General features: G+C 66.4%; 40 protein-coding genes and 1 tRNA gene (2 of these 41 only partly in view). 30 read left to right on the top strand and 11 right to left on the bottom strand.

Translation table 11 applies throughout. The features are described from left to right. Positions 1 to 137 carry the 5' end (the start) of an acyl-CoA dehydrogenase family protein gene (locus ACY65G_RS05010; RefSeq protein ID WP_464996255.1) on the bottom strand. Its footprint begins 1021 nt before the window's first position, so only the first 137 of its 1158 coding nucleotides appear in the window; the start codon lies at positions 135 to 137; its stop codon lies off the left edge, out of view. 85 nt (positions 138 to 222) lie between these two features. Beyond that, positions 223 to 504, bottom strand: a complete 282-nt coding sequence (locus ACY65G_RS05005; protein ID WP_464996254.1) for a hypothetical protein — start codon at positions 502 to 504, stop codon at positions 223 to 225. Between the two features lie 146 nt (positions 505 to 650). On the opposite strand from ACY65G_RS05005, the gene ACY65G_RS05000 reads away from it, so the two are divergent. Further along, positions 651 to 3851: a glycoside hydrolase family 2 TIM barrel-domain containing protein gene (locus ACY65G_RS05000; RefSeq protein WP_464996253.1), complete on the top strand. Its 3201-nt coding sequence runs from the start codon at positions 651 to 653 to the stop codon at positions 3849 to 3851. A gap of 66 nt (positions 3852 to 3917) precedes the next feature. Beyond that, positions 3918 to 4394 carry a DUF2726 domain-containing protein gene (locus tag ACY65G_RS04995; protein ID WP_464996252.1) on the top strand — a complete coding sequence of 159 codons (477 nt, stop codon included), beginning with the start codon at positions 3918 to 3920 and terminating at the stop codon, positions 4392 to 4394. A 63-nt stretch (positions 4395 to 4457) separates the two neighbouring features. Here ACY65G_RS04995 and ACY65G_RS04990 read toward each other — a convergent pair whose 3' ends face one another. The 3 genes from ACY65G_RS04990 to ACY65G_RS04980 all read right to left on the bottom strand — a co-directional run bounded on the left by ACY65G_RS04990 (position 4458) and on the right by ACY65G_RS04980 (position 13642). Continuing rightward, positions 4458 to 4802 carry a hypothetical protein gene (locus ACY65G_RS04990; protein WP_464996251.1) on the bottom strand — a complete coding sequence of 115 codons (345 nt, stop codon included), beginning with the start codon at positions 4800 to 4802 and terminating at the stop codon, positions 4458 to 4460. A gap of 73 nt (positions 4803 to 4875) precedes the next feature. Next, the gene (locus tag ACY65G_RS04985; protein ID WP_464996250.1) at positions 4876 to 11898 is read right to left on the bottom strand and encodes a YDG domain-containing protein; all 7023 of its coding nucleotides are present in this window, start codon (positions 11896 to 11898) and stop codon (positions 4876 to 4878) included. Positions 11899 to 11950: 52 nt separating this feature from the next. Continuing rightward, positions 11951 to 13642 (bottom strand): ShlB/FhaC/HecB family hemolysin secretion/activation protein, encoded by a 1692-nt coding sequence (locus tag ACY65G_RS04980; protein ID WP_464996249.1) that lies wholly within the window; start codon positions 13640 to 13642, stop codon positions 11951 to 11953. A gap of 1009 nt (positions 13643 to 14651) precedes the next feature. On the opposite strand from ACY65G_RS04980, the gene ACY65G_RS04975 reads away from it, so the two are divergent. After that, positions 14652 to 15410, top strand: a complete 759-nt coding sequence (locus tag ACY65G_RS04975; protein WP_464996248.1) for a PP2C family protein-serine/threonine phosphatase — start codon at positions 14652 to 14654, stop codon at positions 15408 to 15410. Between the two features lie 96 nt (positions 15411 to 15506). Then, the gene (locus tag ACY65G_RS04970) at positions 15507 to 16040 is read left to right on the top strand and encodes an OmpA family protein (protein WP_464996247.1); all 534 of its coding nucleotides are present in this window, start codon (positions 15507 to 15509) and stop codon (positions 16038 to 16040) included. A gap of 9 nt (positions 16041 to 16049) precedes the next feature. Here ACY65G_RS04970 and ACY65G_RS04965 read toward each other — a convergent pair whose 3' ends face one another. After that, positions 16050 to 17930, bottom strand: a complete 1881-nt coding sequence (locus ACY65G_RS04965; RefSeq protein ID WP_464996246.1) for a serine/threonine-protein kinase — start codon at positions 17928 to 17930, stop codon at positions 16050 to 16052. Positions 17931 to 18828: 898 nt separating this feature from the next. On the opposite strand from ACY65G_RS04965, the gene tssA reads away from it, so the two are divergent. The 19 genes from tssA (at position 18829) to tssM (ending at position 44577) form a co-directional block, all read left to right on the top strand. Next, positions 18829 to 19887, top strand: coding sequence for a type VI secretion system protein TssA (tssA, locus tag ACY65G_RS04960; RefSeq protein WP_464996245.1), 1059 nt, complete (start codon positions 18829 to 18831; stop codon positions 19885 to 19887). Positions 19888 to 19923: 36 nt separating this feature from the next. Next, positions 19924 to 20424: a type VI secretion system contractile sheath small subunit gene (gene tssB, locus ACY65G_RS04955; protein ID WP_464996244.1), complete on the top strand. Its 501-nt coding sequence runs from the start codon at positions 19924 to 19926 to the stop codon at positions 20422 to 20424. A 16-nt stretch (positions 20425 to 20440) separates the two neighbouring features. Then, positions 20441 to 21940 carry a type VI secretion system contractile sheath large subunit gene (gene tssC / locus ACY65G_RS04950; RefSeq protein WP_464996243.1) on the top strand — a complete coding sequence of 500 codons (1500 nt, stop codon included), beginning with the start codon at positions 20441 to 20443 and terminating at the stop codon, positions 21938 to 21940. Positions 21941 to 22022: 82 nt separating this feature from the next. Beyond that, positions 22023 to 22493, top strand: a complete 471-nt coding sequence (locus ACY65G_RS04945) for an Hcp family type VI secretion system effector (RefSeq protein WP_464996242.1) — start codon at positions 22023 to 22025, stop codon at positions 22491 to 22493. A gap of 57 nt (positions 22494 to 22550) precedes the next feature. Then, positions 22551 to 23342 (top strand): type VI secretion system accessory protein TagJ, encoded by a 792-nt coding sequence (locus tag ACY65G_RS04940; protein ID WP_464996241.1) that lies wholly within the window; start codon positions 22551 to 22553, stop codon positions 23340 to 23342. Next, positions 23335 to 23838, top strand: coding sequence for a type VI secretion system baseplate subunit TssE (gene tssE, locus ACY65G_RS04935; protein ID WP_464996240.1), 504 nt, complete (start codon positions 23335 to 23337; stop codon positions 23836 to 23838). Before ACY65G_RS04940 ends, tssE begins: the two co-directional genes overlap by 8 nt. Then, positions 23835 to 25739: a type VI secretion system baseplate subunit TssF gene (gene tssF / locus ACY65G_RS04930; RefSeq protein ID WP_464996239.1), complete on the top strand. Its 1905-nt coding sequence runs from the start codon at positions 23835 to 23837 to the stop codon at positions 25737 to 25739. Before tssE ends, tssF begins: the two co-directional genes overlap by 4 nt. After that, positions 25724 to 26746 carry a type VI secretion system baseplate subunit TssG gene (tssG, locus tag ACY65G_RS04925; protein ID WP_464996238.1) on the top strand — a complete coding sequence of 341 codons (1023 nt, stop codon included), beginning with the start codon at positions 25724 to 25726 and terminating at the stop codon, positions 26744 to 26746. The genes tssF and tssG overlap by 16 nt, the downstream gene beginning before the upstream one ends. Before the next feature lie 20 nt (positions 26747 to 26766). After that, a complete protein-coding gene (gene tssH, locus ACY65G_RS04920) occupies positions 26767 to 29445 on the top strand; it encodes a type VI secretion system ATPase TssH (RefSeq protein ID WP_464996237.1) in 2679 nt (892 codons plus the stop codon). A 171-nt stretch (positions 29446 to 29616) separates the two neighbouring features. Beyond that, positions 29617 to 30741, top strand: coding sequence for a DUF294 nucleotidyltransferase-like domain-containing protein (locus tag ACY65G_RS04915; protein WP_464996236.1), 1125 nt, complete (start codon positions 29617 to 29619; stop codon positions 30739 to 30741). A gap of 77 nt (positions 30742 to 30818) precedes the next feature. Further along, positions 30819 to 31208 (top strand): DUF4280 domain-containing protein, encoded by a 390-nt coding sequence (locus ACY65G_RS04910; protein ID WP_464996235.1) that lies wholly within the window; start codon positions 30819 to 30821, stop codon positions 31206 to 31208. A 14-nt stretch (positions 31209 to 31222) separates the two neighbouring features. Continuing rightward, a complete protein-coding gene (locus ACY65G_RS04905) occupies positions 31223 to 33211 on the top strand; it encodes a type VI secretion system Vgr family protein (protein ID WP_464996234.1) in 1989 nt (662 codons plus the stop codon). A gap of 5 nt (positions 33212 to 33216) precedes the next feature. Beyond that, a complete protein-coding gene (locus ACY65G_RS04900; protein WP_464996233.1) occupies positions 33217 to 34146 on the top strand; it encodes a hypothetical protein in 930 nt (309 codons plus the stop codon). 21 nt (positions 34147 to 34167) lie between these two features. Beyond that, positions 34168 to 35046: a c-type heme family protein gene (locus ACY65G_RS04895; RefSeq protein ID WP_464996232.1), complete on the top strand. Its 879-nt coding sequence runs from the start codon at positions 34168 to 34170 to the stop codon at positions 35044 to 35046. Positions 35047 to 35082: 36 nt separating this feature from the next. Beyond that, entirely contained in the window at positions 35083 to 36537 is a 1455-nt protein-coding gene (locus ACY65G_RS04890; protein ID WP_464996231.1) for a serine/threonine-protein kinase, read from the top strand. Between the two features lie 138 nt (positions 36538 to 36675). Continuing rightward, positions 36676 to 38190, top strand: coding sequence for a type VI secretion system-associated FHA domain protein TagH (tagH, locus tag ACY65G_RS04885; protein WP_464996230.1), 1515 nt, complete (start codon positions 36676 to 36678; stop codon positions 38188 to 38190). A 65-nt stretch (positions 38191 to 38255) separates the two neighbouring features. Further along, positions 38256 to 39611, top strand: coding sequence for a type VI secretion system baseplate subunit TssK (gene tssK, locus ACY65G_RS04880; RefSeq protein WP_464996469.1), 1356 nt, complete (start codon positions 38256 to 38258; stop codon positions 39609 to 39611). A gap of 69 nt (positions 39612 to 39680) precedes the next feature. Continuing rightward, entirely contained in the window at positions 39681 to 41039 is a 1359-nt protein-coding gene (icmH, locus tag ACY65G_RS04875) for a type IVB secretion system protein IcmH/DotU (protein ID WP_464996229.1), read from the top strand. A gap of 10 nt (positions 41040 to 41049) precedes the next feature. Beyond that, complete coding sequence (tssM, locus tag ACY65G_RS04870) at positions 41050 to 44577, top strand: type VI secretion system membrane subunit TssM (protein ID WP_464996228.1); 3528 nt, start codon at positions 41050 to 41052, stop codon at positions 44575 to 44577. A gap of 55 nt (positions 44578 to 44632) precedes the next feature. Here tssM and ACY65G_RS04865 read toward each other — a convergent pair whose 3' ends face one another. Continuing rightward, positions 44633 to 45481, bottom strand: a complete 849-nt coding sequence (locus tag ACY65G_RS04865; RefSeq protein ID WP_464996227.1) for an outer membrane beta-barrel protein — start codon at positions 45479 to 45481, stop codon at positions 44633 to 44635. A gap of 29 nt (positions 45482 to 45510) precedes the next feature. Continuing rightward, on the bottom strand, positions 45511 to 46734 hold the full coding sequence (locus ACY65G_RS04860) for a caspase family protein (protein ID WP_464996226.1): 1224 nt from the start codon (positions 46732 to 46734) through the stop codon (positions 45511 to 45513). Positions 46735 to 47348: 614 nt separating this feature from the next. Between ACY65G_RS04860 and ACY65G_RS04855 the strand changes: the two genes are divergently transcribed. Next, positions 47349 to 47435, top strand: a tRNA-Leu gene (locus ACY65G_RS04855). 128 nt (positions 47436 to 47563) lie between these two features. On the opposite strand, the gene ACY65G_RS04850 is transcribed toward ACY65G_RS04855, so the two are convergent. Then, positions 47564 to 48439: a tyrosine-type recombinase/integrase gene (locus ACY65G_RS04850; protein ID WP_464996225.1), complete on the bottom strand. Its 876-nt coding sequence runs from the start codon at positions 48437 to 48439 to the stop codon at positions 47564 to 47566. 185 nt (positions 48440 to 48624) lie between these two features. Here ACY65G_RS04850 and ACY65G_RS04845 point away from each other — a divergent pair, with 185 nt between their 5' ends. Further along, the gene (locus ACY65G_RS04845; protein WP_464996224.1) at positions 48625 to 49080 is read left to right on the top strand and encodes a hypothetical protein; all 456 of its coding nucleotides are present in this window, start codon (positions 48625 to 48627) and stop codon (positions 49078 to 49080) included. Positions 49081 to 49102: 22 nt separating this feature from the next. Here the strand turns inward: ACY65G_RS04845 and ACY65G_RS04840 are convergent, their stop codons facing one another. After that, positions 49103 to 49864, bottom strand: a complete 762-nt coding sequence (locus tag ACY65G_RS04840; protein WP_464996223.1) for a PEP-CTERM sorting domain-containing protein — start codon at positions 49862 to 49864, stop codon at positions 49103 to 49105. A 207-nt stretch (positions 49865 to 50071) separates the two neighbouring features. Between ACY65G_RS04840 and ACY65G_RS04835 the strand changes: the two genes are divergently transcribed. After that, entirely contained in the window at positions 50072 to 50440 is a 369-nt protein-coding gene (locus ACY65G_RS04835; protein WP_464996222.1) for a hypothetical protein, read from the top strand. Between the two features lie 1424 nt (positions 50441 to 51864). Here ACY65G_RS04835 and ACY65G_RS04830 read toward each other — a convergent pair. Next, on the bottom strand, positions 51865 to 52437 hold the full coding sequence (locus tag ACY65G_RS04830; RefSeq protein WP_464996221.1) for a PEP-CTERM sorting domain-containing protein: 573 nt from the start codon (positions 52435 to 52437) through the stop codon (positions 51865 to 51867). Between the two features lie 1050 nt (positions 52438 to 53487). On the opposite strand from ACY65G_RS04830, the gene ACY65G_RS04825 reads away from it, so the two are divergent. From ACY65G_RS04825 to ACY65G_RS04810, 4 genes are all read left to right on the top strand, one after another. Further along, positions 53488 to 53970, top strand: a complete 483-nt coding sequence (locus ACY65G_RS04825; protein ID WP_464996220.1) for a glycoside hydrolase family 24 protein — start codon at positions 53488 to 53490, stop codon at positions 53968 to 53970. A gap of 164 nt (positions 53971 to 54134) precedes the next feature. Further along, positions 54135 to 54983 carry a hypothetical protein gene (locus ACY65G_RS04820; RefSeq protein ID WP_464996219.1) on the top strand — a complete coding sequence of 283 codons (849 nt, stop codon included), beginning with the start codon at positions 54135 to 54137 and terminating at the stop codon, positions 54981 to 54983. 51 nt (positions 54984 to 55034) lie between these two features. After that, positions 55035 to 57200 carry a penicillin acylase family protein gene (locus ACY65G_RS04815; protein ID WP_464996218.1) on the top strand — a complete coding sequence of 722 codons (2166 nt, stop codon included), beginning with the start codon at positions 55035 to 55037 and terminating at the stop codon, positions 57198 to 57200. 133 nt (positions 57201 to 57333) lie between these two features. Next, a protein-coding gene (locus ACY65G_RS04810) for a hypothetical protein (RefSeq protein WP_464996217.1) crosses the window boundary here: on the top strand, positions 57334 to 57671 show its 5' end (the start). The gene runs 1030 nt beyond the window's last position; only the first 338 of its 1368 coding nucleotides appear in the window; its start codon is at positions 57334 to 57336; its stop codon lies off the right edge, out of view.

Genomic DNA, 57671 nt, shown 5'->3' with positions numbered 1-57671 from the left:
GCGCCGGCGAACGCTTCCATCGACGCGGCTGGCCATGTGCAATGCTCGTCGACCGCGGCGGCGCGCGGCGCCACGTCGCTGGCGACGATGTCGCGGGTGAGGCTGACGAGTTGCTCGAGTTCGTTCGGAAAGATCATGGCGGCTTCGTGGTGCGCAAGGGGCCAGTATAGGCGATGGACCCGTGGGACTCGCGCACGATGCCGTCCCGGCGCTCCCTCGCCCTCAGCGGCGCGGCAGCACCAGCACCGACGTGAAGTGCCAGCCGCCGGCGTCACTGTCCGGCGGCAGCGGCATGCCTTCGAACAGCTGTTCGAGCATGGCCCGGTCTTCGTCGCGGGCCGCCTTGCCCACCAGGTCGCACCAGCAGCGCAGCACGCCGTGTGCCATGGCCCAGTGCGGCTCGGCCTGCTGCCCCTCGGCGCGGCGCGCTTCGGTGGCGATCTCGGTGATGGTGCGCAGCGCACTGGCCGTCACCGCGTCATAATTCCATTGTTGGTCCGGCATGGTTTCTCTTCCTGTCGATTCGCTCGCAGCGTAGCCGAATCCTGCCGGGCCGGGCGCGCGCATGATGATGAGCGAATGGCGGCGGCGGCCCCCGGGCCCGCGCGATCGCGCTATGCTGGCGCGGTCCGCACTCCTTCGACGATCCCATGCCCCTGCAAACGAAGTTCCTGGCCGCCCTGGGCGCCGTCACGCTACTGGCCACGGGGACCGCGCTTGCCGCGTCGCCGCTCGCCGCCGCCCCCGTCACCGAAGTGCGCTACCTGTCCGGCACCGGCCCGAAAACGGCCGTGCCGTGGGAATTCCGGGTCACGGAAGGCCGCCGCGCCGGCGCATGGAGCACGATCCCGGTGCCCTCGAACTGGGAATTGCAGGGCTTCGGCGGCTACGATTACGGCGAAGGCGACAAGCGCCACACGGAACAGGGCCAGTACCGGCTCAGGTTCGCCATACCGCCGGCCTGGCGCGGCCGCACGATCAGGCTCGTGTTCGAGGGCGCGATGACCGAAACGGCCGTGCGCGTGAATGGTGTGCCGGCCGGAGAACCCCATGTCGGCGGCTTTTACCGGTTCAGCCATGACATCACGAAGCTGGTGAGCTTTTCGCCCGATGCCGCGAACCTGCTGGAAGTGGACGTGAGCAAGCGCGCGGCCGACCCGCTGACGGACAAGGCCGAGCGGCGCGGCGACTACTGGGTGTTCGGCGGGATCTTCCGGCCGGTCTGGCTGGAGGCCGCGCCCGCGCAGGCGATCGCGCACACCGCCATCGATGCCCGCGCCGACGGCACCCTGGCGGCGCTGGTGACGCTGGCCCGGCCGGCGGCCGGCACCGTCGTCGAAGCGCAGGTGCTTGACGCGGCCGGCAAGCCTGTCGGAAAACCATTCGGTGGCGCCATCGGCGGCGACAGCACCGGCGATACCCCGCTGCGGCTGGCCGCGACGATCGCCCAGCCGCGCCTGTGGTCGGCCGAAACGCCGAACCTGTATTCGCTGCGGCTGGTACTGCGCCGGGACGGGAAGGCGCTGCACACCACGACCGAGCGGTTCGGCTTTCGCACGTTCGAGGTGCGCAAGGGCGATGGCCTGTACCTGAACGGCCGCAAGATCGTCATCAAGGGCGTGAACCGGCACAGCTTCCGGCCGGCGACGGGCCGCGCGCTCGACCCCGAGGACAATGTCGCCGATGCGCGCCTGATCAAGTCGATGAACATGAACACGGCGCGCATGTCGCACTATCCGCCGGACCCGGCGTTCCTGGCAGCGGCCGACGAACTGGGGCTGTACGTGATCGACGAGCTGTCCGGCTGGCAGGCGGCGCATGGCACGGCGATCGGCCGCAAGCTCGTGAAGGAAATGGTGCCGCGCGACGTGAACCATCCCAGCATCCTGTTCTGGGCCAACGGCAATGAAGGCGGCTTCAACCTCGATCTGGACGGCGACTACCACGCCTACGATCCGCAGCGGCGGCCCGTCATCCACCCGTGGGCGATCTTCGGCGACCTCGATACCAAGCATTACCCGAACTGGAAGCTGCTGAACGAGCGGCTGCAAGGCCCGAACCTGTTCATGCCCACCGAGTTCATGCACGCCCTGTACGACGGCGGCGGCGCGGCGAGCCTGGACGACTACTGGTGCGCGATGATGGCGTCGCCGTTCGGCGTGGGCGGCGTGATCTGGGCGCTGAACGACGAGGGCGTGGTGCGCACGGACCAGGGGGGCCGCGTGGACCCGTACGGCACGTATGGCCCGGACGGCATCGTCGGACCCGGCCACGAGAAGGAAGGCAGCTACCACGCCGTGCGGCACATCTGGTCGCCCGTGCAGCTGGGGGCCGCCGTGCTGGACGAACGCTTCGACGGCCGGCTGCAGGTCGACAACCGGTACGACTTCCATGGCCTGGACAAGGTGCGCTTCGGCTGGCGCCTGGTGCGCTTTCCCGGCCCCGATGCGCCGCAGGCCGGTGTGCGGGTACTGGCGCGCGGCGCGGTGCGCGGGCCGGTCGTTGCCGCGCGCGGCAGCGGCACCGTCGACCTGCGCCTGCCGGCGAACTGGCGCGGCCATGGCGCCGACGCGCTGGAAGTGACGGCCACGGGTCCGGATGGCGGCCAGTTATGGACGTGGACGTATCCGGTACCGGCCCCGAAGGCGCCGGCGGCGCGGGTAGCGCCCCCGGACACGGGCGCCGTGCAACCCCGTGTCGAGCAATCCGCCAGTGGCTACCGGCTGGTGGCGGGCGCCGTGAGCGCAAGCTTCGACGGTAACGGCCGGTTGCTGTCGCTGCGCAACGGCGAGCGCGAGTCGGCGCTGGCCAACGGCCCGCGCCTGGCGTTTGCCCGTCCGGCCATGGGCGAGACCGTGGCGTGGCTGCCGTTTGCCAGCGAGGATGCCGCCAGCCATGTCCGCCGGCTGGCCGCCCCGCGCGTGGCCAGCGTCATCGACATCGCGCCCGACCCGGACAGGAAGACCGCCTATGCCCGTTTCAAACTGGAGATCAGCCCGGACGGCGAACACTGGAAGACGCTGTTCGACGCTTCGCGCCGCCGTTCCGATGGAACCGAATACCGCTTCCCGCCGCAGCGCGTGCTGGCGGTGCGCGTGTCGCCGCCGGTGGACGAGCACGGCGAGCCGCTGTCGTTCGGCAGCGTGCGGCTGGGGCATGCCGCGCAGCGCTTCCCGGCGGTGGATGGCGGGAAGGCTGCCGTCACGACCGGTACCGCGCCTGGTGCCGCCGGCGAGCCGGGCGCCTGGCTGGAAGCGCGCCAGGGTGCGGACGACGGTGCGAACAACGGTGCAAGCAACGGTGCCGGCAATGCTACCGGATTCGACCGGGTGCGCTGGACGCTGCAGGCCGACGGCACGCTGCGCCTCGACTACGTGTACCGGCTCGACGGTACGGTGCAGTACCACGGCGTGACGTTCGACCATCCGGAAAGCGCGCTGCGCTCGATGCGCTGGCTGGGCGAGGGGCCATATCGCGTGTGGAAAAACCGCCTCCAGGGCACGTGGCTGGGCGTACACGACGTGGCCCGGTTCGACCAGCAGCCGGGCGAAACGTTCCGTTACCCCGAATCGCAGGGCTTCTTCGCGGGCGTGCGCTGGGCGCGGCTGGACACCGCGGCCGGGATACTGCTCGTCACGGCCGGCGGGCCGGACGGTTACCTGCGGGTCGGCACGCCGCGCATCTCGCATGCGAACACGACGGTGGAATTCCCGGCCGGGGACCTGTCGTGGCTGCATGCCATTCCCGCCATCGGCGAGAAATTCAGCGGCACCGAGGTGCTGGGCCCGTCGGCGGCATGGCCCGTTGCAAAGGGCACATATCAGGGCAGCCTGGCGTTCCGGTTCGAGTAAAGGACTGGTTCCCCGCGGCGACACAGGCTAAGATGCGCGTCCTTGATTTTGCATGGACACGTTTGTATGAGATTGGACATTCCGCTGACGCTGGTAGTCGTGGCGTTGGCAGTTGCTGTCGTGGCATGGCTGGCCATGCGGCGCCGCAGGCAGGCCATCGAAGGATGGTATCGCGAGCGGCCCCTGATGACGCCGAACGAGCTCGAATTCTTCGGTCGCCTTGTCAGGGCACTGCCGCAGCACTATGTTTTCCCCCAGGTGGCGATGTCCGCGTTGATCGAACCTGCGAGCGCGAACGACGAGGCATGGCACAGGGACCGTTTGCGCGTGGCGCAGCAGCGTGTCGACTACGTGATTTGCGACAGGCAATGCGAGGTGGTCGCGGTGGTGGAGCTCGATGACCGGACGCACGATCGCGCGAGGGACGATTTGCGGGACAGGCGCCTGGCGCAAGGGGGCATCCGGACGATCAGGTTCGAATCGCGCGCGAAACCCTCGGTGGGCACGATCAGGTCGATCGTCTTGTCGGACGACCAGGAGTAGGCCGCCGCCAGGCGCGCGGGCACGCGTCGGTTGGCGGTCTTGCGTGCAACCCGCGCAACGGCCTTATTCGTCGAACTCTTCGGCCAGGTTCTTCCAGCCACGGCTCTTGGCGAACGCGGCAAATTCCTCGGGGGCTTCCAGCACGATCAGCTTGCTCTCTTGCAAGCCAGCATCGCTGAGCCCGAAATCGGGGCCTTTATAGCCCAGCGTGCGCAGGCGCTCGACGATCTGCCGCAGCAGCACGGTGTCCTTGTGGCCGCCATCGAGCGGTTTCGCGAAGTCGACATAGACATCGATGATGCCGTAGCCTTCGTCGAAGATGCGGATGGCCTTCACGTCATGCGCGCGGCCGCTGCTGTCGGTGGCCTGGAACGGGCCGGACAGTTCAATATCGGAATCGGTAGTCATGGGCGAAGCATAGCAGGTCGACGCGGGACGGGGCGCGCATTCTCGGGCGTTCCGCCCGTTGGCGGTGGATGGCTCAGCGCAATTCGAACAGGTAATCCCCACCGGCCTGGTGCCCCGCCGCGGTGACCGAACCATACTTCGGCGTTTGCGGGAATTCCTTCCTGACACCTGCCTGCACGTCGGTGAACACGGTGCTGCCGGGTTTCCATGCCGATACGGAGCGCATCGCTTCCATCAGGTTCCACGCGAAGATGGAATGGCCGGCCTTGCCTTCGTCGGCCACCGGTTCGTCACCGCCCGAGGAAATCACCACCACGGAGCGCTTGGCCAGCACGCCTTCGGGCGTGACGTCGCGGCCCACGGCCTCCATGCCGTCGCGCGCGAATGCGCCGGAATAGCAGCTGTCCGAGATCAGCACCATCTGGCTGGAACGGATGCCCGACAGCAGCCTGGCCACGTCGCCGTTGGAGATCCACCGGCTGGGCTCGCTCGCCTGCGCATCGGCCGGCAGCCAGTAGCCGGCGCCGTTCTTCTCCAGCGAGAAGCCATGGCCGGCGTAATAGATGACGACGCTGTCGGCATCGTTGACCTCGACCGACAGCTGGTTCAGCGTGCGGATGATGTCGGCCTTGGCGGGATTGCGGACCACGCGCACGTCGTAGCCCAGCTTGTCCGCCAGCAGCGCCGAGACGGCATCGACGTCCGGCACCGCGTTTTCCAGCGGAGGAATGGTCTTGTCGGCATAGTCGTTGATGCCGAACAGCACGGCGATCTTGCGCTGGATCTGCGGCACGTGCGCCGTGGCCGCGCGCGCGGCCGCGACCGGCGCCGACCCGGCCGAGCTGCCCGTGGCGCCGGCCGCCGACGTGCCCGCCGTGCTGACCGTTCCGGTCGCCAGCGCGGCCAGCCGCGTGTCCGCCTGGATCAGGTTGAGCTGGTTTGGCGTGATGCGGCAGGCGCCGGAGCTTGCCTCGATGACCGTGGTGCAGGGCTGCACATCCGCCAGGCTGGCGTCGAGCTCGAGCTTGTAGATCGCGTCGGCGAACAGCTTGCGCTTGAAATCGCGCCGCTGGGCGATCATCCGGGTCAGTTCATCCTGCGACATCGCGCCGATGCGCACGGCGCCATAGGTGCGGCCGACGGCGGGATTGACCAGGTCGAGCACGCCGCTGCCGGCGCGGGGCGGGTCGATCCGCGGCAGCGCCGACGCCAGCGCGGCGGCGATCGCCGCCGTGCTGCTTTCCTGTGCCTGCTGCGGCGGGCTGGCGGGCGAGGCGCCGGCCGTCACTTCCAGGGCAACGGCGTTGCCGGGTGCCTGCACCAGCACATAGTTCAGCGCGGACAGCCCGGAACCCAGCACCGGATACAGGCCGGGAGGCACCTGCGTGCCGGTGGCTTGCCAAACCAATACTCCGCTGGTGGCGGAAGCGAGGGTGTCGGCACCCTTGAAGCCGGTCACGGTTCCCGTCAGGCCGTCGAGGGGCATGCCGGGATCGCGCACCACCGGCGCCGCCGTGTAGAACAGCGTGGCGGGCGTGATCGTGCCGATGCTGCCGGTGACGGTCGCCGTGACCGTGGCGGTGCCGCCAGCCGAACCCGCCGGCCCCACGGGCCCCACACGGTAGTTGAACGCATCGGCGCCCGAAATCTGGAACACCCCGGTCACGCTGACGGTCTTGCCCTGGCCGACACTGGCCGAATCGAAGCTGCCCTGCGCCGGGCCGGCGACAACCACCGCGTCGCCCGCGATCGCGCCATTCAGCACGAACTGGCCGGCACCCAGGCTGGCGGCGGTACCGGCATCGTATTCCTTCACGACCTGTCCGGCGAGGCCGATGTCGACCGGCCGCGGCGCGATGGCGGCGCGGGCCGTGCCGCCGGTCGCCAGGATGTAGTTGGCGGCGTCGGGCCCTGCCAGCGCACCGCCCGTCACGGCAACCACCTTGTCGCCGCCCACGTTCTTGCTGTCGAACCGGCCGGTGGCCCCGACCAGAGCCACGACATCGCCATCGATCGCGCCCGCGAGCGCGCCCGTCAGGGTGGCATCCGTGCCGCCATCGTAGACCTTGTCGAGGGCCGCGATGCCGGTAACGTCGATGGGCCGCGGGGCGATCGACGCCGTGGTGGCATGGCTGCCCGACAGCGTGTAATTGGCGGCATCGGCGCCGGCCAGCGCGCCACCCGTCACGATCACCGACTTGCCCGTGCCCGCGTTTTTCGTGTCGAACACGCCGGTGGCGCCGCCCAGCGTCACGGCATCGCCGGGGATGGCTTCCGACAGCGCGCCCGCGAGCGTGGCCACGCGCGTACCGTCATAGACCCTGTCCACGGCGGTGATGCCGGTGGCGGCAATCGGTTTCGGCGTGATCGTGGCCGTGGCCGCATGTCCGCCATCCAGCACGTAGTTGCCGGCATCGCGGCCCGCCAGCGAGCCTGCCGAGATGGCGACGGGTTTGTCGACCCCCGCGTGCCTGTCGTCGAACAGCCCCGTGGCGCCGTCGAGCGATACGTCGTCGCCGCCCAGCGCTTCGGACAGCGAGCCCGTCAGCGCGGCAATCCGCGTGCCGTCATACACCTTGTCGGCGGCGGTGATGCCCGTGGCCGAGATCGGCCTGGGCGCGATGCTGGCGGTGGTGCTGGCGCCGGCGCCGACGGTGTAGTTGCCGGCGTCGGCCCCGGCCAGCGTGCCGCCGGTGATCACGACGGTCTTGCCGGTCCCCGCGTCTTTCGTGTCGAACAGGCCCGTGGCGCCGGCCAGCGCGACATCGTCGCCCTCGAGCGCTTCTTCCAGCGTGCCGGCAATGCTGGCGATGCGCGTGCCGTCATAGACTTTGTCGGCGGCCGTGATGCCGAGGGCGCCGATGGGCCGCGGCGTGATGGCGGCCAGCGGAACATGCCCGGCCGCCAGCACGTAATTGCCCGCATCCGCGCCGGCGAGCACGCCGCCCGTGATCGTGACGGGCTTGCCGGTCGCGGCGTTCCTGTCGGCGAACTGGCCCGTGGCGCCTTCCAGCGAAACGATGTCGCCGGGGAGCATGGCCGACAGCGCGCCGTCCAGCGCGGCTGCCCGCGTGCCGTCGTAGACCTTGTCGTTCGCCGTGATGCCTGCCGTGGTGATGGGCCGCCGCGCGATGGTGGCGCTCGTGACATATTCCGCATCGAGCAGGTAGTTCGGCGCGTCCACGCCCGCCAGCGCGCCGCCCGTCACGGTGACGGGCTTGTCGGCACCGGCGTTCCTGTCGGCGAACGCACCGCTGGCGCCGGCCAGCGACAGGTCGTCGCCGGGCAGAGCCCCGGACAGCGAGCCCGCCAGCGTGGCGGCCACGCCGCCGTCATAGACCTTGTCGGCGGCCGTGACGCCTGCCAGGGTGATCGGGCGGCGGGTGATGGTACCCACGGCGGCGCCGCCGCCGGTCACCCGGTAGTTGGCGGCGGCCGGGCCGGCCAATGCGCCACCCGTCACGACCACGGGCTTGTCCACGCCCGCGTTCTTGTCGTCGAACAGGCCGGTGGCGCCATTGACCGTGACGTTGTCGCCTTCGATGATGCCGACGGGCGTGCCGGTCAGCGTGGCCGTGCGCGTGGCGTCGTACACCTTCGGCACCACCGCCAGGCCGGACAGGGTGACATCCCTGGGGGTGATGTCGGCCACGTAGGATTGCGTGGCCCGATACACGGGGCTGCCGTTGGCGGCGGAAATGTCGAAGTAGCCCCCTTCGGTCTGGAAGATCACGGGCTTGCCGGTGCCCGCATTCCAGTCTTCGAACGCGCCGTTGGCGACGGCGCTGCCTTCGGGGCGCAGCACCCTGATGCCCGTGCCCGCATCGTGCGACAGCGCCTGCGAGAACGTGGCCCGCAGTGTCCTGTCGTACGGACGCGAGGCATCGACCCCGACCTCGATGTGCAGCGGGTCGGCCATCATGATGCCGTGGGCGCCGATCCCGGAAACGACCGGGCTCGCGTCGCTTGCGTCCACCTGCACGAAAGTGTAGTCGAGTCCGCCCAGGTCCGCGGCGGGAAATCCCTGCTGGCCGGGGCCGAGGTAGACCAGCCAGCGGCCGGCCAGCGCAGCGAACCGGCTGCCCCGGTTGACCAGGCTGCCCGTCCGGATGACGACGGCATCGCCCGCGCGGGACGCGACCACGTCGACGTCGTCGAGCACCGTGGTGTCCGAGAAGATGTCGAGCCCCGCCGCGCGGATGTCCGCCTCGCTGCCGGCATTGTCGATGGACGTCTCTTCGGCAGAGATGGTGAGGTTGCCGCTTGCTGTCACGTCCGTATCGACCATGTCCACCGCGCCGGTCAGGATGTCGATCCCCCCGGCGCCCTGGACGGATGCGGAGCCGGCGTCCAGGCTGGCGTTCGACAGCGTGACCGTGCCGTCGGCCTGTCCTTCACCCTGGGTCAAGAGGATGCGGCCGCCCGACGCCGTGACGCGGGAGCCGGCAACGTCCAGTGCGCCGGCCACGATGGAAACGCTGCGCCCCGATATTTCGCTGTCGGCGCCGATGTTCACCGTGCCGGCATCCAGGTCGACGTCGTTGGCGGACGCGACAAGCCGGGAGTTGCCGACGTCGAGTTCCGTGGCATCGACCCTGACAGCCGCGCCGGTGATGGCGCTGCCTTGCGTGACGCGCACGCTGGTGCCACCGATGGTGCTGGCGCCATCCGTCGCGGCGAGGCGCGCGTTGGTGACATCGACACTGCCGGTGGCGTCGACCGAGACGCTCCTGCCGGTGACTTCGCTGTTGTCGGCGATCTCGATGACCGAGGCATCGATGTCGGCGGCTCCCAGGCTCGCGGCAAGCCGGGAATCGCGCAAGGCGAGTTCGCCGGCCGTGGTCGCGAGTTCGCTGCCCAGCACTTCGCTGCCGCCGATCGTGGCGGCGACCGTCGATGCAAGCTGGACCTTGCCGCTGCCTTCCACAATGGCATTGTCCAGAACGAGCGTGCCCGTGCCGATGTCGATGACGCCCAGCGGCCCATTCGGCGAGAGGGCGGACAGCCTGCTGCCGGTCAGCGTGACCCGGTTCGCGATGGCGGACGTTCTGGCTGTCAGGTTGATGCTGGTCGCGGTTGCCGCCAGGGTCGATCCTGTGACGTCGATGACATTGCTGACGATGCCGATGCCTCCCCCGGTCACCGATCCGGCGTCGCTGATCTCGACCCTGTTCGCATTCATGCCGACGATGCCGAATCCGGCATCGAGGATGCCGCCTGCGATGGCGATGCCGTCGTTCCCGCCGCCATTGGCCGCGTTCATCACGATGCCGCCATCGCGCGTGGTGATCCGCGCGCCCTGGTTCAACGTGATGGCACCCGTATTGTTGCCGTCGCTGTCCGCGGTCAGGTTCAGTTGCAGGGGCGTGGTGCCGGCCACGATCCGCACACCGGGGTTCAGGGTAATGTCGTTGTGGGCTTCCAGCGTGAGCGACACGCCGGCGGCGTTGCCCTGTACCGCGATGTCGCCGGCCACGGTGATGTTGCCTTCCTGGGTCGTATTGCCCCCTGCGCCAGTGCGCACGACCACGTTGGCCCGGGTCTGCAGCGCCTGGACGATGCTGCCGGCGGCGATGACCGTATTGTCCTGGCTCGATGTCATGGCGAAATTGGCCTGGTCGCCGGATTCCACGACGCCGGACGAACAGCAACCGTCGGTGATCGTGATGTTGCCGGGATCGAGCAGCCACGTGCCCGGCGCGCCATGGCTCGCCGTGACGTCGATCGCCTTCGGCTGCGCGTCGAGGTAGCGGCCCGATGTTTCGACGAACCCGCCGTTGCCGCCTTGCTTTCCGCCGTGCGCCGCGATCGTGCCGAACGCGCGCGTGGCGCGGTCGGCCCACAGGATGACCTTGCCGCCATTGCCGGTGGCCGTGGCATTCGCCCGGATCGATGCGCCCTGGCCGAGGTAGGTCGCCGCCGCGTTCTGCACGGCGGCGTCGGCGCCCCCGTAGCTGCCGCCCACCAGGATCTCGTCCGCGCCGGTGGCGCCGGAAGCATCGACCAGCGCGTTGCCGTACACGCCCACCTGCTCGCCCAGCAGGTGGATGCGCCCACCCTTGCCGCCGCCGCTGGTGGCGGACACCGCCCCCTGTACCAGCGTGGCCCCGGCGGCCGATTGCGCCACCACCTGGCCGCCCGCTCCGGTACCGGCCGCGGCGGCGCTGGTCTGGCTGGCGGCGCCCAGGTGCAGGTCCGTGCCTGCCTTCATGACGACGCGTCCCGCATCGTCCGTGCCGATGCTGTCGGCACGGACGATGCCCTGCTGGTTGACGATGCCGCCGTGCACGTCGATGCTGCCGCGGCCGGACGCCAGCAGCGTCCCCAGGTTGACGGCCTCGTTGCCGGGCGCGGTGACGCGCACGGTGACGTTCGGCATGCCCGAGTCGACCAGTTCGATGCTCCTGCCGGCGGCCAGCACGATGTGGCCCTCCGGGCTGTGGACTAGGCCCTCGTTGCGCACCGAGTCGCCCATGAGCCACACGCGGCCGCCGAAGCTGGTGCGGATCTCGCCCTGGTTCAGCACCTGGCCGCCGGGCAGGGCGCCGCTGTCGAAGCGGAACCGCCCGGCCAGGAAATCGTCGTTCGTCAGCGGCAGCGTGGAGGCGACGAGGCCGCCCACGTCGATGCGGGCATTGCTGCCGAACAGCACGCCGTGCGGATTGACCAGCCACACGCCGCCATTCGACGACAGGCTGCCCAGGATGGCCGACGGATCGTTGCCCACCACGCGGTTCAATACCTGGCTGGCGGCGCTTTGCTGCGCGAAGTGCACGCTGTTGCGCGCGCCCACGGAAAACGACTGCCAGTTCAGCACCGCGTTCGGGCTGTTCGTGACCGTCATGCGGCCGCCATCGGCGGCGATGGCGGCGCTGCCGTGCACGACGGCGCCGCCGCTCGGCAACTGCGCCGCTGCCGGAATGGCGACGCAGGCGGCCACGGTGCCGAATGTCGCGGCGATGGCGGCCGCGATGGCATGCCGGCGGAGCCGGGCTGGCCGGCATGCCGGCGCGCATGCGTGGTGCCGCGCGCCGCTATCGTTGCCGGCTGGCCGCGCTGCGCTGCCGGCAGCCAAGGTACCGATCGATTGCTTCATGATGAACTCCCCGTGGCGCTGGCTGGCGATGGATGCGGAACAGTCAGGTCCGTCAAAAAACGAGATTGAGCGAGACATGGCCCCGCACGTCTCCCGGCGATGTGTTGATGCCGCGTTCCAGCGCCCGGCCGATATCCAGGCTGGCACTGGCTTTCCGGCCCAGGCCGAGGCGCACGCCGATGCCCGCTCCGGTCAGCTTGCACGACGTTTCACCGGTACCGCGGCAGGGCAGGCCGCGGTGGTTCACGATGCGGCCGTGGTCCACGAACAGGTAGGGCCGCACGCGCACGCCGTTCGCCACGTCGATCGGTGCCGGCGCGCCTTCGACACGCACGAGGAAGCCCGTATCGCCGGCCATTTCCCGCTCCGCATAGCCGCGCACGCTGTTGGCCCCGCCGATACCGAACCGCTCGCCGGAAATCAGCGCGTGCGGGCTGTATTGCATGTCGAGGCGGCCATTGACGGAGAACCGCGCCGTCCATGCGCGGTCGACGAAGCCGGACGCCCTGGCGATCGCATACGTGCGCGGGGCGCCGGGCCGCGCCGCGTCGAACGTGGGGCGCGAACTGCCCCCGGTATTGACCGACAGCCCCGCGCTGACGCCGAACGCCAGCCGCGGCCCCTGTAGCTGGCCCGTATAGGAAACGCTGACGGGCACGGTGGAGACATCGACCGCCGCGGAACCGCAGCCGGCCGGGCCGAAGTCGCCGATCGAGCAGTCGTCCTCGTAGTCGCGCCAGTCGATGCCCAGTGTGACGTGGTGGTCGTACTCGCCGATCCGTTCGAGATTGCGGTTGACGCGCAGGCCGACCACCGTGCCCCGGCCCGTGAACGACAGCGGCCCGGCCGGCGTGATCGTGGTGCCGTTGCTCACGCTGGAGTGCGCCACGAACGCATCGAGCGACGCGGCGCGCGCATACAGCGGAACGCGGTAGCCGGCGCTGAAGATTTTCACGCGCCCCGGATCCTCGGGCGAGGTCTGGTATTGCAGCGTGCCCACGTGGTCCCGGCCGAACAGGTTCGCATGCTGGATGCCCACGCTGACCCGGTGCCGGCCGGTGCTGCGGTTGCCCGTGTTGCTGTAGCCGACGAGATACTGGAGCGGGTCGGTGTCGGTCACTGCCACGTCGGCATCGATGTCGCCGGGCCGCGCACCGGCCGTCAACGTGACCTTCACGTTTTTTGCCGGATTGTCGTTGCTGAGCTGGATGTCGCGATCGACATCGCCGACCCTCGGGGTCGCGCCCTCCCGCAGGCTCGGCAAGCCGGCACGGACATTACCCGCATCAAAGTACTTGTTGCCCGTCACCCGCACGGTCGCCAGTTTTCCCTCGACGACGCGGATCACGATATTGCCCGTGGAAATATCCTGTTCGGGCAGGTAGGCAACGACCCCGCCATAGCCGGCATCCCGGTAGGCGTCCTGCACGCGCGCCGCCAGCGCCGCCAGTTCGGCCATGGTGCGCCCGGTGCCGGCCAGCCCCGCCGTGAGCTCTCCCATCGTGCGCTCCGGAAGCAGGGTATTGCCTTCCACCCGCACGCCATGCACGGTGGTGGCAGGTGGCGGGCCCACGGGAGCGGCCGGCGCCTGTGCGAACGCCGTGCCCACCTGCAGGCCGATGGCAATGCAATAGCCCGCCTGCCGGTGCAGGCCCGTGATCCGCGGGGGAGCGGTGGGTGCCGGCGTTGCCGGGGGGAGGACGCGGGCGAGGAGCATGACCAGGCGACGCAAGCGGATGACCATTGTTCCTCCTCGTTCGTGCGGTACATGCCGGCAGGGATTGCCGCTGTCGGTCACGGTTAGCCTCGGTTGGCGCGGTTGGCGAGCCGCCGCCGCGGCCCTGGGTGGCCCGCGCGGCCTGGTGACAGGATTGTTATCCCGGCATTGCAGCCAGCATTGCATGGCCGGTGCCCTGCAATGACGTATGCAACACGTTTCCAGAAGGCCTTTCGATGCACAGTCCCCGTTTCGCCAATCTACGCTGCGGATGTGCCGCGCAAATTGTTCGTGAACATGCCAACGCAAAAAACGTGGTCACCGATTATCGACCGGATAACGTGCGAATTGCAAAGCAATATAGATAGCCAAATCGTAGCCAAATCGTAGCCAAATCGATGCCCTGGCCCATGGCCAGGCTCGCGACCAGGCCCATTGCTCAGTTTATGCTCCGTTTATAGCCCCGTTTATGGCCCCGTTTATGGCTCGGTTTATGGCTCAGTTAATGGCTCGGTTTATGGCTCGGTTGTATGCCCCGGGTAATGGCTCAGTTTATGAATCGGGTTATGGCTCAGTTCATTGGCTCAGTTCATGGCTCAGTTCATGGCCCGGTTCATCTCGCTAGGGAAGACGGTCTCGTAAATGCTGGAGGATGCGCCCGTGAAGTGCCCGCGCGATCGACAAAAGTGTAAATTCAGTATAGTCCAAAGCGATGCCAGATAACCTCGCGTGGTGCCGCTGCAACAGGCAGGAATTCCTTGCCACGTCCGAACGCCATCGCTAGAATCGGAATATTATTTTGATAACTGCGTGATGACGGCGCGGTTAATTGCTGAGCGCGATACGCGAATTTTCTCGTGCCTGCGTCTTTTCGCCGACTTTTTTCCGCGGGCGGTGAGAAGGTAATAGTGACGGACGAGCGTCCCCGTCGGATTGAATTGGATTGCGACCGGATTGCGGCCAATTGCGATGCGATTGCGATGCGATTGCGATGCGTTTGCGATGCGTTTGCGATGCGTTTGCGGATGGGCTCCACATGGATCTGCGTGTTTCCGTGCTTTCCAATCCTGGCGGCCGGGCGGTCAACGAAGATGCCTATGGTTTCTGGGCTGGCCCCGATTGCTGGTTCGGCGTGCTTTCCGATGGCCTCGGCGGCCACGTGGGCGGCGACATTGCATCGCGTCTCGTCGTGCGCCAGATGCTGGCCTGCTTTCAGCGCCATCCGCATCCCACTTCCGCCAATGTGCTCGGCGCGATGCGCGCCGCTCACGACAGCCTGCTGGACGAGCAGCGGAAGCGTCCCGTGCTCGCTGGCATGCGGGCCACGCTCGTGGTGCTCGCGGTCGATACCAGGAATGCCAGCGCGATCTGGGCCCACGTGGGCGACAGCCGCCTGTATTGTTTCCGGGGCAATGCCACCCTGTTGCAGACAAAGGACCATTCGGTCCTGCAGACGATGGTCGATGCGGGCTACCTGGCGCAGGGCGAGCTGCGCGGTTCGCCGCACCGCAATGCGTTGCTGGCCGCGATGGGCGATACCGATCCACCCGAACCGTGCATCGCGGCGTCGCCCTTGCACGTGCGCGATGGCGACCGCTTCCTGCTGTGCACCGACGGATTCTGGGAATACGTGGCCGAAGCCGACATGGAGCGGCACCTGGCCGCCTTCGCCGACCCCGACACGTGGCTGGCCCGGCTCGAGCAACTGGTCAGGGAGCGCGGCCGCCCGGGGCAGGATAACTATTCGGCGCTGGCGCTTGCCTGCACCGATCCATGTACGACAGTGCTGGGATGAGCCTGCCATGCGCCGCACCGGCCGCCGGTCACGGCGGCCGGTGCGGCGGCAGGGAAAACAGCTTTCCACGTAGCGAGTAGTCACAAGGAGCGCGACATGAAGGGACGTATCTTGGTAGCCGCCAGCCTGCTGGCGGCATTGCCCGTGCTGGGGCAGGAGGCGCCGGTGCTGGCGGAGGGGCAGGTGACGGAAAAGGCACTGGTCGATGCGCTGACGCCGGAAAAGCCGGTGCGCATGCGCAGCCTGCGGGTGACGCGCGACGACGATGCCGGCGGTCATGCGAAGCCGGCCAGCGCATCGTTGCTGATCACCTTTGAAACCAATTCCACCACGCTGACCTCCGCGGCCCGCCGCTCGCTCGACGTGCTGCGCGAAGCGCTTGCTTCCGAGAAGCTGGCAAGTTTCCGTTTTGCCATCGAAGGCCATGCCGATCCACGCGGCACGCCGGAGGGCAACCTGGCATTGTCCAGGGCCCGTGCCGAATCGGTGCGCGATTACCTGGTCGGGAACGGCAAGATCGATACCGCGCGGCTCGAGGCCGTGGGCAAGGGGGACCGGGAGCTGATGAACAAGGCCAATCCGATCGCCGCGGAGAACCGGCGCGTCACGGTCGTCAACCTGTCGAAATAACCCTTCGGCCTAACGCTCGACTTCCTCGACCGCGAACGCGGCGGCACCGTAGGCACCGGAGCAGGCCGCGGGGCAGTCGGGCACGCCGGCGAACAGCGGCGTTTTCCCGGTATGCGCACGCTGCAGCTGCGCTGCGCGCGCGATGGGAAACTCCGCGAACGCCTCGCCGGGAACGAGGCCGGCGCTGTCGAAGCGCCGCGGCGCATCCGATACCATCACGACCAGGTGGTCGGTCCCGGGCGGACCGCTCGTTTCCAGACGCCACCGGCCCGTGCCGCGTGCCGAACCGGGCATGTCACGCGTTGCGCCGGCAGCGATCGTGTTGTCGCGGTCGATCGCATTGGGAAACAGCAGCCAGAAATTGTTGCGGTCGCTGCCCACCATGTACACGTACATATAACCCGCGTGCGATGACCGGACCGAGAATTCCAGCGCGTCCACCCCGATCCGCACCCGCGGTTTGTCGACCCGGACGGTCACGGTGCGATCGGTGCTGGCACCGGCAATGATGTCGTCGAGCGCGGTGACCGGTTCGAAGGCGCCGCCCGGCGTGGCCGTGGGCTGCATGCCGGGTGATGGCGCTTCCCGGCTCGCAAACGGCGGCGCCGGATCGGCCCTTGCCGCGGGCTGCGCAGGTGCGGGCGCGTTCGCGTCGAGCATGTAATAGGCGCCACCCGCCACGGCCAGCGCGACCGCGGCAACCCCGGCGTAGACCGGCGCGCGCGGCGAGGCGCGTCGGGCTTGCGTGGCCGTGTGCGGCAAGGGCAAGGCCGGCGACGGCGACGCGGGCGGTGGCGTGTGCGATGTCGCAGCCGGCGGTGGGAAAGGCGGTGACGACGGCAAGGAAGCAGTGTCGGGCGGCGCGGCCGGCGTGGCGACGGTCGGCCCGGGTGCCGCGACGGCCGGCGCGGGCGCCAGCGCCACGGTGGCTGCGCCGTCGTCCAGGCCCAGCAGCGTTCGCATGTCGGCAACGCTCTGCGGGCGCTGCTCTGCCTTGACGGCCAGCGCGCGGTCGATTGCTGCCAGGAAGCCTTCGCTGTAGCTGCCGGCCATCCTGCTGGCCAGCGGCACATACGGGTCGGAAATGATGCGGGCAACGGCGGGCACCGGCGGCCGGCCATCGATCGCATAGTGTATTACCGAGGCCAGCGCATACAGGTCGGTCCAGGCTCCCTGCTGCATGCCCGGCACGTCGGCATATTGCTCGATCGGTGCATAGCCCTGCTTGAGGATGACGGTGAAGGCCTGTGTCATGCCTTCGATGGCGCGCCGCGCGGCCCCGAAGTCGAGCAGCAGGGGCCGTGTATCGTCCAGCATGAGGATATTGTCGGGGGCGATATCGCGGTGGAAACAATGCTGCTCGTGGATCAATTCCAGGGCGTCCAGCAGTTGCGCGAGCAGCCTTTTCAGCCAGGCCTCGCCCGGCGGCGCCGACCGTGCCTGCAAGGCCTGCTTCAAGGTCATGCCGTGATAACACGGCATGACCATGTAGGCCGTGCCGTTCGCTTCCCAGAACTGGTAGACCTTCACGAGCGCCGGGTGATCGAAGTGGGCGAGCATGCGTGCCTCGTTGATGAAGCTGCGCAAGCCGGCCTGGAACATCTCCGCGTGCTGCGGCGCAGTGACGCGAACGTTCGCCTGCGACCGCGATGCCAGCGACGACGGCATGTATTCCTTCAGCGCGACATCCCGGTCGAGCGAATGGTCGTGCGCGCGGTACACGATGCCGAATCCGCCGATGCCGAGGATGCCGGCAATCTCGAAATCGCCCAGCCGTGCGCCGACGGGCAACGCATTGTCGTCATGGGCCGCCCCTGGCAGTGGGGGAGCGTTGCCGGCGGGGGCGCTGGAAGCCAGGACAGTGTGTTCGTCGTCTTGCGGCTGGTTCATGCGCTGCGCGCTCCGATTGGTTCGACTGCATGCCTTGAACGCCATGCCGTGATGCCCGCGCTCGCTGGCGGAGCGCTTCCATGACCGGCCTGCCCGCGGGGGCGCGCGCCCTGGCAAAGGTGCCGTCAAGATTAGCACGCCTTCCCGCCAATGGCATCCATTAATAGGTAGGGTAAAAACACGCAGCCGGATTTGCTACATTGGTGGAGCGGACAAACCCCGGGAAATAAACATATTTCTACTTGGATATTTCAATTGTTGGCAACGCATTCCGCTGGCGGGAATTGATTCAGTCATGAACTGAATGAGGCCGTTATTTGCCGTCGAGATCGATGACGTGGGAATGCGTATCAAAATTAAAACATCGGAAAAATAATTTTTATTTTTCGCTGGCGACAGCAGTATAGTTAACGTGAAATGACGGGGCAGATCGCAATAACGAACGGAAGTGCGCACATGTACTGGCCGATAGTCAGCCGGGCACTAGCGAATATCAGACAAGTAGCAGTGATGCCCGAACGATACGCGAACAATACGCGAACAATACCAGAACAATACCAAAACAATACCCGAACAATGCCCGAGCAATGCCCGAACAATGCCTGCCTCAGCGGTCCGGGCGCAAGTGGATAATGAACCTGAATAGTGGCCGCCGATCGGCCAAGGATGAACCCGGGCTTCCGGCAGAGCATCTCTGATAACAAGTATCTAAAAACACGCCCACGAATCCTGGATTCGCATTGAAGAGACACGCCCATGATGGGCTACCGTTCGACCATGACGCGGCAGTAATTCGACCAGCACATCATTGATTGAAAATTTCGGCACATCCATTGGATGAGCTGAGGGGCTGACTCGTCTGTTTAATTATCGTTTTTATTATATCGGCAACGGCGCGATGGAAATGATCGATATCGGGATATTGGGGCAGGCGGTCAGTGCCGATGCGCCATGCGGTCCCAACCTGGAATACGACCCGGCCTTCCAGGAGCTGGAGCGCAACCTCGTCGGCAAACCCGAAGTGCAGTATGGAAATACCGTAACCCCGGCCGTGCCACCGGACTGGAAGCTGGTGCACAGGCAGGCCGCGGAACTGCTGGGTCGGACCCGCGACCTGCGCATCGCCGTGCCACTGGCCCGGGCGTTGCTGGCGCTGGAAGGCCTGCCCGGCCTGGCGAGCGGCCTGCAGGCGATCGACGGCATGCTGGAAGCGCATTGGGACGACCTGCATCCCCAGCTCGATGCCGATGACGGCAACGATCCGACCTTGCGCATCAACAGCCTGGCGCCACTGGCCGACATGGCCACCGTGCTGCGCGAGCTGAACGAAGCCTCGTTCATGGCCTTGCCCGGCCTCGGGCAGCTGTCGCTGCGCCAGCTGGATTATGCGAGCGGCGAAGCCCCCGTGCCCGCAGGGCAAACGGCCATGGCGCCGGCGTCGATCGACAAGGCGCTCCAGGCGATGGCCCAGGGACCCTTGCAGGAAACCCTGCGCCAGGTGCTGGCGGCGGCGACACAGGCCCATGCGAGCGTGATGCGCGTCGAAGCCACGCTCGTGCGCCGTGTCGGCAATGCGCAGGCCCTCAATCTTGCGCCGCTGCTGCGTCCGCTGGCGCGCATCGCCGCCACGCTGCAGCCCTATGTACAGGCCGATCCGGCAATCGCGGCCGAGGGGGCTGCGGCTGCCGGCGGCACGGGCGGCATCGGCGCAGCGGCGGACGCTTCCGCCGCGACCGTCGCGGGGATATCGGGGGAGGTCCGCGACCGGGACGACGTGATCAAGGCGCTGGACAAGTTGCTCGACTATTACCAGCGGCAGGAGCCTTCCAGCCCGGTGCCGCTGCTGATCGAGCGCGCGAAGCGGCTCGTGCCCAAGACATTCATCGAAGCGATGGAAGACCTGGCGCCGGAAGGCGTCAAGCAGCTGCTCGTCATTCGCGGGCCGCTGGAGAAATAAGGCAATCACGCGGCATTCAATCACCAGGAGGAAATCGTGGCCAAGGAAAGCAGTCAGAAGTTCATCGCACGCAACCGCGCGCCGCGGGTGCAGATCGAATACGACGTCGAGGTGTACGGCGCGGAAAAGAAAGTCCAGCTGCCGTTCGTCATGGGCGTGCTGGCCGACCTGTCCGGCCAGCCGTCCGATCCGCTGGCGCCCGTGTCGGACCGAAAATTCCTCGAGATCGATGTCGACAATTTCGATGAACGGATGAAGGCGATGAAGCCGCGCGTGGCCGTGCAGGTGCCCAACACGCTGACCGGCGAGGGCAACGTGGCGGTCGATCTCACCTTTGAAAGCATGGACGATTTCAGTCCCGCCGCCATCGCCCGCAAGGTGGAACCGCTGCGCAAGCTGCTCGAGGCGCGCGGACAACTTGCCAACCTGATGACCTACATGGATGGCAAGACGGGTGCCGAAGACCTGATCGCGAAACTGCTGGCCGAACCGGCCCTGATGCAGTCGCTGACCGCGGCGCCGAAGCCGACCGAATAACCACAGGGAGACAGCCATGGCAGAAGCATCGGCAGCAGCGAAACTGGAAGGCGATGGGCAGGCGGGCGTGCTGGAGGCAAGCGACTTCAGTTCCCTGCTGCAAAAGGAATTCCGGCCACAGTCGGACAAGGCGCGGGAATCCGTCGAGGTGGCGGTGCGCACGCTGGCCGAACAGGCGCTGGCGGGAACGAACCTGATCTCGGGCGACGTGCTGGGCACGATCGAAAGCCTGATTGCCGCGCTCGACCGCAAACTCGGCGAGCAGGTGAACCTGATCCTGCACACGGAGCAGTTCCAGGCACTGGAAGGTGCCTGGCGGGGGCTGCACTACCTCGTCAACAACACCGAAACCGACGAGATGCTGAAGATTCGCGTGCTGAACATCTCGAAGAACGACCTCGGCAAGACCTTGAAGAAATTCAAGGGCACGGCCTGGGACCAGAGCCCCCTGTTCAAGAAGATGTACGAGCAGGAATTCGGCCAGTTCGGCGGCGAGCCGTTCGGCTGCATCGTCGCCGACTATTACTTCGACAACAGCGCGCCGGACGTGGAACTGCTCACATCGATGGCGAAGGTGGCCGCCGCGGCCCATGCGCCGTTCATCTCGGCCGCCGCGCCATCGGTGATGCTGATGGAATCGTGGAACGAGCTGGCCAATCCGCGCGACCTCACGAAGATCTTCCAGACGCCGGAACACGCGGCCTGGCGCTCGTTCCGGGAATCCGAGGATTCGCGCTACGTGGGGCTCGCCATGCCGCGCTTCCTGGCCCGCCAGCCGTATGGTGCGAAAACCGACCCGGTGGCCGACTTCGACTTCGAGGAAGATACGAGCGCCCCCGGCAGCAAGAACTATACGTGGGCCAACGCCGCCTACGCGATGGGCGTCAACATCAACCGTTCCTTCAAGATGTATGGCTGGTGCTCGCGCATCCGCGGCATCGAATCGGGCGGCGCCGTGGAAGGCTTGCCGGTGCACACGTTCCCCACGGACGATGGCGGCGTGGACATGCAGTGCCCCACCGAGATCGCCATTTCCGACCGCCGCGAAGCGGAACTGGCGGCCAACGGCTTCATGCCGCTGGTGCACAAGAAAAACACCGACTTCGCCGCGTTCATCGGTGCGCAATCGCTGCACAAGCCGGCCGAATACGACGATCCGGATGCCACCGCGAACGCCAACCTGGCCGCGCGGCTGCCTTACCTGTTCGCGACCTGCCGTTTCGCGCACTACCTGAAGTGCATCGTTCGGGACAAGATCGGCTCGTTCAAGGAGCGCGACGACATGCAGCGCTGGCTGACGAAATGGATCATGCAGTACGTGGACGGCGATCCCGCCAACTCGAGCGAGTCGTACAAGGCCAAGAAGCCGCTGGCCGCGGCCGAAGTGGTGCTGGAAGAAGTCGAAGGCAATCCCGGCTACTACGCCTCCAAGTTCTATTTACGCCCTCATTACCAGCTGGAGGGCTTGACCGTTTCATTGCGGCTGGTATCGAAGCTCCCTTCGGCGAAAACCTGAAGGCGTTGTTTGACAGCGTTGTTTCAATCACCGCCACGGCGCGTGGCCGCGGCACAACCGGAGAATCAAAATGGCCGTAGACATGTTCATCAAACTGGATAGTATCAAGGGCGAATCGACGGACGCGCAGTATCCCGGCGAGATCGACGTGCTCGCCTGGAGCTGGGGCATGAGCCAGTCCGGCACCACCCACATGGGCGGTGGCGGCGGCGCGGGCAAGGCGGCCTTCCAGGACCTGTCGTTCACCAAGTATATCGACAGCTCGACCAATGCGCTGATGACCGCACTGGCGAAGGGTACGCACGTAAAGACGGCCGAACTGCTGGTGCGCAAGGCCGGCGAAGGACAGCTCGACTACATCTCGATCGCGATGGAAGAAGTGATCGTGACGTCGATCTCGACCGGCGGCAGCGGCGGCGAGGACCGGCTGACGGAAAACGTCACGCTCAATTTCGCCAAGGTCAACTTCGGCTACAAGCCGCAGACGGAAAAGGGCAGCGTGGAAGCCTACAAGCCATTCGTCTGGAACATCGCGTCGAACGCCGCGGAATGATGCGCCTTGCCGGCTCGCTGCTCCGGCGGGCCGGCCCAATCCATCGGGGAGACCATTATGCTGGCGCAAGAGCTCGTCCGTGACGGTGACCTGGCCGGAGGGCTCGACGCCCTGCAACAAGCGATCCGGCTGGATACGGCCAACGTGCAACTGCGCACGTTCCTGTTCCAGCTGCTGGTGGTCAAGGGCGACTGGCAGCGTGCGCTGAACCAGCTGAACGTGGCCGGCGAGCTCGATGCCGCCACCTTGCCCATGGTGCAGACCTACCGCGAAGCGATCCGCTGCGAAGCGTTTCGCGCCGCCGTGTTCGCGGGCGAGCGCGCACCGCTGATCTTCGGCGAACCGCAAGACTGGATCGGCCTGCTCGTCGAAGCGCTGCGGCACGACCACGCCTCGCCGGAGCGCGCAGCGGCCCTGCGCGCACGGGCATTCGAAACGGCCAGTGGCCCGGCCGGCACCATCGACGGCCAGCCTTTCGCGTGGCTGGCCGACGCCGACCAGCGCCTCGGCCCGGTCCTCGAAGCCATCGTCGACGGCCGCTATTTCTGGATTCCGTTCATGCGCCTGGCCGCCATCGACATCGAAGCGCCGGCCGACCTGCGCGACACCGTCTGGACAGCGGCGAATTTCACTTTCAGCAATGGCGCGCAATCGGTCGGCCTGATCCCGACCCGCTACGCGGGCACGGTGGAAGAGGGCGACGATGCCTTGATGCTGGCGCGCCGTACCGAATGGCTGGGCGCGCGTGGCATCGGCCAGCGCATGTTCGTCACCGACGCCGGCGACTATCCGCTGCTCGATGCGCGCAGCATCGTGTTCGATGGCGGCGCGGAGGCCGGCAATGGCTGAACTGGCGCCCCGCGAGCGCCTGCAGCCGTCGCTGCTGGACCGCCTGACCGACCATGAACCCGACTCGCCCGTCGAATCGCGCGAGCGCCGCGTGCTGTCGGCCAGGGCGCTGCGCGAAGGCGTGCTGCGCGACCTGGCCTGGCTCCTCAACGCGACGAACCTGATATCGGTGACGAACGCCCCGGCGCTGCCCCATCTGTCCAGCTCCGTGCTCAACTACGGCATGCCCGATATCTCCGGCGCTTCGCTCGCCGGCATGCAGCTGGCCGACCTGGAACGGGCGATCCGCCAGGCGATCTGGGATTTCGAGCCGCGCCTGAACCGTTCTTCCGTCGCCGTGCGGGCGATCCCGTCCGAAAGCATCGCCAAGCTGGTGTTTGAAATACAGGGCGACCTGTGGGCGCAGCCATACCCCGAACGCCTGTACCTGCGCACCGAGCTCGATCTCGATGTCGCCCAGGTCAGCGTGACCGACCAGGCCGGAGCCGCGCGATGACTTCGCCCCGCTTCCTGCACTACTACAGCCAGGAACTGCAGCACCTGCGCGAGATGGGCGGCGAGTTCGCCGCGCGTTACCCGAAGATCGCCGGCCGGCTGGGCCTGGAGGGATTCGACTGCGCCGATCCGTATGTGGAGCGCTTGCTGGAAGGTTTTTCGTTTCTGACCGCCCGCGTGCAGATGAAGATCGATGCGGAATTCCCGCGCTTTACGCAGCATTTGTCCGAACTGGTCTACCCTGATTTCCTCGCGCCCACGCCATCGATGGCCGTGGTGCAGTGTCAGCCCGATCTCGCCAGCCCGGCCCTGGTATCGGGGTTCACGATCCCCGCCGGGACCACGATGCGCAGCCAGCTGGGCAAGGACGACCTGACGGCCTGCGAATACCGCACGGCCCATGCGCTCAAGCTGTGGCCGGTGGAGCTGGTGGAAGCGAAGTTCTTCACGCACGGCGGCAGCATCGGCGGGTCCGCCAGTGTCGACCAGGCGCTGCCGCCCGGGATCAAGGCGGGCTTGCGCCTGCGGCTGCGCACCACGCACGATGCGCCGTTCAACACGCTGGCGCTGGACCGCCTGGCGCTGCACCTGCGCGGTGGCGACGCACTGCCGGCGCAGATCTACGAGCGGCTGCTGGCCAGTAGCGCGGGTGTGCTGGTGATGCCCGCGCGGCGCCCGGCCAGCTGGCACCGCCTGCTGCCGCGCAAGGCCCTGCAGCCGGCCGGCTTCGCGGCGGCCGAGGCGTTGCTGCCCGGCGCGCAGCGCAGCTTCGAAGGCTACCGGCTGCTGCAGGAATACTTCGCCTTCGCGTCCCGCTTCCTGTTCCTCGATATTGGCGGCCTGCGCGAAGCCGTTGCCTGCTGCGCCGACAGCGAACTCGATGTCGTGGTTCTGCTCGACCAGGGCGACGCGCGCCTCGAACAGATGCTCGACACGGCACACTTCGCGCTGAACTGCACGCCCGTCGTCAACCTGTTCCCGCGGCGGGCCGACCGCATCGACCTGTCCGGCGACCTGTTCGAGCACCACGTGCTGGTCGACCGCACGCGCCCGATGGATTTCGAGGTGCACAGCATCGCCGGCGTCACCGGCTACGGCAGCGGCGCCGAAGGCGAGCAGCGCTTCGAACCCCTGTATGGCGCTGCCGACCTGGGCGGCCCCGGCCGCGCCTATTACCATGTGCGGCGCGAACCGCGGCTGCTGTCGCAGCGGCAGCGCGAACGCGGCCCGCGCTCGTCTTACGTGGGCAGCGAAACCTTCATCTCGCTGGTCGACGCGGGCGAGGCGCCGTACCGGCACGAGCTGCGGCAGCTGGGCGTGGCCGTGTGGTGCACCAACCGCGACCTGCCGCTGTCGATGCCGCTGGGCCTGGGCAACACCGATTTCATGCTCGAAGGGGGCGCCCCCGTACAGTCGGTGCGCGTGGTGGCCGGACCTAGCCGGCCGCTGCCGTCGTTCGCGGACGGCCCCATGGCGTGGCGGCTGATCAACCAGCTGTCGCTGAACTACCTGTCGCTGGCCGATACCGAACATGACGGGCACGGTGGCGGCCAGGCCGAAGGCGCCGTCGCCCTTCGCGAGCTGCTGGCCCTGTACTGCCACAAGGACGATCCGATCGCCCAGCGCCAGGTGGAGGGCGTGCGTTCGGTCGATGCCAGGCCGGTGACGCGGCGCATGCCCACGCCCGGGCCGATCACGTTCGGCCGCGGCCTGGAGATCACGGTCACGCTCGACGACGCGGCATTCGAGGGCGCGGGCGCCTTCCTGCTGGGCGGCGTGCTGAACCGTTTCTTTGCGCAATACGTCAACATCAACACGTTTACGGAGACAGTGGTGCGCACGGTCGGCCGGGGCACGATCATGCGCTGGCCGGCCAGGGAGGGCGCATGCGCGATCCTGTAGACGTGGAACGCCAGCTGGCCGAACGCGCCCCGCGCATGGACTTCATCCAGGCCCTGCGGCTATTGGAAAACGCCCACCCGGAACTGCCCCGCATCGGCACGGCGCTGCGGCCACGCGACGAGGCCGTGCGCCTCGGCCAGGAGCCGTCGCTGGCCTTCGAGCCCGGCGCGCTGCGGGCCTACACGCCCGCCGATGCCGTGCGCAAGGCGCGCCTGACGGTCAACTTCGTGGGCCTGCTGGGGCCGAACGGCCCGCTGCCGCTGCACCTCACCGAATATGCGCGGGAACGCAGCCGCAACCACGGCGACGGCACGCTGGTCGCGTTTCTCGATATCTTCCATCACCGCGCGCTGTCGCTGTTCTACCGCGCGCGCGCCTGCGCCGAGCCGGCGATCAGCCTGGACCGCCCGCAGGGCGACCGCTTCGGCGATTACGTGGGCAGCCTGTGCGGCATCGGCAGCCCGGCGCTGCAGGACCGGGACGCCATCGGCGATTTCGCCAAGCGGCACTTCGCCGGCCTGCTGGCGAACGGCAAGCGCCCGGCTGCCGGGCTGGCCACCATCCTGCGCGCCTATTACCGGCTGCCCGTGCGGATCGAGCAGTTCGTGGGCCACTGGATGCCGATCCCCGCGCAGGGCTACACGCGCATCGGGCGTGAAGACATCGGCAACCGCCTCGGCACCTCCGCCGTGCTGGGAAAATCCGTGTGGGATTGCCAGCACCGGTTCCGCATCGTGTTCGGTCCGCTCGATTACGCCGACTACGTGCGGCTGCTGCCCGGTGCACCGGGCATGCGGCGCCTGCAGGCCTGGGTGCGCCAGTATGCCGGCATCGCGCTGGACTGGGACGTGCGGCTCGTGCTGAAGAAGGAAGACGTGCCGGCGCTCGCGTTGCGGTCCGACCCTTCGCGCGCGCGGCGGCTGGGCTGGACGACGTATCTCGCCAGCGCACCGGTGGCGCGCGACGCCGATCGATTGACACTCCGGGGAGCCGCCCGCGCGGCCTGACCGGGACACAGGAGAAAAAAATGGCCGATATCAGCCGCGTCAAACTGTTTGGCAAGCTCGACGCGCTGTGCTACCGCGCGATCGAAAGCAGCACGACGTTCTGCAAGCTGCGCGGCAATCCCTACGTGGAAGTGATCCACTGGGTGCACCAGATACTGCAACTGCAGGACTCGGACCTGCACCGCATCATCCGCCACTACGAACTCGATGGCGCCGTGCTCGCGCGCGACCTGACGGCGGCGCTGGACCGCCTACCGCGCGGCGCCACGTCCGTCACCGACCTGTCGTCGCAGGTGGAAGAGCTGGTCGAACGGGGCTGGGTGTACGGCACGCTGATGTTCGGCGAGGGTGCCGTGCGCAGCGGCCACCTGGTGATGGCGTCGCTGAAGACCGCCAACCTGCGCAACGCGCTGTTCGCGATCAGCCGCCAGTTCGAGCGCGTGAAACCGGACGACCTGGCCGAGCGTTTCGCCACGCTGCTGAAGGATTCGCCCGAGGCGCGCATGACGGCCAGCGACGGCTTCGTGACGGCGGCGCCGGGCGAGGCGTCCGGTGCGGTGGCGCCCGCCGCGATGGGCAAGCAGGAAGCGCTGAAGAAATTCACCGTCGACCTGACCGCGCAGGCGCGGGGCGGCAAGATGGACCCGATCGTGGGACGCGACGACGAGATCCGCCAGATGGTCGATATCCTCATGCGCCGCCGGCAGAACAACCCCATCATGATCGGCGAGGCGGGGGTGGGCAAGACGGCGGTGGTGGAGGGCTTCGCCCAGCGCATCGCGCGTGGCGACGTGCCGCCGTCGCTGAAGGAAGTGCGCCTGCTGACGCTGGACGTGGGCCTGCTGCAGGCCGGCGCCAGCATGAAAGGCGAGTTCGAGCAGCGGCTGCGTTCCGTCATCGACGAGGTGCAGGCCAGCGAGCAGCCGATCGTCCTGTTCATCGACGAAACCCATACGCTGGTGGGCGCCGGCGGCGCCGCCGGCACCGGGGATGCGGCCAACCTGCTCAAGCCCGCACTGGCGCGTGGCACGCTGCGCACCATCGGCGCCACCACCTTTGCCGAATACAAGAAGCATATCGAGACGGATCCGGCGCTGACGCGGCGCTTCCAGAGCATCCAGGTGGACGAGCCGGACGAAGCGCGCGCGATCCTCATGATGCGCGGCGTGGCCTCCACGATGGAAAAGCACCACAAGGTGCAGATCCTCGACGAGGCGCTGGAAGCGGCCGTGCGCCTGTCGCACCGCTACATCGCCGGCCGCCAGCTGCCGGACAAATCGGTCAGCCTGCTCGACACGGCCAGCGCCCGCGTGGCGGTGAGCCTGCACGCCACGCCGGCCGAGGTGGACGACAGCCGCAAGCGCATCGATGCGCTGAACACCGAACTGGACATCATCCGTCGCGAAGATGCGATCGGCATCGATACGGTCGCGCGCGCGGAAAGCGCACTGGCCGCACTGGGCGAGGAGCAGGAACGGCTCGATGCGCTGGAAGCGCGCTGGCAGGCCGAGCGTGCGCTGGTGGACGAGCTGCTGACCCTGCGCGCGAAGCTGCGCGATGGCGGCAAGCCCGTCGACGGCGCATCGGCCGATGGCATGGACGACAACGCGCGTGCCGGGCTGAAGGAACAATTGCAGGGCGTGGGGGCGAAGCTGGCCGCGCTGCAGGGCGAGCACCCGCTGATCCTGCCCATCGTCGACTACCAGGCCGTCGCCGCCGTGGTGGGCGACTGGACCGGCATACCCGTCGGCCGCATGGCGAAGAACGAAGTGGAAAACATCCTCAACATCGCCGCCGTGCTGTCGCAGCGCGTGGTGGGCCAGGACCATGCGATGGAGATGATCGCCCGGCGTATCCAGACGTCACGCGCCGGGCTGGACAATCCCGGCAAGCCGGTCGGGGTGTTCCTGCTGGCCGGCACATCCGGCGTGGGCAAGACCGAAACGGCGCTCGCGCTGGCCGAGGCGCTGTACGGCGGCGAGCAGAACCTCATCACGATCAACATGAGCGAATACCAGGAAGCGCACACGGTATCCACGCTGAAGGGCGCGCCGCCGGGCTACGTGGGCTACGGCGAAGGGGGCGTGCTGACCGAGGCGGTGCGCCGCAAGCCCTATTCGGTGGTGCTGCTCGACGAGGTGGAAAAGGCCCACCAGGATGTGCATGAGATCTTCTACCAGGTGTTCGACAAGGGCTTCATGGAAGATGGCGAAGGCCGCTTCATCGATTTCAAGAACACGCTCATCATCCTCACCACCAATGCCGGCACCGACCTGATCGCCGGGCTGTGCAAGGATCCCGACCTGATGCCCGACCCGGAGGGCATGGCCAAGGCGCTGCGCCCCGCGCTGCTGAAGGTCTTCCCGCCCGCGCTGCTGGGGCGGCTGGTGACGATTCCCTACTACCCGCTGTCCGACGAGATCCTCGGCCAGATCGTGCGGCTGCAGCTCGATCGCATCAAGAAGCGCGTCGAGGCGCGCTACCGGATCCCGTTCGAGGTCGGCGACGATGTGGTCAATCTGGTCGTGTCGCGCTGCACCGAGAGCGAGTCGGGCGGCCGGATGATCGATGCGATCCTGACCAACACGATGCTGCCCGACCTGTCGCGCGAATTCCTGAACCGCATGCTGGAAGGCACGCCCATCGCCGGCGTGCGTGTCGGCACCAGGGAGGGGGCGTTCTCGTATGCATTCGATTAAGGCATCCATCATCGGGGCCTCACCAGGCGGCGCGGGCCGTCCGGGCGACGCTCCTGCAGCAGCCACCAGGAGACCGACATGACTTGTATACGCTTGCCAGCGCAGCCGCTGTGTCCGGGCCCGCAACATGGGGTTCCCAATCCCGCCTTGCGCTGTGCGACATGCGCGCTGGTGGCGAACGACGTCGCCAACGTGCGCGCGCGGCGCCAGAGCATCTCGAACATGGCGGGCGTGGCCGGTGCCAATGCGCAGACCCTGCAGGGTGGGTGGACCCAGCGGGCCGCGACGATCCTGGAAACCATGTATGACGATTATTTCAACGCCCACGGCGGCGCCGCGCCGTGCCACTTTGCATTCTGCTGGGGCGGATCGGGTGCGAGGAAGGAGGCTTGCCCGTATTCCGATGTCGACGGCTTCATCGTGCTTGAAAATGGCGCCACCCTGGCAGACAAGGCCTTCTTCAACGGGGCTTCGACCGACGTGATGAAGCGCCTGCGGCAGATGCTGCAGGTGGAGCATGCCCACAAGGGGTTCACGTTCTGCACGGGAGGCCTCAACCCGCTGGCCAAGACGGACACCGGGGTCATGATCGTTGCCGAGGGATTGACGGGCACCGCGGTGGAACTTGCCGGTGTCGTGGAGCGGTACCTCGATTCGGACAATGAATTCGTGCAGCATCTCGTGGCAGGCCTGTCCGACAGCAGCCTGGCCTTCGGCGATCCGCAGCTGTTTGCCGACTTCAAGACGGAAGTCGACCTCGTGCTCGGCACCACCTGCGGGAAGATGAGCTGGCGCCCGATGCTGACCTATCGCCGGCGCATGGCGCTGGAGAAGATCCGCGATGTATCGACGAATCCCAGTTTCGCTCCCCCGGGACCCGCTGCGACGCGCTTCGAACTGAAGAAGCAGTTCTACCGGGTGCCGCAATTCCTGGCACAGAGCCTGTGCTGGTGGCACGACATCGCCGGCGTCACCACCGACCAGCAGATCACGGCGCTGACCGCGGCCGGGAAGATCAGCACGACCAATGCCGCGCGGCTGCGGATGGCGATGGAGGCGCCGCTGGTGCTGCGCGTACAGTCGCACCTGCATGCCAACCGCGAACAGGACTGGGTGCGCACGAACACGGAACCCAGCCCCAACCCCGACAACGAACTGGTCCTGACGGACACCCAGCTTTTCCGCTTGCGTCGCGCCGCCGTGGTGCTGGCGGAGCTTCGCACCCTCGGGCAGCAATTCCACGCGATCAAGACCAAGGCGTTCGGGCACCGGCGCAGCCCGTTCTATGACCATTGAAGCGGCTGGCCCGCGGAAAAGACGATGACAACCGCCAACCAACCAACGCGGCCGCGTGTACGCGGCGGAGGACGACCATGCCGAACCAGGTATCCATGGGGGCCATGATGGCGTGCTCGATGGGGGCCGCCCCGTCGTCGCTCGTCGTCCTGCCCAAGAACAAGGTGCTCTGCGAAGGGCCGCCCGCGGCCAACATCATGGACCACGTTCCGTTGGTGAACATCATGCCTTTCGGGGTATGCATGTCGCCGGCGAATCCGACCGTGGCCGCCGCCACCGCGGCGGCGATGGGCGTGCTGACACCGATGCCCTGCATCCCGGCAACGGCCGCGCCATGGGTGCCCGGGGCACCGACCGTGCTGCTGGCGAACATGCCCACGCTCGATAACGTGTCGAAATGCCTGTGCAACTGGGGCGGCGTGATCCAGTTCACCACTTCCGGCACCGTCAAGACACAGGTGCCTTGAGGACCTTGCAACCCATGCCGATCATGCAGCCCACCCAAGCCAATCGCCCCGTCACCGTGACCTCCGCCCTCGGCCCCGACGCGTTGCTGTTCCGCCGCGCCCAATGCAGCGAGGGATTGGGCCGGCTGTTCGAGCTCCGCGTGCTGCTGGCGTCCACGCGGGCCGACATCGCCACCGGCGATGTGCTGGGCAAGGAGCTGGCGATCACGCTGGAACTGGAAGAAGGCGGCAAGCGCCACTTCCATGGCATCGTCACGCGCTTCGCCTACCTGGGATGGCGCGACGGCATGCCGGCATGGGAGGCGGTGGTCCACCCGGCACTGTGGCTGCTTACCCGGTCGTCCGACTGCCGCATCTTCCAGGAGCAGACCACCATCGAGATTGTCAAGGCCGTGTGCGGGGCGGGCGCATACGGCGGCCTGGTCCGGATCGACGCCGGCAAGCTGTCGTCCACCCCGGCCAAGCGCGAATTCTGCGTGCAGTACCGGGAATCCGATTTCGAGTTCGTCAGCCGGCTGCTGGAGGAAGAGGGCATCTACTATTATTTCCGGCACGACGCCGGCGCCCACACGATGGTGCTGGCCGACAGCTATGGCGCCCACGCCAGTGCCCCCGGCTATGCCACGCTGCCGTTCTGGGACGAGCAGGAAGGCCGGCGCGCGCCGGAGAAATCGGTCACGCGCATGTGGCCTGCCGGCGCCGTGCAATCGGCCGAGTATGCGCTGAACGACTACGATTTCGAACAGCCGGCGGCCATCCGCAGCGCCGGCCTGCTGGTGAAGTCGGCCATCGCGGCGCCGTTCATCGGCCAGCGCCTGCGCCAGTATGACTATCCCGGCCGCTACAAGGTCGCCGGCGCGGGCGAGGAACGGGCGCGCGCGCGCATGGAAGCGCTGCACGGGCAGGGCGAGCAGGTCGACGGCACCACCAACGCGCGCGGGGTCGGCGCCGGAACGCTGTTCAAGCTGGCCGAGCACCCGCGCGCGGACCAGAACCGGGAGTTCCTCGTTACCGCCACCGACATCGAATTCTCGACCAACGCCTACGGCAGTAGCACCGGCGGCGGCGAAGCCGCCTTCGAGTTCGTCTGCGCTTTCAAGGCCGTGGGCAAGGAGCACAGCTACCGGCCGCCGCGCATCGCCCGCAAGCCGTTCGTGCATGGGCCGCAGACGGCGATCGTGGTCGGCAAGGCGGGCGAGGAAATCTGGACCGACAAGCATGGCCGCATCAAGGTGCAGTTCCACTGGGAGCGCGACCGCAAGGATAACGAGACCAGCTCGTGCTGGGTGAGGGTGCAGCAGGGCTGGGCGGGCAAGGGCTGGGGCACGATGTTCATCCCCCGCATCGGCATGGAAGTCGTCGTCAGCTTCCTCGAAGGCGATCCGGACCAGCCGCTGGTCACCGGCTGCGTGTACAACGCCGACACGATCCCCCCCTATGACCTGCCCGGCAACCAGACCCGCTCGACCATCAGGACCAACAGCTCGAAAGGCGGCAGCGGCTACAACGAGCTGCGCTTCGAGGACAAGAAGGGCGCGGAAGAGGTCTACATCCAGGCCGAAAAGGATTGCAACCGCGTGGTGAAGAACAACGACACGCTCAAGGTGGGATTCGAGAAGAAGGACAAGGGCGACCAGACCGTTGCCATCTTCAACGACCAGAGCGTCGACGTGGGGCACGATCGCAAGCTGCACGTGGCGAACGACGAGACCATCGCGATCGACAACAACCTCGCGAGCACCATCAAGGGTGACGAACAGCGCACGGTCAACAAGAACCAGACCGTGAAGGTCGATGCCGACCAGAAGGTCGATGTCGGCAAGACCATCGTCGTGGAGGCGGGCACGTCGATCGAGCTGAAGGTGGGGGGCAGCAGCGTCAGGATCGAACCGGCGAAGATCACGATGAAGTCGGCGCAGATCGCCATCGAGGCCGACGGCATGATGTCCATCAAGGCCGGCGGCATCCTCACCGTCGAGGGTTCGCTGGTGAAGATCAACTAGCAGCCATGCGAGGCCCTGTTCTTTCCGCTCTCCCGCCGGCCCTGGCGCTGGCCGCGCTGCTCGGTGCGCCCGGGCCGGGAACGGCAGCCCAGCCAACGCCGGCGCCGGTGCCGGCGGCGATCGTGTCGATGGCCGATGGACCGGTGCGCCTGATCCGTGGCGCGGCGGTGTACCGCCTTGCCGCCGGCGGCGCCGTGCGGCAGGACGATATCCTCGAGACGGCCGGTGCCGGCGCCCAGGTCGAGGCGGGGCCCGCGATCGTGGCGCTGGGGCCGGACACGCGCCTGCTGCTGGCGAGGCTGCCCGGCAACGGCGGCATCGAGGTCGCGCTGTTGAGCGGCTGGGTGAAGGTGGCCGCGCCCGGTGGCGCGCGGGTCGTCGCACCCACGCTGCTGGTCGCTTTGCCTGCCGGGGTGACCATCGTGCGCCACCACGGCGACGCCGCGGCCGTGTTTGCCGAGGAGGGCGCGCAGCAGGCCATGCGCCCGGGCGGCCGGGGCAAGCAGGCCGTGACGGCCAGGCTGGTCTCCGAGCAGTACGCCACCTTCGCGGCGGACAAGCCGGTGGTGGGCCGGCCGGCGGCCGATTTCCTGGCCGCGCTGCCGCCGGCCTTTCGCGATACGCTGGTGCCGGCAGGGGCCGTGCCGAACGCCGGCAAGGTGGCGCCGGTGAAGGAGCGCGAGGCAAGCTTTGCGGACGTGGCCGACTGGCTGCGCGCGCCGGCGCCGCTGCGCAAGGGTTTCGTGGCGCGGTTCAGGCCGCGCCTGGCCGACCCGGCGTTCCGCCGCGAACTCGAGGCGGCGTTCGGCGCCAGCGCCGAGTGGCGGCCGATACTGGCGCCGGCATCCCCGCCGATGCCGCAACCGGGGTCGCACCCGAACTCGCACCCGGACGCGCGTCCCGGCGCGCGGCGTCCGCCCGCCGAACTGTTCTGATGACACCACCGAAGGACATCGATGAGACTCTCCATTGCCGCCAAGTTCAATCTCGTGTTCGTGTCGATCTTCGCGGTCGGCTTCATCGCCGCCGGCGTCGTGGCCGACCGGCTGCTCCAGCGCAGCGCGCGGCAGGAGACGCTGCAGAACGCGCGCCTGCTGCTGGAGGCGGCGATGAGCGTGCGCGGATACACGGCCGGGCAGATCGCGCCGCTGCTGCGCAACCAGATGAAGTACCAGTTCCACCCGCAATCGGTGCCGTCGTATTCGGCGGTGGAAACGATGAACGTGATCCTGAAATCGTATCCCGATTTCACGTACAAGGAAGCAACGCTGAACCCGACGAACCCGCGCGACAAGGCCGCCGACTGGGAAGTCGACATCGTGCAGACGCTGCGGCGCCGCGCCGAGCTGAAGGAATTCATCGGCGAGCGCGATACGCCGATCGGCCGCAGCCTGTACATTGCGCGCCCGTTGCAGATCAAGGACCCGGCCTGCCTGGCGTGCCATACCACGGCGGCGACGGCGCCGAAGACGATGGTGGACATCTACGGGCCGAACAACGGCTTCGGCTGGAAACTGAACGAGGTGATCGGCGCGCAGGTGGTGTCGGTGCCGATGACCGTGCCGCTGCGGCGCGCGGACGGCATCTTCCGCACCTTCATGCTGTCGCTGGCCGGCGTGTTCCTTGCCGTGTTCGTGGCGCTGAACGTGATGGTGCACCTGTTCGTCACGCGTCGCATCCGGCGGCTGGCCACGGTGGCGGACCAGGTCAGCATGGGCAATTTCGAGGCCGACGAAGTGGATGTGCGGGGCAACGATGAACTGAGCACGCTGGGCCGCTCGTTCAACCGCATGCGCACCAGCCTGGCGAGCGCGATGAAGATGCTGGACGAATAGAGGGTATCGGGAAGCATGAGCGAACACGGGAGAACCATGGGGGAAACGATCGGCAGGTACCGCATCGAAGGGGTGCTGGGCACGGGAGCGATGGGCGTCGTCTACAAGGCGTTCGACGTCCGCATCGCCCGCACGGTGGCGCTGAAGACGATACGCCGCGAATGCCTCGACGGCGCGGATGCCGGCGAGCTGGTGGCGCGTTTTCGCAACGAGGCGCAGGCATCGGGCCGGTTGCTGCATCCGAATGTCGTCACGGTCTACGATTTCGGCGAAGAAGGCGATACCGCGTACATCGCCATGGAATATGTGGAAGGCACGCCGCTGACCGCGTTCCTGGCGCGCGACGTGCCGATGGCGCTGAATGCCGCCATGGCCTGCATGGCGCAGCTGCTGCGCGCGCTGGCTTATGCGCACGGGCGCGGCGTCGTGCACCGGGACATCAAGCCCGCCAACATCCTCGTGGCCAGCGATGGCCAGGTCAAGATCACCGATTTCGGCATCGCCCGGCTGGAGACATCCACGCTGACGCAGGTGGGCGCGGTGATCGGCACGCCTTCCTACATGGCGCCCGAGCAGCTGCATGGCAGGGCGGTGGACGGCAGGGCCGACATCTTTTCGGCCGGCGTGGTGCTGTACCAGATGCTGACGGGCGCCCGGCCTTTCGCCGGCACCGCTTCGGAGGTGATCTGCCAGGTGCTGCATGACGAGCCGGCGCCGCCGGGTTCCCGCTGCGCCGGCCTGCACCCGGCCTTCGATGCGGTCGTACGGCGGGCGCTGGCCAAGGACGTGGCGGAGCGTTTTCCCGCGGCGCAGGCATTCGCCGACGCGCTGGCGCAAGCGCACCTGCAACATAACGGCGGCCGGCCGCTGACGGACGAGGACGACGAGCGCACGGTGCTGGCCTCGCAGCGCCCGCCGGCCGCGGTCGAGCCGCTGCGCCTTTCGTCAAGCCCTGTGTCGCACCAGGCGGCGCAGACGGCGGGGCAGATGGTGACGGGCGCGCCGTCCTGGCTGGCGGCGGTGGCGCCGGCGCTGCAGACGGCGCTGTCCAGCGAGGTCGGGCCGATGGCCAAGGTGCTGCTGAAGGGGGCCGGCAGGGAAGCGACCGATATCGACGACCTGGTGGCGCGGCTGCTGCCCCACATCGGCACCGAGCACGGCCGCACCAGGTTTCGCGACAGCGTACGCGATATCCGCAACCGGCATGGGCTGGCATCGATGTCGACGGGAACGGGCGGGCAGGGGCTGCTGGTCTCGGGCACGCACGTGGCACTGCCCGGCACGGGCGCGGCCGTGGCGCAGCTGTCGCCCGAAGTGCTGGAGGCGGCGCAGCGGCGGCTGGCCGCGTATGTCGGGCCGATCGCCAGGGTGCTCGTCAAGCGGGCCTCGAAGGTGGCCGTCGACCGCACCGAATTTCATCGGCTGCTGGCCGACCACGTGCCCGACAGCGCCGAGCGTGCACGCTTCCTCAAAGAGATGGGGGAGGCATGATGTTCCCTGCAATGCGGCGCTATAATCGTTTGCACCGGCCTCGCCTTTCCCGGCCGCCCGCTGGCCCCGTTGTTCGCGTTGATGTTCGCGTTGATGTTCGCGTTGATGTTCGTGCTGATTCCGACCGTTAGGATTGCGATGCCGATCTCCCTGGACGTTCAAAGCTACCGTGGCACCGCGCCGGTGCCCCCCGTCGGGCGAAGATTCGATCGCGACGGCGTGGTGGGACGGGCCGCGGGCAGCGACCTGGTACTCGACGACCCCACCAAGTACATTTCCCGTGCCCACGCCCGGGTGGAGTTTCGCGACGGCGGATGGTACCTGGTCGATATCGGCAGCAATCCCAGTCTCGTCAACGGGCAGTTGCTGGGTCCGGCCGGGGAGGCCAGGCTGGCTGGCGGCGAGCGGATCGATATCGGCGACTACTCGCTGGTCGCCACGCTGGAGCCGGAGTCCGCGACTGCACCCGCGCCGGCGCCGGTGCCGCTGGTGGACGCGGATCCCACGCTGACGGAGCTCGAAGCTTCCGCGCCGCCGGGGGCGCTGTTCGGCCACGCCGGCGATCCACTGGCGGCCGCCGCCGTCATGAATGTGGATGGCCTGTTCGCCGCGGACTTCGATCCGGGTGCCGATCCGCTGGGCCTGAACCTGTCAACGCCGGTCGCGAGGCCGCCGGGCCAGGGCTATCGCGGCGCGGAGAGCGATCACGCGCCGCCCGAACAGGCGGCATTCGTCATGCCGCGGCCGGCCGCCACGGCGGCGCCGGCCATTCCGCACGATTACGATCCGCTGGCAGACTGGCTGGCGCCGGTCGCGCCGCGGCCTCCGCGCGTGCCGGTCGTGGAACAACCGGCCGGGCCGCGACCCGCACGCACAGAAGCGGCGTCGCAGGCCGTGGCGGAACCGGCGCCCGCATCCGTGCCTTCCGCCACCGCACGCGAACTGTCACGCGAACTGTCACGCGAAGTGTCACGCGAACTGCAGCCCGCGGCCGACGTGGCGGTGCCGGTCCGCGCTGTACCGGCATCCGCGCCCGCGTCCACTGCGCCGCCGGCCGGCGACAACCGGGTCCTGCAGGCGCTGCTGCGGGGCCTGGGTGTGCCGGACCTGCACAGCCGTCACGACGCGGAAGAACTGGCGGAGCTGGCCGGCGCGATGCTGCGCGAAGCCACCGCCGGCACCATCGCCGCGCTGATGGCGCGTACGCTGACGAAGCGCGAAAGCCGCGTGGAGATGACGATGATCGCGCCGCAGGCCAACAATCCGCTGAAGTTCTTTCCCGATGCGTCGACGGCGCTGACGAGCATGCTGCAAGGGCAGTTGCCGGGCTACCTGCCGCCGCGGCAGGCGTTCGCCGGCGCGTTTGTCGACCTGCGGGCCCACGAGCTGGCGGTCATGGCGGGCACCCGCGCCGCGCTGGCGGGTGTGTTGCGCCGCTTCGATCCGAAGGCGATCGAGGACCGCCTGCAGGAGCCGGGCATGCTCGACAAGGTATTCGCGGGAAACCGCAAGGCGAGGATGTGGGACCGGATGGTGGAACTGTACGGGCGGCTGGCCGTGGAAGCGGACGAGGATTTCCAGCGCCTGTTCGGCGAGGCGTTCGCGGTGGCCTACGAGGAGCAGGTGCGGCGCCTGCGCGAAGCCGGTCATTAGATTCGCGAGGTGCTTGGCAAGGCCGGCCACCGGTGATGGAATATCAACATGGATTGCGGGGCATGATGTCGTGGAATCGTAAAGTGGTCTGGTCGGAAGGCATGCTGCTGCAGCCGCAACACCTGCAGCAGCATGACCGCTACCTGCACAGCGTGATCGAAGCGCGCGTGGCCGGCGTGCGCGCCTACGCATGGGGCTTTACCTCGCTGGTCATCGACGAGGGCCTGCTGGCGCAGGGCAAGCTGGCGCTGCTGTCGTGCAGCGCCGTGCTGCCGGACGGTACCACGCTGGTGCTGCCGCAGGACGACGCGCTGCCCGTGCCGCTGCACATCCCCGACGACGCACGCGACGTGCTGGTGGTGCTGGCATTGCCGGTGCGCCGGCCCGGCATCGCCGAGACGTGCGACGGTACGGAGGGCGGCGTGGAGAACGGCGCGGATGCGGAGAATTTCGCCCGCTACCGCGCCGTGGAATACGAGGCGATGGACAGCAACGGGCTCGATAACGCGGCGCTGATGCAGGTCGGCAGCCTGCGCCTGCGGCTTGCGCTGGCCCGCGACGTGGCCAACGGCTGCACGGTGCTGGGCGTGGCGCGCGTGATCGAACGGCGGCCGGACAACCGTGTGGTGCTCGACGCGGCGTATTGCCCGCCATGCCTGGATTACCGGGCGGCGCCGCGGCTGGGCGCGTTCGCGGACGAGCTGGCTGGCCTGCTGGGGCAGCGCGCCCAGGCGCTGGCCAGCCGCCTGAGCCAGCCCGGCGTCGGCGGTGCCGCGGAAATCGCGGACTTCCTCATGCTGCAGCTGCTGAACCGCAGCCTGCCCCTGTTTACGCACCTGGCCGGCATGACGGGCCTGCACCCCGAGGCGCTGTACGCCGAGGTGGCCCGGCTGGCGGGCGAGCTGGCCACGTTCTGCCGGCCCGACAAGCTGGCGACCGGCTACCCCGTCTACCGGCACGACCGGCTTGCCGAGAGCTTCCAGCCACTGATGGACGACGTGCGCGCCGCATTGTCCCAGGTGATCGACCCGCACGCGGTGGCGCTGAAACTGGAGGAGCGCCAGTTCGGCCTGCGCGTGGCCGTGGTGCCCGACCCTGAACTGCTGCGCTCGGCCACCTTCGTGCTGGCGGTGCATGCGCAGGTGCCCCCGGAGGCCGTGCGCAGCGGCTTCCCGGCCATGGTCAAGATCGGCTCGGTCGAAAAGATCCGCGACCTCGTCAACCTGCAACTGCCCGGTATCGCGCTGCGCGCGCTGCCCGTGGCCCCGCGCCAGCTGCCGTTCCACGCCGGCTACACGTATTTTGAACTGGACCGCAACAGCGACTACTGGCGGCCCCTGCTGACGTCGGCCGGATTCGCCATGCACGTGCCGAACGAATATCCAGGCCTGCAAATGGAATTCTGGGCTATCCGCAAGTAAGGAATCGATGGACGGTGGCGATGCACGGCAGGCACCGTGGGCCGCCATCGCTTTGACAGGGGCGATACCGTGAGTGCCAGTGAATCCGATCATCCGTTGCCCGATTCGGACCGCACGATGTTCGTGCCGCGGCCCGGCAACCGCCCGCAGCCCGCGCAGCCGTCCGCACCTTCGCTGCTGCCTCGCGAGGGAGCCGCATCGCCGTCCGGATCGCCGGACCCGCGGCCGGCCGGTCCTGTCCATCTGCACGGCGCGGGGCTGAACCCGCTCGTGCGCGCCGCCAATCCGTTGCTGGACCTGGTGCCGCCGCTGCGCCGGATGGCTTTCCACCCCGACGTGGAAGGTTTGCGCGTGGGCCTGGTGCAGGCGGTGCGCAACTTTGAAACGGCGGCGCGCGCCGCGCAGGTCGACCATGAACTGGTCGCGGCGGCGCGCTACGCGCTGTGCACGCTGCTCGACGAAACCATCGCCTCCACGCCGTGGGGCGGCGGCGCGTGGTCCAGCCGCAGCCTGCTCGTGACGTTCCATAACGAGGCGTTCGGCGGCGAGAAATTCTTCCTCATCCTGCAAAAGCTGAGCCAGAACCCGCGGGCCAGCCTGACCGCGCTGGAGCTGATGTATGTGTGCCTTGCCCTGGGCTTCGAGGGCCGTTACCGCGTGATGGAAAACGGCCGCAGCCAGCTCGATACGCTGCGCGACCGCCTGCTGCAGATGATCGAACGGGAACGGGGGGCCGCCGGGCCGGAATTGTCCGTGCACTGGCAGGGCCAGGGCGGCAAGGGCGAACCGCTGTGGCGCGCCGTGCCCGTGTGGATCGTCGCGGCCGCCGGTGCCACGGTACTGCTGTTGCTGCACCTGTTCCTGTCGTACCGGCTGGGCAATGCCTCCGATCCCGTGTTCGCCAACCTGCTGTCGCTGAAGGCCGCCCGCCCGCCGGCCGTGGTCGCCGCGCCGGCGCCCGCATCGGCTCCCGTTTTGGCGTGGCCCCCGCTCCTGGCCGGCTTCCTGGCGCCCGAGATCGCGCAGGGACTCGTCAGCGTGGTGGACAGCGGCGGCCGCTCCACGATCACGCTGCGCGGCGATGGCGTGTTCGCGTCGGGCAGCGGCGAGGTCGCGCCCGCGCACCTGGCGCTGCTGGGCCGCATCGGCGACGCGCTGGCCACCGTGCCGGGCAAGGTGCTGGTGGTGGGCCATACGGACAATGTGCGCCCCGGGCTGTCCGCAAGGTTCCCGTCGAACTACGAACTGTCGCGCGCACGGGCGGAAACCGTGCGCGGCCTGCTGGCCGCCCGCGCCGGCCCGCTGGCCCGCTATGAGGTCGAAGGGCACGGCGAAGCCGCACCGCTGGTGCCGAACGACACGCCGGCCAACCGCGCCCGCAACCGGCGTGTGGAAATCATCGTCGCCACGCCGGCGCCTGCCCTGTAGCGAGGATGCCATGAAAAAGCTGTTCCGCTGGCTCGTCAAGCCGCCCGTGCTGGCGCTGCTGGGCGTGCTGTTGCTGGCCCTGGTGATCTGGTTCGAGGCGCCGCTGCTGTCCTTCGACGGCCATGCGCCGTTCGCGTCGGAGCGGGTGCGCTGGTACTGGATCCTTGCGCTGCTGCTCCTGTGGGCGCTCTGGTTCGGCGGCAGGATGCTGGCCGTGAAGCTGGCCAACCTGCGGCTGATGGAAAGCCTGGCGGCACAGCACAAGGCCGGGGCTCCACAGGAATCGCCGGAAACGCAGGCCGAACTGGCCGAGCTCACGACCCGCATGCGCGAATCGCTGGCGATCCTGCGCAAGTCGAAAACGGGCGGCCGCGGCGGCCTGTACCAGCTGCCGTGGTACATGATCATCGGCGCGCCCGGCACGGGCAAGACCACCGCGCTCACGCGCTCCGGCCTGAAATTCCCGCTGGCCGGCGCCATGGGCAAGGGCGCGATCGGCGGCATCGGCGGCACCCGCTACTGCGACTGGTGGTTCACCGACGACGCGGTGCTGCTCGACACGGCCGGCCGCTACACCACGCAGGACAGCAATGCACAGGCCGACAGTGCCGCCTGGGCCGGCTTCCTGCAACTGCTGCGGCGCCACCGCCGCCGGCGCCCGATCAACGGCGTGATCCTGGCGCTCTCGGTGACCGACCTGCTGCGCCGCGACGAAGGCGGGCGGGCCGCGCACGTGGCCGCGCTGCGGGCGCGCCTGAAAGAGCTGCACGAGCAGCTGGGCCTGCGCTTTCCCGTCTATGTGCTGGTGACCAAGTGCGACCTGCTGGCCGGTTTCGTGGAATTCTTCGACACGCTGAGCCGGGAGGAGCGCGGCCAGGTCTGGGGCCTTACATTCCCGCCCGAAGCGGGCAAGCCCGATGCGGCGGTGGCGGCCTCACTGGCAACATTTTCGGCCGAATTCGACCTGCTCGAACAGCGCCTGCAGGGGCGCGTGCTGGCGCGCATGCAGCAGGAGCGCGACCCCGAGCGCCGCGCGCTGATCTACCGCTTTCCCCAGCAGTTCGCCGGCATTCGCGACGAACTCGGTGCCTTCCTGAAAGATGTGTTCGAACCGAACCGCTTCGAACCTGGCGCGCTGCTGCGCGGCGTGTACTTCAGCAGCGGCACGCAGGAGGGCACGCCGCTGGACCGGGTGATGAGCGCCTTGGCCGCCTCGTTCGGCGTCGATCGCCAGGTGCTGGCGCCGCACGGTGCGGGCGGCCCGGAAGGGCTGGAAGGCCGCAGTTACTTCCTCACGCGGGTGCTGCGCGACGTGATGTTCCCGGAAGCAGAAATGGCCGGCGTCAACCATGCGCTGGAGCGCCGCCGCCGCTGGCTGCAATGGGGAGCGCTCGGCGCCGCGGTACTGCTGTTCGTGCTCACGGCTGCCGGCATGTTCGGCAGCTACCTGCGCAACGGCGCGTATATCAGGGAGATGGCGGCCCGCACGGCCGACCTGGCGAAGCGCGTGGCGGCCGGGGGACCATTCCTGCCGCTGCTGGACGCGGCGCGCGCGCTGCCCGGCGGTTATGCGGAGCGCGGGCAGTCGCCACCCTGGTCGATGCGCTTCGGCCTGTACCAGGGCGACAAGCTGGGCGAGGCCGCCCGCATCGCCTACCGCCGCCTGCTGCAGGAAACCCTGCTGCCCCGCGTGCAGCAGCGGATGGAGGAGCGGCTGCGGCGCGGCAACGCGGGCGACGCCGACACGCTGTATGAAACACTCAGGGTCTACCTGATGCTCGGCGATCCCGCCCGCTTCGATACCGGTTCGGTGGCCAGCTGGCTCGCCTGGGACAACCCGCAGGCCCAGGCCGCCCTGGGCGAGGATGGGCTGCGCTCGCTCGCGGCGCACCAGGAAGCGCTGCTCGACAACCTGAAGGAAGGACAGGCGCTGCCGCAACTCGATGGCGACCTGGTGGGCGCCACGCGCCTGGCGCTGGCGCAGATGCCGCTGGAGCAGCGCGTCTATGCGAGCCTGAAACGGCAGGTGTCGGCGAGCGGCCTGCCGGAATTCTCGGCCGTCAGCGCGGGCGGCCCGCAAGCGGCGTCCGTGCTGGCGCGGCGCAGCGGCGAACCGATCACGCGGGGTATCAACGGCATGTTCACCGTGGCGGGCCACGCGCGCTTCCTTGAAGCGAGCAAGGAAGCCCTGTCCGACGTGGCCGCCGAGCGCTGGGTGCTGGCGCGTCAGGAAGCGGCCGGCGGCGATCCCGCCGCCATGCAGCAGGCCGTGCTGCGCCTGTATTACGATGACTACATCGCGCAGTGGGACGCCTTGCTGGCCGACGTGGCGGTGCGGCCGTTCAGCACGATGGAGCAGGGCGCGCGGGTAACGAACCTGCTGGGCGGCACCGACTCGCCGCTGCGCAAGTTCCTGCTGGCGGCCAGCCGCGAAACCACGCTGGGCGGCGCGGACAAACCGGCCGTGCCGCCCGCCGTCGCCGCGGGCGTGATGCGCAAGCTGGGCACCTACACGAAGCGCCTGCAAGGCGCGCTCGGCACGCCGGCCGCGCCCGCCGGTGCGCCGGCCATGCACCCTGTCGACGAACATTTCGATGCGCTGCACAAGCTGACCGCCGGCACGCCGCCACCGCTGGATGCGACGCTGGCGATGCTGAAGGATGTCGCCGTTTACCTGGATGCCGCCGCATCGGCCAGGCGCACCGGCGCGCCACCGCCGCCTGCCGACGCGCTGGCGCGCGTGCGCCTGGAAGCGGACGGCAAGCCGGAGCCCCTTGCCGGCATGCTGAAGGCGCTCGACAGCAGCGGCGCGGGGCTGGCCTCGGGCAGCGAACGCGAACGGCTGAACGCGCTGTGGCGCGCCGGCCCGGCCACGTTCTGCCGGCAGGCCGTGGCGGGCCGCTACCCGATCAGGCGGGGCGCGGCGGCCGACATTCCCGCCGAGGACTTCGGCAAGCTGTTCGCGCCGGGCGGCATGATCGACGATTTCTTCCAGAAGAACCTGGCGCAGTACGTGGACATGAGCGGCAGCCAGTGGCGCTGGCGCCCCACCGCGGGCAATGCGGCGCTGGGCATCTCACAGGGCACGCTCGACGAATTCCAGCGCGCTGCCCGCATCCGCGACGCGTGGTTCGGCAGCGGCGGCCAGCTCGCCTCGATGCGCTTCGCGCTGCGGCCCGTGTCGCTGGACCCGGGCATCACGAAACTCACCCTCGATATCGACGGGCAGCAGCTCGCCGTGGCGGCCGGCGCCATGGGCGCCGCGACATTCCAGGTGCCGAGCGGGAAGGGCAGTGGCGTGGTGCAACTGGAAGCCGTGCCGCCCGCCGCGCATGGCGCCCTGCGCAAGGAGGGGCCGTGGGCGTGGTTGCGGATGCTCGATGCCGGCACCCTCGAGGCGAGCCCGCAGAGCGAGCGGTATCGGGTGACGTTCGACGTGGAGGGCAGGAAGGCGGTGTTCGAGATGACGGCGAGCAGCGTGGTCAATCCGTTCCGGCGCGGGGTGCTGGAGCAGTTCAGGTGCATGGAAGGGTTGTGATGCACGGGCGGTTGCTGGCGCCATCGAGGCAGCAACCGCCCGCCGGTTCGCAAGCTCAGATCGTGAAGTTCAGCGTTGCGATCAGGCCGTCCCGTTCGTCGCGATACGTGCGGCCGCCCGACGCCGGACCTGGGCTCTTGGTCTTCACCAGCTGGGTCCTGTAGGCCAGCCCGATACTGGCGCTGCGAAAGTAGGCGCTCTTGATCCCCAGTCCATAGGCGACGCCGATCTCGCTGATCAGGTAGCGCGCGCTGTTCGTATCGTCACGCAGCGCCGGATCGGCGTAATTCGTCTTGATCCTGGCCGGTCCGTAGGCGATCTGGCCCGTGAACAGCAGATTTTGCTGGATCGGGAAAGCCGCCGCTGCGCCCAGCAGCAATGCCCTGGCGGTGTTGTCGACGACGGGCTGGGGCCCCCCACCCAACGCTATGGCGGAGGTGCGGTCTTCCCTCGCATACTTGAATCCCAGGCTCAGCGCGACATTCGGGGTGATGAAATACCCGGCCGTAATGTCGCTCTCCTTGCGGTCGAGATGGTCGGTGCGCGACGTTTTCACGTTCATGCCATTCGGCCCGATGACGGACGTGTCGGCGGCATAAAAGTCCGTGGAAAACCTGGCATAGCTCGCCGAGGCCAAAAACTTGTCCTTGCGCATGGCGACACTGGGAAACGCCTCGGTGCGACGCTTGCCCTGCACATTGTCCAGCGACTCGGCGATGGCGGGGGCGCCACCCGGCGTCACCACTGCATAGGCGGTCGGCAAGCCTGTCGACCACGCCGCATTCCACACCCGTAGCCCCACCGTGTAGCTGGCCCGGGACTCGGTACTTTCCTGGGCCAGCGCCGTGGTGGACTGAGCGAAACCAGCGAGCGTTGCAAGGAATACGACGGTTGTCTTGGTCATGTTCAGGGCTCCAGGTGTAGTGAGGCGATTCAGAAGGACGGCACGATGGTGATCGGCCGCTTGGGTGGTGGCGGCGGTTCTATTTTCCTGGTCAGTACTTCGTTGGGGGCGGGTTGCGCACTGGCCTGCTGCGTGCCGAGCGCCTTGCGCAGCTGGTTCAGCTCTTCCTGCTTCTTCAGCAGCGCTTTCTTGATGGCGTCGAGTTCTTCGCCTTTGGCCTTGGCCAGCTCGATATCGGCGTTGATCGCATCCGCTTCCGCTTTCTTGCGCGCACTGGCGCTGGTCTGCTTCGTCTCCACGTTGTCGCGGAGTTTGTCCAGCTCACTTTGCGCCTTCAGCAATGCGTTGCGCTGTTCGTCGAGCTCCGCCTGCTTCGCCTTGGACGTGGCGATCATTTGCTGCAGCGAGTCGAGCTCCTGCGCTTTCGAGCTGAGCATTGCCTTGTTCGCCGCCTGGTCGTTGCAGCCCGTGAAGCAATAGCGCTCGGAATATGATGTGGTGATCTGCGGCTGTTGCTTGTAGCCGAGGCGCCTGGCTTCCTCGCTCGTGCCGCGGCTGACGTTCTTCAGCATTTCCTCGATGGTCTGGCGGGGTGTCGGCAGGTACTTCAGCAAATTCTTCGTGAAGGTGCCGTTCCTGCCGACGCCGTCGAGCGCCTCCTGGCCCGGGCCCGTGGACATGGCAAGAATGCTGTTGTTGGGCATGTAGAGCTGCGAAGCCAGCCCGGTCTGCGGGACATAGCCGCGAATGGGACTGACCAGCGGATTATTGCGGCAGGCATCCATCAGGAAGATGTTCAGTGCCGCGCGGCGGCCTTCCATTTCCAGCATCAGGTAGTTGACCTGGACGGTCTCGTCTTCGATATCGCTCTTGGTCCGCAACGTGGCACCGGTGGGGAGCAGGTAGTTGATCCCGTCCATTTGCAGGCCGTGGCCAGCGTAGAAAAACAGCGCGACGGTTTGCGCGTTGATCTTGCCGGTGAATTCGTAGATGGCGTCCTTGAATTCGCGCTTGTTGGCGACGTTGACTTTGCAGATGACCTCGAAGTTCATGGCGCGCAGGGCGGCGCAGATGTCGTTCGCATCGTTCGCGGCGTTGTCGAGGGGGATGGCGCCCTTGTAGGTGGCGTTGCCGATGACAAGGGCGAGCTTGCGCAGTTCGCCATGAGGTGCATTGGCTGGCTGGGCAATGGCGGGGCAATGCAATGCGCATGCAATCATGAACGCCGACAACGCTCGCAAAAACACGGCCATGCCATGCTCCCCTGGTTGACGCTTGCTTGAGGCTTATGGGGTGAGCATACGCTTCCGGTACTTATAAATATAGAAGGATCTGCGTGCTGCGTTGCGGGGAAGGGACGCCCCGGTCGGCGCGAATTTTCGGGGTAAATCCATCTTGACGCATGCTGTTGGGGATGCCCGACGTGACGGCTGTCCTGGCTATTCGACGCATCCGCGATGGGTCATTCTTATACCCGAGTACATGCGGCCGGGACCGTACGAGTGCCGCGAAATCGGAGCAGGACATCTGCATGTATCGAGCGGCTGCAAGGCGATCGGTTGTCAATCGCGGGCCGAAAAGCGTTCCTGCGATGCGATGCTCGGGCCGTAGGGTTACCAATGATCCATGGCTTGCTGGCGAGTCCGATGCGTCGAATGGGCAAGCTGCGCAACAATGACGAAGCGCGCCGCGGTATTGGAGGACCGGACCAGCGCCAAGGCCGACAGCATGGGCCGGGTCAGGTGAACTTTCCTGTGCCATGGCGGAAGTGCGAGGCAGCGTCGAGGCAATATTCAGCGGAGAAGAACAATGTACCCTGCTTGCTCTGGAAGTTGGCGTGCAGGCATGTCATAATGCCGGGCTCTGTGCCCCGGTGGTGAAATTGGTAGACACACCGGACTTAAAATCCGTTGCCTGCAAGGGCGTGCCGGTTCGATTCCGGCCCGGGGCACCAGCATTCATGCGGGTTTGCGGGCAAGTGAACACTTCAACTTAGCCGTCCGACTTTTCCGCAATCCAGACTCTTTTCCGCAATAATGTTAAATGCCTGTTCTTTGTGCAGCGTTAATTGTGTCGAGGAGATTACCTCGTTGGCGGAACCAGCTTGCCGCGCCGGTGGCGTATGTAGTGGTCGGTCTGGCGCTCGCTCGCGTGCCCCAACTGGTCTTTCGCTGCGCCGCCGCCGAGCGTTTCATTGGTGTCTGTGCCGGCCTTTGCGCGCAAGTCGCGGAATTGGTACTGCGCGATCTCCTTGGCGATCTCCGGATACCGCTCGGCTGCCGCCACGCGCGCCCTGTCGAATGCCCCGCGCAGCTCGTTCCGTGTCAGCGGCAATCCGGTTTTGTTGTTGATGAGCTTCATGCTCATAGGGCTGCGCTCGATGCACCGGGCAACCACCGACGCTAGCTCGCCGGTTATCGCCACCCTGAGCCTCTTGCGCGTCTTGTTTTGCTGGATACCCAGCTCGCCCTCCCGGGCATCGCGCTTGCTGATCTTCAGCACGTCCGCCGGTCGCTGGGCAGTCAGGTACGCCAGATCGATCGCATCGCGTAGCGGCTCCTCAGCAACGCTATACACGGCCTCGTAAACCTGATCCGTGACATACACGTCGCGGCCGGTTTCCTTGAAGCCCTTCACGCCAGCGCAGGGGTTCGCCTTGTTTGTCAGGCCGACGACTCGAGCGAAATTCCAGATGTGCGAGAACAGCGCTTTCTCGCGGTTGGCCCGTACGGCACCCTCCTTGCCAGTGACCTTGACGACCGGCCTCCCGACCTTCACGCGCAGCACGTTCTTTGCATGCGCGGCCCGCACGGACGATTTGACGCGCCAATCCTGATACAGACGGATATGCTTCGGCTCGATCTCATCCAAGGCGACGGGTGGATCGTTGAAGAACTGCAGCAGTTGCTTCAGCTCTGCTACGTTGTCGGCTTGCGTGCGGCGCGCTTTCGAAGGCAACACCTCGATGACGTACCGATCGGCAGCAACCTTGAATGTGACCAGGGCGCCGATCGGCCGTTGGCTGTTCGTCAGCTCGGCCCTGCGCTGTACGGCCAGAATGTAGTCGGTGCCGAGCGGAATCTCCTTGCGTGGTTTCCCGCCCGTGTCGAGCAGGTAGTAAGTTTTTCGCCTGCGCGTTGCCCGTGCTGGGCGCCTACTTGTGGCACCGGCACGAGGTGTCGGCCGCGCACGATGCCGGCTATGCCGTCGCCGTCGCAGCCGGCGAGAGGCAGCGCGCCGCCGACGCAGCCGCCGCACTGACCACCGAGCGCAACCTGCGCGCCAAGATTGCCGCACGCGACGCGGCCGACCAACAGACGGATGCCAGCATGCCGAAACTCTCGCCGCTGCTCAGCGCCGTGTGCGCGCTGGCGATGACAGCCTGCGCATCGCAATCAACACCATACGCGCCACCGCCACACCCGCAGATCGACCCGCTACCGACGGACCTGCGCCTGACGGGTCTGGAGAAGCAATTGTGCCAACGGTGGCTGCTGACATTCTCGGCCTCGCCGCAGACACTGGTCGACTCGTGCGGAAATACGAGCGGCTCGAAGAGCGCTTTGACGAGCCGGGCGATGAACAATGGGGCTAAATAGATTTAGCAGGCCAAGGACAGGCCTATGCCTTCCGTTTGCGCACCGCAAATGCTAGGACAGCAAGGCCGCCGATCAGCATGGCATAAGTGCTTGGTTCAGGGATTGCCGAAACTTCCACTGTCATCACGAAATCGCTGATGCCGACTTCACTGTATGCCGGTAGGATATATAGCGAACTGCCATAGCGTGCATAACCTCGTTCGGCTTTAGCACTTACCCCAGCTTGGTAAAAAAGGTCAAATTCCCCTACTAATGCCTGATCATATGTTGTTGCGCCGAACACAGTGCGGTTAGGTCCATCAAAGGTCACTGAGAGAAAGTCATGCGAGCGATTCGAATCTTTGCTTACAGTTCCTGATACTCCGCCAGTTGCGCTTGCGGAGCCAGGGATTACATACTGTCTATCGCAATCATTGCAGTTCGCCCAGTCTGCATTGGGTTCTGTCTGCGTATATGACATGCCCTGAAATGTTGCGCGCATAGTAATAGAATTAATGCGATATCCGGAATTGACATAGCCAGAAAATCCAGCCTCTATAGAGTCTGAGTTAAAGAACCCCGGCAACGTACTCGCGCCCACGGGCCCAAAGCCATTCAAGGAAATCTCCACCGTTTGACTATTACTCGACAGTATTTGCATGTCGACTCGAGGATAATTTCTGTAGCCGAGCACGTGATCTAGAATAAGACTGAACCCTTCTGTATCAACCCGTTTCGCTGCTTGTGCGCTCGTGCCAGCCAGTAGAGATGCAAACAACGTGAGTGGAAGAATATAATTTTTCATTGTTTCTTATGCAATATGGAAGCTTTTGGGAAATTTATATTGCCATTATAGCATAAAGTGTTTGTAGAAATTCTATGAAAATTTCACATTCATCGGTCGAGAAGTCAGTCCTACACTGGATGTGCATACAGTATTCTAGAAACGTCGATGAGCTGCACAAGCAATCCCATGGCCAGTTCGCCACACACCTAGCGCACGCCGGGTCTCTTGGTCTCGGTCATCCTGCTGCGCCGCGACGGCCAGCGCATCACCGGCGACGAGTTCAAGGCCGCGGTGCCATTCCAGGGTTACCTCGTCCTGGGCCCGACTCAGCGTCACCGAAGTGGCGGCGGCGCCTCGCACATGGCCGAGGTGATCCGCCCGGGCAGCGTGGCCACGGGCTCCGTCTGCAAGCCGCTGTTCAATCCGACGATCGAGAAAGCCGACGCGCGCGGCTTCGTGCTGAGCGGCTACAATCCAGTTGCAGAGCGGCGTGCCGATGCACGTCGAGCAGGTGTGGCTGGTGCGGCCGCTGACGGCGGTCGACCCGGTCGCAGGCTGAGGGCCGGCGTCTGCGGGAGGCGGCAGGCACGATGATATACTGCTCAAATGCCGAAGAACTGGCTCAGCAATTCTTCCATCGCATCCCGAACTTTTCACGAATCCCCTCCGAAACACCCTGATTATATTAGGGATAGAATTCCAGCCCGGAGCACCAGTCTATATGCGGGCTTCAGGCGTATTGCTTAATATCGCAGCGCTTTAGCCTGGTTCCGCAATTCTCCAGCAGTGCAGTAATAATGTTAAATGCCGGCTCTCGCTGGCGTTCGAATTATATCGCCGCGCTCATCGCGTCGAGCGTATCTTTCAGCGACTGCTCGGCCACGTCATACATGGCGTCGCAAACCTCATCTGAGATGCAGATGTCGCGGCCGTCCTCCTTGAATCCCTTAATGCCCGCTCACGGAGCAATTGGCGCGGCGGGCGCCGAACTCCATGCTGACCGCCGACGAAATCTCCGACCTTCCGTTGGCCTGCGCAGAGCGGTTGGCACGGGATAAGTAGCCTCGCATACACATCTTTCGTTGATGCTGAAAGATCCAAACAGTGTATGAATTTCCTTGGCTAAGCTTCATTGGAAGAGAATCCAGCGCTGCAATTCGAATTGCCAAGCGGTTCCGTTGGCAGCCGCCCGCAAGTCCATATAGCTTACCCGGGCAGATAGCCCCGGAGCGCATTGAAGCCCGTCTCGAAAGGCTGCGGGATTCTATTCTTTAACATTAATTGCTTGGTGATAAAAGCGCCGAATATTGAAAAGGTGGTCGATCTGTCATCGTTATTGGGGCCGCCTGGTCGCAGCCGATCTGTCCACGCCCTGCTTCCCGGTCGCGGTGATCCTGCTGCGCCGCGATGGCCAGCGCAGCACCGGAGACGAGTCCAATGGCGTGGCCCCGCTTCAGCGCCGCCTGCTCATGGGCACGACCAGCCCCATCACCGAAGCGCGGCGGTGCCTCGCACATGGCCGAAGTGACGCGGCCAGGCGCCGTCGCTATCGGCTCGATCTGCAGGCCTTGTTCAGTGCAACGATCGAGTTGACGGACCACCGGGGCTTCATGCTCAGCGTAATACGAGGTCGCGCTGGAGAACGAGCAGACGGTACACGTCGAGCAGGCGTGGCTGGACCGGCATTGACGGCGGCTGATCCAGTCTCAGGCTGACGGCCGGTGCATGCCCTCGGCATCCAGCACACCGCCGATCGCGCGCGGCGGCACGCGGCGCGCAGCGGTCGATTGCCGCCTGGTGCATGCCTACGAGTTCCAGATGGCCCGGCACGGAGCGCGCTAGGGAAGCGCTGATTTATTGCTGGTGGATGAGATTAGTCTTGAAAAACGTGTCCAGCAAGACGCAAATGCCCCGTCATACTGGGGGGGGCGGCCGCCGATATGACGGGGCATTTGTGGCGCAGCTGGGCGCGTTTTCTCATGGGCTAAGATCGCGGCCATGAATAAATCAGCGGTTCCCTAGGCCGACCTTCGCCTGCGTATGGCTGCAATCACTACGCAGAGGCCACCGAGCAGCACTGTCCAGGAAGAGGGTTCAGGTACCGCACCTATTTGAAAGATCGTATCGTCCGTTATGCGGTACTCAAAGCCATCACCATGGTGAGCAGGCTGCCATGACATGCCATACGGCGGCGAAAACCCAAACCAATGGTACGGGTCTCCACGGTCCGAGATCTGATAGGTAGCGCTGAAAACCAGGTCGCCGCCAAGCTCGTAGGTAAAGTTGGATAAAGTGCAATCGGTGGCGCCGGCGACACTGGGGCCGGCTGCAGGGCAGCCGACGACAAAGTCGGGAATATGGTCAGTCATGCGTAAACTTGAGATCTCGTCCAGCCTGATCACGTTATCGCTATCAATGTCTTCACCGAGGAAGGAGCCGCTGTATGTAATAGTCGGATACCATGCAATGAGTTCCTCCATTGGAGAGAGCTCTGCAAAACCAGTCCACCGAAACATATATTCGGTTTCAGCAGCTTGCGCCGTGATAGCACATCCAGCCAGTAGTCCAGCTATCGAAAGTCGCTTGAACATAGGTCCTCCAATTGTTGAATGGCACGAACCGGTACATCGGGAGTAAAGCCACGCCGAAATACGATAGTCCTGAGCCATGCCTATGCATCTGGTCCGTGCGAATTTTCCTGGATAACTGCACTGAACCATAAACAGCTTTCATGGCGCATCGCAGTGGATTTATCATGCCGGACCCGCAGACAGGGTTCCTATAGGGAATAATCCGGCTCCAGCCGGATTCCGCGTGACGCGTCCCGCATCGAGTCCTCGCCCGGCTGTTCAAGTCATTGATCGAGGGGCCAAGACTCCCTTCTCAGGCGTGCAGCCAGCGACTTTGACTCTCTAAGCGCCAATGCACTGTCAGAAATGGCTGCGGATGCTGTCGGCTTCCCTGCAACGGAAGCGTGGATCGTGCAGTAATTCAACCGCTTCACCGAACGATACAGGAATGCCGAGCAGTTAATAACGGGAATAACTTGACGCTGTTATCGTCATGACACTGTTCTGAACCGTTAGGAGACATTTTATTCAGGTCGGTTACCAATAAAGTCTTTCCACTTCTTCTTGATGCTCAATTTATCGTCGGTCGAACGATTTCCAGTTATACGTGTAAATAGGCCAAGAGCGGCTATTGCCATTGGCTAATTTTCCTTCTCGCTGCCAAGGCGACCGTGCTTGCTGGGTATATTTTCCTTGCATTTGAACGTCTTTGGCAGAAGGCCTTGTCGATGGCCGGCGCCATTCTCGTGGCGACCATTTGCGTGCCGCAAATCCCCGTGATCCAGGAAACTGGAGTCGAGAGCATCCGGCAAGCTGCGCTTCCCGTGGCCGAAGGGGTGAGTCATGGCAACGTTATTCACCCTGCAGATCGTCCGATGCACCGCGCTGCCGGCTCCGACGATCTGGCGCCTGACCTTCATGACCGACGCTGAAAAGTTCATGGTGCGCTGGTACCGCCTGGGGCGCTGTCGCTGTCGCTGTCCGTGCCGGGCGTTGCCGCGTGCAGGCGCCCGCATCCGCTAGTGAGCTTTCTACCGGCGCTGCTGCCGGCTGTTTATGGGGTATGCCGCCATGCATTCCAATAATCTTCGTGCTTTCCTGGACATGCTCGCCATTTCCGAGATCGGCCCGGCGCTGCTGTCGGTATCCGACGACGGCTACAACGTCATCGTGGGCAGCACGGCGAAAAACCCTTATTTGTTCAGCTCGTATGCGGACCATCCTCGCCGCGGCGTGCCGTTCATGAACAAGCGCAAGGATATCTTTGTCAGCACGGCGGCTGGCCGTTATCAGATCCTCGAACGGATCTTCGATCATTACAAGGAGCAGCTCGCGTTACCCGATTTCGGCAAGGCAAGCCAGGATGCAATCGCCGTGCAGCTGATCCGGGAGTGCGAGGCGCTGTCGTTGATCGAGGCCGGCCGCATCGATGAGGCGATTCACGCGTGCAAGTTGCGCTGGTCCAGCCTGCCCGGTGCCCGATATGACCAGAACGAGCGCAAGCTCAGCTTCCTCGTCGACGTGTACCGCAGCCACGGCGGCACGGTGGCATGACCATGCAGGCGGTCACAGTGAAATGGACTTTCCTACTTTCCAGCAATATCCCGCCTCGGCCTGGTGCCGTAATCTCCAGGGCTTCCGCAATGCCTTTCAATTGGTGTAGCATGCTGGACGGCACGCCTCGCGCGTGCCGCTTGCTTTTTCAAGGAACACCAATCATGCAAATCCAGATCAATGACATGCTGCGCGCGTACATCGAGCCGCTGACCGAGGCCGAGCACGAGGCGCTCGAGCGCAGCCTGCTGGCCGAAGGGTGCCGCGATGCCCTCGTGCTGTGGGGCGACGTGCTTGTCGACGGTCATAACCGCTATGCCATCTGCCAGCAGCACGGCATTCCATTCAAGGTCGTGCAGAACGAGCGTTTCCAGAGCATGGAAGACGTGATGCTGTGGATGATCGACAACCACCTGGGTCGCCGCAGCGTGTCCGATTTCCAGCGCGGCGTGCTCGCGCTGCGCAAGAAGGACATCCTGGCGCAACGTATCGAAGCCGACGCGGCACGCATCAAGGCGGAAGACGCGGCGATCGCGCCGCCCGATTCCGATGCCGAGCCGGTGGCGCCCAAGGTGCGCACGTCGCGCGAAGACATCGCCCGCGCCGCGCGCCTGTCCAGCAACACGATCTCGCAGATCGAGAAGATCCAGAAGACGGCCACGCCGGAACTCGTGGAAGCTGTCCGGACGGGCACGATTTCGATCAACGCCGCCGCCACCGTTGCAACCCTGCCGGCGGAAGAGCAGGTGAACGCGGTGGCCGGCGGCAAGAAGTCGCTGCAGCAGGCCGCGAAGGAAGTGCGCGAGCAGCGCGCGGCCTCGCGCCCCGTGAAGCCGGCCAAGCCGGCGCCGTGGGAGGATGGCGGCGAAACGCCGTCGCAGCCCGACCAGCCGCTGACGGAAGTGGAACACCTGCGCGCCGAAGTCGCCGAGCTGAAGGCGAAGAATGCGGCGCTGCGGGCGGAAAACGCCGAGCTGCGCGAGCGCATCGATCAATTGGTCGACGCGTCGTAACCAACCAACCAAAGGCCCGCTATGCCGAGAACCGCCGCCGTACTTGCATGTTTGATCCCTGCTACCGTACTGGCGGCTCCGGCCGGCCAGCAAGCCGCGAAGCTCGATCCCGCCGAGGTGCTGCGCCTGCAGGCGCAGGCCAAGCGCGTGACGATCCTGCGCGACAAATGGGGCATTCCGCATGTGTATGGCAAGACGGATGCGGATGCGGTGTTCGGCATGCTGTATGCGCAGGCGGAAGACGACTTCCGGCGCGTGGAACGCAATTTCATCACCGCGCTGGGCCGCGCGGCCGAGGTGGACGGTGAAAAGGCGCTGTACGACGACTTGCGGATGAAGCTTTTCATCCGGCCGGCCGACCTGCAGGCGCAGTACAAGGCGAGCCCGGCGTGGCTGAAATCCTTGATGGATGCGTGGGCCGATGGCCTGAACTGGTACCTGCACACGCATCCGCAGGTGCGCCCCGCCTTGATCGCGCGCTTCGAGCCGTGGATGGCACTCGCTTTTTCGGAAGGCAGCATCGGCGGCGATATCGAGGAAGTGGACGTCAAGTCGCTCAGGATGTTCTACGAGGATATTCCCGCGCTTGCCCAGGCGCGTGCAGACAAACACCTCGACAAGGAGCCGGGCGGCTCGAACGGTTTCGCCATCGCGCCGAAGATCAGCAGGAGCGGCAATGCGCTGCTGATGATCAACCCGCACACGTCCTTCTATTTCCGGCCCGAGATCCATGTCGTCAGCGAGGCGGGGCTCAATGCGTATGGCGCCGTCACGTGGGGCCAGTTCTTCGTGTACCAGGGATTCAACGACCGGCTGGGGTGGATGCATACGTCAGGCGGTGGGGACGTGATCGACGAGTTCCTCGAAACGGTCGTGAAGAAGGATGGCAAGTACTGGTACCGGTATGGCGGCGAGCTGCGGCCCGTGAAGGAAATCGAGATCGCGTTGCCGTTCAAGGTGGCGGGTGGAATGGCCGAGAAGAAGGTCACCGCCTATTTCACGCACCATGGGCCGGTCGTGCGGCGCGAGGGCGACAAGTGGGTGTCCGTCGCGCTGATGAACGAGCCGCTGAAGGCGCTGCAGCAGTCCTACCTGCGCACGAAAGCGCGTGACTACAAGGCGTTCTGGAAGGCGATGGGGTTGCGCACCAATTCGTCGAACAATACCGTGTACGCGGATGCGGACGGCAATATCGCCTATTTCCACGGCAATTTCGTGCCGAAGCGCGATCCGCGATTCGATTTCACGAAACCGGTCGACGGCAGCGACCCGGCCACCGACTGGAAGGGCTTGCACACGGTGGAGGAAACCATCCACCTGTTCAACCCGAAGAATGGCTGGATCCAGAACACGAACAACTGGCCCTACTCGGCGGCCGGGCCATACAGCCCGCGCCGGCAGGATTATCCGGCCTACATGTCGATGAATCCGGAAAACGCCCGCGGCATCCATGCCGTGCGCGTGCTGGAAAACAAGGCCGACTTCACGCTGGAGTCGCTCATCGCGGCCGCGTACGACAGCCAGCTGACGGCGTTCGAGCCGCTGCTGCCCTTGCTGCTGCGCGCCTACGACGAAACGCCGGCCAGCGCGTTGCAGAAGGCCGGGCTGGCAGGGCAGATCGCGGAACTGCGCGGCTGGGACATGCGCTATTCGTTGACGTCCGTGCCGACGTCGCTCGGCGTCTACTGGCTGCAGGATCTCGTCAAGACCTACGGCCCGGCGGCGAAGGACGCAGGCGTGCCGGTGCTGGAATACGTCGAGAAGCGCATTACGCCGGTACAGCGGCTCGAGGCGCTGACGCGCGCCTCGAGCCGGCTGGAAAGCGCGTTCGGCACGTGGCGTACGCCGTGGGGCGAGATCAACCGTTTCCAGCGCCTCACGGGCGACATCGTGCAGCCATTCGATGACAGCAAGCCGAGTATCCCTGTGCCTTATGCCTCCGGCAACTGGGGCGCGCTGGCCGCCTACGGCATGACGTCGCCGCAGACCACCAAACGCATCTATGGCGAGCGGGGCAACAGTTTCGTCGCCGCCGTCGAGTTCGGTCCGAAGATCCGCGCGAAAAGCATCCTGGCCGGCGGGCAGAGCGGCGATCCGGCATCGCCGCATTTCAGCGACCAGGCAGCCATGTATGCGCGGGGCGAGTTCAAGGATGTGCTGTTCTACAAGGAAGACGTACTGAAGAACCTGGAGCGGCAGTACCACCCGGGGCTGTGACAGAGCAAAACCGGTGACAGACACCGGTTCTTTTGGAATGTTTCCAGAAAACTGGTGTCTGTCACCGGTTTTTCACCGGTTTTGAAGCGAAAGCCAGGCGTAGAATCGATCCACCAGCACGGTGGAGGATGCCATGGCCGCAACCGACGACGAGCACGTACCCGGCGAGGGGCCGGGCGACGGCGAAAGGCTGCGCCTCGAAGAATTCATCTTCGTGCGCGAGCTGTATGAAGTCTTCCTCCTGCTCGACCATATCTCCGGTCGCTGGGACAAGGACCTGCGCGACGACACGGGCGCCGACCCGGCGCTGATCATCCGCACCATCTGCGAGATCGGGCTCACGCCCGCCACCGACCCCGAGATGCGGCTGGGGCAGGCCGTGGCCCTGATGCGCGCGAAGGACATGCTGAACGCCGTGGCGCGCCCGGCGACGGGGTTGTCGGTGGCGTTCACGATCCTGGTGGTGGGCGA

The organism is Pseudoduganella sp. jia 12, assembly GCF_055502675.1.
The sequence above is the reverse complement of the archived record's forward strand: the minus strand, read 5'-3'. Positions and strand labels throughout refer to the sequence as shown.

Excerpts from the sequence above, each read along its gene's own strand:
- ACY65G_RS04820 (WP_464996219.1), top strand. The coding sequence starts at position 54,135 with ATGCAAATCCAGATCAATGACATGCTGCGCGCGTACATCGAGCCGCTG.
- ACY65G_RS04840 (WP_464996223.1), bottom strand. The coding sequence starts at position 49,864 with ATGAAAAATTATATTCTTCCACTCACGTTGTTTGCATCTCTACTGGCT.
- tssE (WP_464996240.1), top strand. The coding sequence starts at position 23,335 with ATGGCTGAACTGGCGCCCCGCGAGCGCCTGCAGCCGTCGCTGCTGGAC.
- ACY65G_RS04995 (WP_464996252.1), top strand. The coding sequence starts at position 3,918 with ATGAGATTGGACATTCCGCTGACGCTGGTAGTCGTGGCGTTGGCAGTT.
- ACY65G_RS04860 (WP_464996226.1), bottom strand. The coding sequence starts at position 46,734 with ATGGCCGTGTTTTTGCGAGCGTTGTCGGCGTTCATGATTGCATGCGCA.
- tssH (WP_464996237.1), top strand. The coding sequence starts at position 26,767 with ATGGCCGATATCAGCCGCGTCAAACTGTTTGGCAAGCTCGACGCGCTG.
- tssA (WP_464996245.1), top strand. The coding sequence starts at position 18,829 with ATGGAAATGATCGATATCGGGATATTGGGGCAGGCGGTCAGTGCCGAT.
- ACY65G_RS04895 (WP_464996232.1), top strand. The coding sequence starts at position 34,168 with ATGAGACTCTCCATTGCCGCCAAGTTCAATCTCGTGTTCGTGTCGATC.
- ACY65G_RS04825 (WP_464996220.1), top strand. The coding sequence starts at position 53,488 with ATGCATTCCAATAATCTTCGTGCTTTCCTGGACATGCTCGCCATTTCC.
- ACY65G_RS04865 (WP_464996227.1), bottom strand. The coding sequence starts at position 45,481 with ATGACCAAGACAACCGTCGTATTCCTTGCAACGCTCGCTGGTTTCGCT.
- ACY65G_RS04965 (WP_464996246.1), bottom strand. The coding sequence starts at position 17,930 with ATGAACCAGCCGCAAGACGACGAACACACTGTCCTGGCTTCCAGCGCC.
- tagH (WP_464996230.1), top strand. The coding sequence starts at position 36,676 with ATGCCGATCTCCCTGGACGTTCAAAGCTACCGTGGCACCGCGCCGGTG.
- ACY65G_RS04990 (WP_464996251.1), bottom strand. The coding sequence starts at position 4,802 with ATGACTACCGATTCCGATATTGAACTGTCCGGCCCGTTCCAGGCCACC.
- ACY65G_RS04975 (WP_464996248.1), top strand. The coding sequence starts at position 14,652 with ATGGATCTGCGTGTTTCCGTGCTTTCCAATCCTGGCGGCCGGGCGGTC.
- ACY65G_RS04980 (WP_464996249.1), bottom strand. The coding sequence starts at position 13,642 with ATGGTCATCCGCTTGCGTCGCCTGGTCATGCTCCTCGCCCGCGTCCTC.
- ACY65G_RS05005 (WP_464996254.1), bottom strand. The coding sequence starts at position 504 with ATGCCGGACCAACAATGGAATTATGACGCGGTGACGGCCAGTGCGCTG.
- tssM (WP_464996228.1), top strand. The coding sequence starts at position 41,050 with ATGAAAAAGCTGTTCCGCTGGCTCGTCAAGCCGCCCGTGCTGGCGCTG.
- ACY65G_RS04945 (WP_464996242.1), top strand. The coding sequence starts at position 22,023 with ATGTTCATCAAACTGGATAGTATCAAGGGCGAATCGACGGACGCGCAG.
- tssC (WP_464996243.1), top strand. The coding sequence starts at position 20,441 with ATGGCAGAAGCATCGGCAGCAGCGAAACTGGAAGGCGATGGGCAGGCG.
- ACY65G_RS04890 (WP_464996231.1), top strand. The coding sequence starts at position 35,083 with ATGGGGGAAACGATCGGCAGGTACCGCATCGAAGGGGTGCTGGGCACG.
- ACY65G_RS04940 (WP_464996241.1), top strand. The coding sequence starts at position 22,551 with ATGCTGGCGCAAGAGCTCGTCCGTGACGGTGACCTGGCCGGAGGGCTC.
- ACY65G_RS04905 (WP_464996234.1), top strand. The coding sequence starts at position 31,223 with ATGCCGATCATGCAGCCCACCCAAGCCAATCGCCCCGTCACCGTGACC.
- ACY65G_RS04900 (WP_464996233.1), top strand. The coding sequence starts at position 33,217 with ATGCGAGGCCCTGTTCTTTCCGCTCTCCCGCCGGCCCTGGCGCTGGCC.
- ACY65G_RS04910 (WP_464996235.1), top strand. The coding sequence starts at position 30,819 with ATGCCGAACCAGGTATCCATGGGGGCCATGATGGCGTGCTCGATGGGG.
- tssF (WP_464996239.1), top strand. The coding sequence starts at position 23,835 with ATGACTTCGCCCCGCTTCCTGCACTACTACAGCCAGGAACTGCAGCAC.
- ACY65G_RS04830 (WP_464996221.1), bottom strand. The coding sequence starts at position 52,437 with ATGTTCAAGCGACTTTCGATAGCTGGACTACTGGCTGGATGTGCTATC.
- tssG (WP_464996238.1), top strand. The coding sequence starts at position 25,724 with ATGCGCGATCCTGTAGACGTGGAACGCCAGCTGGCCGAACGCGCCCCG.
- tssK (WP_464996469.1), top strand. The coding sequence starts at position 38,256 with ATGTCGTGGAATCGTAAAGTGGTCTGGTCGGAAGGCATGCTGCTGCAG.
- ACY65G_RS04970 (WP_464996247.1), top strand. The coding sequence starts at position 15,507 with ATGAAGGGACGTATCTTGGTAGCCGCCAGCCTGCTGGCGGCATTGCCC.
- ACY65G_RS05000 (WP_464996253.1), top strand. The coding sequence starts at position 651 with ATGCCCCTGCAAACGAAGTTCCTGGCCGCCCTGGGCGCCGTCACGCTA.
- ACY65G_RS04985 (WP_464996250.1), bottom strand. The coding sequence starts at position 11,898 with ATGAAGCAATCGATCGGTACCTTGGCTGCCGGCAGCGCAGCGCGGCCA.